The following is a 57,671-nucleotide window of genomic DNA, read 5'->3' as shown; positions in this document are numbered from 1 at the left end:
AGCAGCGCAGTGGACGGCACGGACGTATCGGCGGTCACGCGGTTCGCTCCTCGCTGAATTTCATTTGGGGCCCAGTGGGTATCGGGCTCGGCTTCGGTCGCCGCTGAGAGGGTACCGAGGCCTGGTAGAGCGGTTGTACCGCCACCCTTCGACAACCCTCACACTAGTCCAGCCTCGCATGTGCGTTCGATCCCTCGTAGGAGTGACGCGAACATCACGTTCCCTTCCAGGCATGAACCATTTAGGCTCCGGGCACGTCCTCATGAACAAACCGGCAAGCCGGCCGGGAGGATCCCACCAAGACAAGCAACGCGAAACCGTAGCGCTACGCAATACGGCACATTCGCCGCCAACCGGCAACAGACAGCCATCTCGAGAAGAAGTTTCGAAGAAAAGCCACGAGCGGGAACGTTTTCGGCCTGGTTGGATGTTGACCCTGGTACGACAGCTCGTCGAGCTAGAGAAGAGGCGACGTGACTACTGTTCTGACCCCCGCGAGCCCGCTGACCGCAGCAGACCGCTGTGACCGTTGCGGCGCCCAGGCATATCTGCGCGTCGTCCTGATCAGCGGCGGTGAACTGCTCTTCTGCGCCCACCACGGTCGCAAGTTCGAGCCGGAACTCAAGAAGATCGCCGCGGAAATACAGGATGAGACGGACCGGCTCACGGCTGTGCAGGCCCAAGCCGCCGAAGAGGAACAACACTGACACCTCGCATCCACGACGAGCAAGGGCCAGGTCCCGGACCTGCCGACGGGCGGCTCCCCCAAGGGGGGCCGCCCGTTCTCGTACCTGTGTGGTGGTGTCGTTCAGCTGCCTTCCGGCATCCAGCCGATCGCGGCGGAGATCCGCGTGTACACCCCGGGGCTGCCCGCCCTGGCGCAGCCGTTCCCCCAGGACACCAGTCCGATGAGCCTCCCACGGGCCACCAGCGGCCCGCCGCTGTCGCCCTGGCATGCGTCGTACCCGCCGAGCAGTTCGCCCGCGCAGAGCATCGCTGAGGCGTCGTACGTGCCGTTCCTGCCGCCCGGATAGGCCTGCGCGCACGCGGCGTCGGGCAGAACGCTCACTTTCGCGGACCGCAGCGACGACGCGTAGTCGCTGTTGCCCGTTGTGTCACCCCACCCGTAGACGACCGCCGCGGTGCCCGGCGCGTACGCCTCATCGCCGGTTTCGGCCATCGGGATCACGCTCTCCCCGGGAAGCGCGTCGGCGAGGGTGAGCACGGCCAGGTCCCCCGCGTTCGTGGCGGGGTTGAATCCCGGATTGGTCCAGGTCTCCCGCACGGCTATCTCCTGCCCCCCGGTCCCGCGCAGAGCGTCGCGGCCCGCGATGATCCGCAGATCACGCACACTGCCGGCATCGACGCCGAGCGCCTCGTGGCTCAGGCAGTGCGCAGCGGTCAGCACCTTCTTCGGCGCCACCACGACACCGCCGCAGAACTGGCCGGCGCGCGCGTCCCCGAACCGGTCACGGCTGGAGAGTGCCACAACCCAGGGGTTGTCCTTGACGTGTGCCGGCTGACCACCGATGACTATGCCGTCCTCGGCCGCCCTGGCGGGAGATCCGAGCGGTATCAGGGCCGTGGCGGCGACCAGGGCGAACGCCCCGGTCAGGGTGCGGAAGACGGTACGGGACATGCGGGCTCCTGACTCTGTGGTGAACCATTCCCACCCAGAGTCATGCCGCCGGTCGCCGACCGCACGCGTTGATAGGCCGAGAGCCCGGCTCCCCCAATGGGATCCGGGCCCTCGGTCCGTGTGCTCCTACGACCTAGTCGAGGTAGTCGCGCAGCACCTGCGAACGCGACGGGTGGCGCAGCTTCGACATGGTCTTCGACTCGATCTGACGGATGCGCTCACGCGTCACGCCGTAGACCTTGCCGATCTCGTCCAGGGTCTTCGGCTGACCGTCGGTGAGGCCGAAGCGCATCGAGACCACACCGGCCTCACGCTCGGAGAGCGTGTCGAGGACCGAGTGCAGCTGCTCCTGGAGGAGCGTGAAGCTGACCGCGTCGGCCGGGACGACCGCCTCGGAGTCCTCGATCAGGTCACCGAACTCACTGTCCCCGTCCTCACCCAGCGGGGTGTGGAGGGAGATCGGCTCACGACCGTACTTCTGGACCTCGATGACCTTCTCGGGGGTCATGTCGAGTTCCTTGGCCAGCTCCTCCGGCGTGGGCTCACGGCCCAGGTCCTGGAGCATCTGACGCTGCACACGGGCGAGCTTGTTGATGACCTCGACCATGTGCACCGGGATGCGGATGGTGCGGGCCTGGTCGGCCATGGCGCGGGTGATCGCCTGACGGATCCACCAGGTGGCGTACGTGGAGAACTTGTAGCCCTTGGTGTAGTCGAACTTCTCGACCGCACGGATCAGACCGAGGTTGCCTTCCTGGATGAGGTCCAGGAAGAGCATGCCGCGGCCGGTGTAGCGCTTGGCCAGCGACACCACGAGACGGAGGTTGGCCTCCAGCAGGTGGTTCTTGGCGCGGCGGCCGTCCTCGGCGATGATCTCCAGCTCGCGCTTGAGCTTGGGAGCGAGCTTGTCGGAGTTCGCCAGCTTGTCCTCGGCGAACAGACCGGCCTCGATGCGCTTGGCGAGCTCGACCTCCTGCTCGGCGTTGAGGAGGGGAACCTTGCCGATCTGCTTCAGGTAGTCCTTGACCGGGTCGGCGGTGGCGCCGGCGACGGCGACCTGCTGCGCAGGTGCGTCGTCCTCGTCGTCGTCGGAGAGGACGAAGCCCTTGTTCTCGCCCTCGCCCTCCTCTTCCTCGCCCTTGCCGGCCTTTACTTCCTCGACCGCCTCGTCGCCGTCGAGGAGCTCGTCGTCCTGCTTTCCGGACTTCTTCGATGCCGTCTTCTTGGCCGCCGTCTTCTTCACAGCGGTCTTCTTGGCAGCCGTTTTCTTGGCTGCCGCCTTCTTCGCAGGGCCGACGGTGGCAGCATCGTCAGCCACCACATCCACGGTCTCTGCCGACGGAGCGGCAGTGGCCGCGACCGTCCTGGTCACGGTCGTCTTGGCCGCGACAGTCTTGGTGGCGGTGCGCTTGACCGGGCTCTTCGCTGCGACGCTCTTGCGGGCACGTTTGGACGGCTCCGCGGCACTGACCATCAGCGTCACACCCTCTTCCTCGAGGATCTGGTTGAGGCTGCGCAGAACATTCTTCCACTGGGTTGGCGGAATCTGGTCAGCCTCGAAGGCCCGACGCACGTCATCGCCGGCGATCTGCCCATCAGCCTTTCCCCGCTCGATGAGCGCCATCACAGACTCGGACTCGGCGATCTCCGGCGGGAGCGTACGGGATGTGCTGGCCGACACGAACAACCTCTCGGAACGATGGAAACGGCTTCCGGCCCTGTCCTGGAGAGGACTGGAGCCGACGACCGCCGGGCTGGGAATGTACCGGCGGCGCGGGTTTGGCCTCAGAACTGCACAGCGCACTGAATGGCTGCTGTATTCCTTCCGCGGCGGTCACCTCTTAAGTCATCGCACTGTTTCGAGGAGTGTTACGCCCAATCCGCGTGGCCCGAGTCACACCTCATTTGCGATGAACCAGACCAAGGGTGCAAATTCCCCACAACTGTGCCGCCGGACCATGGCGGCCCGGCGACACGCGGTTCACAGACCCCGGCCGCGTTGCACTCAGTGCTCGCGGGGCGCGGGCACCACGCGCTCCACCTCGGGGTGGACGACGAGCAGCTGCCGCATGGCCGATTCTGCACCCGCCGCGTCACCGGAAGCGAGGGCGTCGACGATCCGGGCGTGGTGGCCGAGGGAGGCCTCGCCGGGGCGGTCACAGCCCGTGACCGGTCCGCCCGAGACCTGCAGTGCCGCGGAGACGATGCCGGAAAGGTGCTCCAGCATGCGGTTGCCCGCCGCCTGGATGAGCAGGGAGTGGAACTCCGCGTCGGCCCGGGAACAGGTGATCGCATCGCCCTGCCCGACCGCGTGCCCCATGATCTCGACCATGTCGCCGAGGCGCTGCTGAATGTCCTCGCGGCCGTGACCCGCAGCGAGACGAGCCGCAAGGGGCTCGATCGTCCAACGGAGCTCCCCGAGCTCGCGACGCTGGTCCTCGCGCTGGGGGCCGAAGGCGCGCCATTCGATGATGTCGGGGTCCAGCAGGTTCCAGTCGCTGACGGGGCGGACCCGGGTACCCACGTTGGGCCGGGCACTGACCAGGCCTTTGGCCTCCAGGACACGCAGCGATTCGCGTACGACGGTACGGGAGACCTCGAAACGCTGGCCGATCTCCTCCGGCACGAGGGGGCGGTCGGCGCCCAGGTCGCCGGAGACGATCATCTGACCCAGCTGCTGAACGAGTTGGCCGTGGAGGCCGCGGCCCCGACTGGCCGAGCCCCGTCGGCTCACCCGACCGAGGTCTGCGTCGGGGCCGTCCCAGGAACGAAGAGCGGCCCGCTCGCCGGCAGGCGCCTCCGCGTACGGGTAGCGATCGATTTCACCCGGGCCGGCGAGGCCGGAATCGGCGGAGCGGGCGGCGGTCATCATGGTGTGCGCAAGGGTACTCACGCATCCTTTGTCGGCGTAGCTCACTCGGCTCTTGAGGTCTTTGGTGAAAAGCACACGAAAGGGTGATCGCCGCCAGCCCCCCAATTGACGCTTTACTGGTATAAACCGGGCACATTCAAGAGTGTTACGAGGCTTGACTCGACCCGGCGGCCCTCTGCGAGCGCCAACGGGCCCTGCCCTGAAGGCCGGTGAACAGATAGGCGCAGACCAGAACCGACAGCGAGAGCGCCAACGCGGCTCCCACCGGATGCCCCACGACACCCACGACGAGCGCGATCCAGCGGTCCGTCTCGTGCGGCCAGCGCGGCCACATCAGTTCACGGAGCCTGGCCGGAAGCCCGGTGACCGGACGGACCCCGGGCCCCGTCAGCACCAGCTGGACAAGTGGTACGACCAGTACGGGGACGGCAAGCACCGCGGCGACACCGGCCGTGGTCACCCTGAAGACTCCGGCCGCCAGGAGGCCCGCCCAGGCGCAGCCCACGGTCAGCGCCACCCAACTCATGCCCAGCGAAACGGAATTCGGCGGTACGTGGAGCCAGTCATGGCCGTACACGAGGCGAAGGGTCTCCGCGGAGACCAGGACGACGGCCAGGGCGAGCACCACGGCGACGCTTGCGGACACCACCAGTTTGGCCAGAAGCAGTCCCAGGCGGCGGGGAACCGTTCCGCGGCCCGCCGCGAGCGCCGGGTAGCGGAATTCGTCGCCGAACGAGAGGGCGCCGAGCAGTCCGGCCCCGACCGCCACGGGCGGCAGCGGCAGCAGCGACGGCCAGGCCGCGAGCACTTTCGGCAGAGGCGCATGGGCGTTGCGGGCGAGGAGCACGGAGAGCCCGACGGAGACGGCCAGAACAACGGCCATGATCAGGGTGGTCGTCCTGACGCCGAACAGACGGCGCAACTCGTATCGCAGCGGCTGAAGCGGGCCCCGGGCCGAGCGGCGCCGGATGGGAAGTGCCGACTCCGGCGCCGATGCCCGCGTGACCGGTCGCGGATCTCCGGCTCCCGCGCCGCTGTCTCGTCCGGCGGGCCCTGCGGGGCCAGGGTCTGCGGGGCAGGCGGGGCTTGCGGGATCCGCGGGGCTTTTGGAGGCTCCTGGATCCGTTGGGTCCCCGGGTGAGTTCTGGGGCGCGGTGGGGCCGGTGTCACCGATCTCGTCGGCCAGCCGATGCACCGGAAGCCCGTGCCGGAACGCCGTGTCGCCGATCTCCGCGCAGGTGGAGCCGTACACGGCGAGACGTCCGCCGGTTTCGGTGACCACCTCGACCGAGCGCCGGGCCGCCCGGGCCTCGCGGCTGACCACCGCCGCGAGGCGAGCCGCGTGCGGGGTCCGGACCGTGACCCGGGGGCGGAGACGAGTGCGGGAGAAGTCGCCGCCGTCCTGGTCGGCGACCAGGCGTCCGCCGTCGATGGTGACCACTCGGTCGGCGGCCCGGGCAGCCTCCTTGGGGTCCGCCGTGGAGTACAGAACGGTCCCGCCCCGGGCCGCATGGGCCTGCAACAACCCGTGCAGCCAAGAACCCTCGCGCGGAGCGAGGCCCTCCGTCGGATCGTCGAGAACGAGCGTGTGCGGATCGCCCAGCAGCGCCGAAGCGAGGGCGAGGCGTCGGTCCATGCCGAGCGAGAGGGCCCCGATGCGCTGGTCGCCGAGCCCGGCGAGGCCTACGAGCTCAAGCAGCTCATCGGCCCGTGCCACAGGCACGCCCGCGACGGCACAGAGCATCCGGAGCTGACCGCGAGCGGTCCGGGCCGGATGCCCCGGTACGTCTCCGAGCAGCACACCCACCTCACGTGCGGGGTGTGGGATCCGGTGCATCGGTCTGCCCCGGAAGTAGGTGACCCCCCGCCCCGGGTCGAGCTCCAGCATGAGGCGGAGGGCCGCGGTCTTGCCCGAGCCGGGGGCACCCAGAAGAGCGGTGACATGGCCGGGCCGGGCTTCGAAGGTGAGATCGTCCACGGCGGCCCGAAGGCCGCGGCGGGGGGCGCTGGTGGTGAGTCCGATGGCCTGGAGCATCGCTTCCCTCGCGGAAGGTGAGACCGCTCGACGGCAGGGCGGGTACCACAGAAAGATAACCCGACATATCCGACTTTTTGCGCAGCCCCAGCCCGGCGGGTGTTCCGCGAGGTCAGACTTCCGGCCTCAGCATCGGGGGGTTGAGCACGGTGGCCGCCCCGGCCCGGAAGAGCTGGGCCGGGCGACCGCCCTGGCGCGTGGTCGTACCGCCGGTGGGCACCAGGAAGCCGGGAGTGCCGGTGACCTTGCGATGGAAGTTCCGCGGGTCGAGAACCACTCCCCACACCGCCTCGTACACCCTCCGGAGCTCGCCGACCGTGAACTCCTGAGGGCAGAACGCGGTGGCCAGGGAGGAGTACTCGATCTTGGAGCGGGCGCGTTCGACCCCGTCGGCAAGGATCTGAGCATGGTCGAAGGCCAGCGGGGTCTGGCTCTCTCCTTCCTGGCCGAAGCTCCCGTCCGCTCCGAGCAGGTCGTCGACGGACGCCCATCGCGCGCTGTTCGCATCGCCGCCGGCCCGTGGGGCCGGCAGATCGGGTGCCAGGGCGAGGTGGGCGACGCTGACGACCCGCATCCGCGGGTCACGATCGGGATCGCCGTAGGTGGCGAGCTGTTCGAGGTGGGCGCCGTTACCGACCGCCGGGGCCGACGGATCCTGGGCGCACAGGCCGGTCTCCTCGACCAGCTCGCGCGCTGCTGCGGATCCGAGATCCTCATCGGCTTTGACGAACCCGCCGGGCAGTGCCCATCGCCCCTGGAACGGTGGCTCACCACGGCGTACCACCAGCGCGCAGAGCGCGTGGCGGCGCACCGTGAGCACGACCAGGTCGACGGTGACAGCGAAGGGCGGAAAGGTCGACGGGTCGTAGGGCGGCATGCGGCGATCATAGTCGTCTGCCTGACGATAAACACTCCCTTCGCAATGCTCGTCCATTGGCTGTTCCGGGAGCGGCTCCTCCGGGGGCGGACGGCCGCACCACGTCCTGGCACGGCGCCGGGACGCGTGCCACGACGGCACCGCATGGGCCCAGGCACGGACGCCCAGTACGTGGCAGCGGTGCGAGGCCTCGCGGAACGACGGGGCATGCGAGTCATCCATCGTCCTGGGAGACATGCCGACCGGGGGTGCCTTGCCCGGAGCGGCGCCGGGTGGCCGCCGATTCGGGACGGGCGGAGCCGGACGGGCTCTTCTTCCGGCGCGTGGCGGCCGGCCGGGCCGTGCGCGGTCGCACGCTCCGGTCCGGCCGGTGCCCACGCCGTCCCGCTCGTACGCTGCGCTCCCCGCGCAGGCATCGGCGCAGGGTCTCCGGGTCGAGACCCTGGTTGCACGCCTCATGAAGCAGTTGGGCAAAGGTGTACCTGGGATCGATCCGCAGGGCGAGGCCCAGCGCGACCCGCGCGCCCGGCTCGTCGCCCGTCGACCACGAGACCCATCCGGCCAGGGTCAGTGGCGCCGCGGCATGCTCCTCGTACGGCGCCACGCAACGACGGGACAGTGCGCGCCAGAGCCTCAGCGCCGAAGCGGCTTCCGGGCCCTCCATCCATTCCGCCGCCCTGTCACGGGTTTCCCGGTCCTGCAGGCCGAGAATCACGGCGGCAGCCTCGTCATGACTGATCAGCCCGTCGTCGCCGATGTCCGACGCGGACTGCGTCGTCACCGGCGCCTCCCCGAGTCGTTTCATGAGCTGCCGGGCCAGGTCCAGGGTCTCTCGTGCCACATCCTCGCGACCCTCTTCGTCGAGGAGTTTGGGCACCAGCTCGGCACCCGCCGAGTCGAGCGCGCGTTGCTGGCCCGCGGCCGCCGAGGTGGTCAGAGGAGCGAGCCTCGACTCCATCTCCCGCAGTGTTCCCCGCACTTGGATGCCCGCGTACGCGGCAGCGGCCGCCATCACCGAAGTGCCGGGCATGGCCAGTTGGTTTCCTTCCGCCGGGCAGCAACGCTCGTCCGGACAGCAGTAGGACCAGTACCGGCCGTCGGAGATGCAGAGCGCTTCGAGGACCGGCACGTCCAGTCCGCCGCAGGCCGTACGCAGGCGCTGGGCGAATGGCCGCAGCCGCTCCATGATCCGGCTGCCGGACTCGCCCTCGGCGGGGTCCTGGCAGAGGAAAATGACGATCGCGTCGGGGCGTTCACCACGCCGCTCGCTCCCCTTGATCAGGCACTCGGCGAGCTGCTCGGCGACGGGAGCCCATTCCTGGGGCGATTGTGGGATGCCGAGCCTGAGCCTTCCGCCGAAGCGGCCCCTGCCGCCGTGCAGGGCAACCATGATCACGCTGTCGTTCGGGTGGAACCCCATGAGGTAGGGGAGAGCATCGGCGAGTTCGGCAGGCCCTCGGAGGGTGATCTGCTGCTCGTCGGCCGGACCGGTGGATTCGTGGTGCTGGTTCATGGCATGACCGTCCCGCGAGAAGCCGGATTCCGCGACCCCCTGTGGATAACTTGTCCACAGGGGGCACGGGGTGCTGGCGGTCCGTCGTACCTGGCGGGTTGCATGGGGACATGACGCATTCGGTCCACGTAACTTCCAGTGCCTCGCCGACTCCTTATGCGCCCGACTCGTCAGCGAGTACCGGCAGAGGGTCTCAGCCTGCCGCGGCGAGGACCAGCGGAAGGACCTGGTCGCTGCCGGCCTGGCGCAGCAGCCGGGCGGCGACCGCGAGGGTCCAGCCGGATTCGGTGCAGTCGTCCACGAGCAGGACGGGGCCGGGAGTGCGTGCCAGGGCATCGGCCAGCGCCTCGGGGACGGCGAAGGCGCCGGAGAGCGCCCGGAGGCGTTGGGCGGAGTTGCTGCGGCGTGCCGTGTGCGCGCCGTCCGGCCCGGTGTACGTCAGGGTGCCGAGGAAGGGCAGGCGGCCGATCGTCGCGATTCCCTGGGCGAGGGAGCCGACCAGTTGCGGGCGGGTCAGGGACGGTACGGCGACGACCCCGACCGGCCGGGCAGTGGCGTCCGGGACACTCGGCGCCCAGCCGCCCGCGGAGCGCGCCCAGTCGGCGAGGACCGCCACCGCGGCCTGCAGGACATCATCGGGGACCGGTCCGTCGGGCGCGTTCTCGGCCAGCAGCGGGCGCAGCCGGTTGCCCCAGCCGATGTCCGAGAGCCGGCCCAGGGCACGACCGGTGGAGCACTGCTCCTTGGCCGGGATACGGCCCTTGAGCTCGATGCCCAGAGCAGGCATCCCCGTCGGCCACATCCGGCGCGGCTCGACCTCCACTCCCGGCCGGTCCAGTTCCTTGGCCGCGCCCATCAGGGCGTCCGCCGAGACGGCCGAATCGGCCCAGGCGCCAGCACAGTTGTCGCAGCGGCCGCACGGGGCCGCCCCCTCGTCGTCCAGCTGCCGGCGCAAGAACTCCATCCGGCACTGGGACGTGCTCGCGTAGTCGCGCATGGCCTGCTGCTCGGCGGCCCGCTGCCGCGCAACCCACGCGTAGCGTTCGGCGTCGTACACCCACTCGGCTCCCGTGGCCGTCCAGCCGCCCTTCACTCGCTTGACCGCGCCGTCGACGTCCAGCACCTTCAGCATCGACTCCAGGCGGGTGCGCCGCAGATCCACCACGGCTTCCAGCGCCGGCACGGACAGTGGCCGTCCCGCGTCGGCGAGGGCCGAGAGAGTCTGTCGGACCTGTGCCTCGGGCGGGAAGGCGGTATCGGCGAAGTAGCGCCAGATCGCCTCGTCCTCCTTGCCCGGCAGCAGCAGCACATCGGCGTGGGCGACACCGCGCCCCGCACGCCCCACCTGCTGGTAGTAGGCGATCGGCGAGGACGGCGAGCCGAGATGCACCACGAAGCCCAGGTCCGGCTTGTCGAAGCCCATGCCCAGGGCCGAGGTCGCCACCAGTGCCTTGACCCGGTTCTCCTGCAGGTCGACCTCGGCCTGCAGCCGGTCGGCGTTCTCCGTCTTCCCGGTGTACGAGGCCACGCGGAAACCGCGCTGGCGCAGGAAGGCGGTGGCCTCCTCGGCCGCCGCGACCGTGAGGGTGTAGATGATCCCCGAGCCCTGCAGGTCGTCCAGGTGCTCGGCGAGCCAGGCCAGGCGGTGCGCGGCGTCCGGCAGCCGGACCACACCCAGCCGCAGGCTCTCCCGCTCCAGCGGGCCGCGCAGCACCAGGGCCTCGCCGGCTCCGGTACCCAGCTGATCGGCCACGTCCGCGGTGACCCGTGCGTTCGCGGTCGCCGTGGTGGCCAGCACCGGCACACCGGGGGCCAGCTCGGCGAGCATGGCCCGCAGCCTGCGGTAGTCGGGACGGAAGTCATGGCCCCAGTCGGAGATGCAGTGCGCCTCGTCCACCACCAGCAGACCGGTGGTCGCCGCGAGCTTGGGCAGCACCTGATCGCGGAAATCCACCGAGTTGAGACGCTCCGGACTCACGAGGAGAACGTCGGTGTCGCCGCGCTCGACCTCCTCGTAGATGGTGTCCCACTCCTCCGGGTTGGCCGAGTTGATGGTGCGCGCCCGGATGCCGGCCCGGGCCGCCGAGTCGACCTGGTTGCGCATCAGGGCCAGCAGCGGCGAGACGATCACCGTGGGCCCGGCGCCACGCCGGCGCAGCAGGGCGGTGGCGACGAAGTACACCGCGGACTTGCCCCAGCCCGTGCGCTGCACCACCAGCGCGCGCCGGCGCTCTTCCACCAACGCGGCCACCGCCTGCCACTGGTCCTCCCGCAACCGCGCCGAACCCCCGGGGTCACCCACCAGATCGGCAAGGATGGCATCGGCTTCGGCGCGGAGCTCCAGGGTGTCCATGCCCCCATGCAACCCGATGGCTCGGACAATCGGCGACTTCACCCCACGTGACACACAGCTCACAGGGGACCGGTCGGCCAAGTGTTCCCGGGCACGGGGAGCGCTCGGGGATCACCGTGTTCCGACCGGCTGCCGAGAGGCTCGGATCGGTGTTTCCGCTGGTCCTCGCCGTTCGGATGTGATGGGGGGCGTCATCCGTGCACTGCGTGGGCAGGGATATCAGAGTCATTTCGGCCGATACCCGTCACCTGCGCCAATTGCTCGTTGCCGCCCGCCGATACGCCAGGAAGAATTGGACTCGCTCCCCGCACAGTCCCTTTCGCGGCCCGGAAGGGTTGTGCCGCGGTGCGCCCTCACTCGACCCTGCCCGCACCATGGGCGCGTATGCGAAGGGAGGATCGTGACCTTCGGATTCGCTCCGTCCGCAGCCACTTCGATGTCGGCGTCCGCCGACTCGGCCAACCGTCTCGCCAGGATGCTCGAACCCGCCGAGTGGGCCGAAGCGGGGATACCGCTGCTGCGCAGCCCCCGCGAGGTCGTCAGCGGCCTGCACTCCCGGCACCGGCCGGCCCCGGCGACCGCTGTGATCGCCGTGCTCGACCATGAGGAACGCCTCGCGGCCAGCGCTTCGTTCGCCCGGCGCTCCATCGCCGCGGACGGCTGGGAGTTCCGCAACGCGTTGCTGGCGCATCTGCGCCGGGTCATCCCGCACGATCTTCGCCGCCGCACCCCCGTCCGTACCGCGGTGCTTCTCTACTGCCGTGAGGGCGACGAGCCTTGGACGGAGGAGGACGGAGCGTGGATGTGGGGCCTGCGGGATGCCTGCACGCTGCACGGACTGCGATGCGGCGCGTACATCACACTGACCCGCGGTGGTTGGCAGGTACTGGGCGAGGGCCGTGGCGGGCGCAGTCCCCACTCCATGTCACGGCCGTCCGCTCTCGCCGACGTCTCGCTGGACCAGGATCCGGCTCCGCTGCGCACCGGCGGCGGAGCCTCGCAGGCGCTTCGGCACACCGCGGCCCGCTGACCCACGAACCGCGGGCCCGGCCGCCCTGTCGGACAGCCGGGCCCGCGGCCACGGTCAGGTGTGCCGTACGGATCAGACCGCGGCACCGAGCACTGCGTTGATCCTCTGCGGGTCCCCGCACACGATCAGCAGTGCTCCGGCGCGCTCCCGCGCCCCGGTCAGCACGTCGGCGACGGTGTCACCGCCGTTGACCGCGACGATCACCACCGGGCGGGTCCGCAACCGGTCCGCAGCTTCGGCACCGGCGAAGAAGACATCGTCGCCGGTCTCGTGCTGCGCCCAGTAGGCGGCCTCGCCGAAGGTGAGTTCATGCGCGGCCCACGGGTGCTGCTCACCGGTGGTGAGCACCAGGATGTCGCCCGGTGCGCGGCCGGAGTCGAGCAGCAGGTCCACCGCTTCGTCGGCGGCGTCGAGTGCGCCGGCCGCCGAGGCGGGGATCAGCTGGATCTGCGGTGCGGAACGATTCTCCGGCGTATCCGTCCGGGAGCGGCCGGGAGTGGGGTGCGGGCGCTGCGCCGGGGGCGCGGGCCTCGCGGGGCCGGGCCCGGGGCGACCGGGGCGCGGCGTGGCCGCTGAACGCGGGCCGGGTACGGGACGGGGGGTCGACGCGGTGCGGCCGGCGGCCGGAGTGACGCGGGGACCCTGGGCGCTCTCGTGAATCTGAGGCTCCTCGGGGATGAGAGGCATGGGTGGTTGTCTATCAAACGCCGGCGCTCGGGGCGTCGGCGGGTGGGTACATGTGCGCGATCAGAAGTCGAAGCCGAGCTGGCCCCCGCTTTCCAGTGCAGCCGCCTCGGCGGAGATGCGGACCTTCTTGAGGTGCTGCCACCTGGGCAGCGCGTCGAGATAGGACCACGACAGACGGTGGTGGGGTGTCGGCCCCCACTCCTCCAGCGCGGCCCTGTGTACGGGCGAGGGGTAACCGGCGTTGGCCCCGAAGGCGAATTCGGCGTACTCGCCGGAATCCGCGCCCAGTTCGGCCATCATCGTGTCCCGGTGGACCTTCGCGATCACCGAAGCGGCCGCGACCGCGATACAGGACTGGTCGCCCTTGATCACTGTGCGGACCTGCCAGGGCTGTCCCAGGTAGTCGTGCTTGCCGTCGAGTATCACCGCGTCCGGCCGTACCGGCAGGGCTTCGAGGGCACGTACCGCGGCGAGGCGCAGCGCGGCCGTCATCCCGAGCTCGTCGATCTCCTGCGGGGAGGCGTCGCCGAGACCGAATGCGGTGACCCAGCGCTCCAGCAACGGCGCGAGCTCCGCGCGGCGTTTGGGGCTGATCAACTTGGAGTCGGTGAGTCCGGCGGGAGGTCTGCGGAGGCCGGTGACGGCTGCGCACACTGTGACCGGTCCCGCCCACGCTCCGCGTCCGACCTCGTCGACGCCGGCGACGGTCCTGGCACCGGTGGTGGCGCGCAGTGAGCGCTCGACGGTGTGCGTGGGTGGTTCGTACGGCATGGCGCCTGTCAGCGTACGCCGATGGGGCGGCCCGCAACACCCCGGGGCGCCCGTCGGCCGCCACGCAGTTGCGACACGGCCCCGACAAGGGTCGCGGCGCGGTCGTGGAGGCCGACGTTCCGTATGGCGCGGCGCCTCGGAGGGAGCGCTTCCGAGGCCGGTGGCCACGGTGGTGCGAGGTTGGCGCACGGGGCCGGCATGCCCGCGCGTACGTGACTCCGGGCCGGTCAGTACGGGTCGTACGGATCGCTTTCGTCACCGTCACGATCGCTGCCTCCGGTGCCCGTGCGCGATCCGGTGCAGGACTGCGTCGGACCGGCCGGATTCCGCTTCAGGATGTCGCGGGCCCTTGCTTCGCCCCAGCTGGTGGCGTACCAGGGAGCGTCGTCGGTGCGCAGTGACCGTTCGATGTCCATGAGGGCGCAGGAGCGCAGCGGTTCGGGCAACGTGTCCAGGGCCGGTACGGCGTCGGCCGACAGGTCCTTGAGGTAGTCGATGTCGATCGAGTGATCGTCGCGGTACCGCTGTACGTTCTGCTCCGCGATCAGGCCGTCGGGCGAGATCAGCCCGAACGCGAGGACGCCGACGGCCGCGCTCGCGGCCACGGCACGCGGCAGCATACGGGCACCGAACACCCCGGCGGCCATGATCAGAACGAGCACCACGCCCAGCCAGAGCTCCACGGCGGCCACGGATATCCGCAGCCGGGTCAGACCGTACGCGTCGACGTAGAGGTCCATCCGCCTCAGCGCGGAGGCCACGACGATCAGGGTGAGCAGGCACAGCGCGCCGAGCACGCTCCGGACGAGAGTGCGGTCGCCGTCCCGTCCGCGGGGGGCCCAGCGCAGGGCGAGCGCGATCACCAGCAGTGTGAGGACCGTGGCCCAGAGAAGCTGCCAGAAGCCCTGCCGGGCGTATGCGGAGTAGCTGAGATGGGTCTCGGCCATCACCTTGTCGTATCCGCCGAGCAGCACGGCGAGCTGGACGGCGATGAAGACGGCGAACAGCAGGTTCAGCACGATGAGCGGCAAGGCCCACTCCAGCCGCCCGCGGGCCTTCCCCTGACGGACTGTGAGGCCGTCCCAGCGGATCGGAGCGGCTGCGGCGTACGCGGCGGCGAGCGCGCCGACCAGACCGACCAGGAAGAGGAAGAACCGCCACGGGCTGCCGGTGAGCGAAACATCGGGCATCAGGTCGCCGAGCACGTCGGCGAAGGCGGCGTCGGCGCTCGCGAACAGTGCTCCGAACACGATGAGCAGGACGACCGCCACCGCGATGCTGCGGAGAACGACCCCCAACCGGCCGCGGGAGCCCGTCATTCGGGCACGCACGCCCCGCCCGCCCCAGGCCAGACCGTCCGCAATGGCGCTGAACAGGCCCAGCGACCCCAGGAACACCCCGAGCCAGCTGCGGCTGCCGTGCAGGGCGAGCGACCCCAGCGCGATGGCTGACACGACGGCCAGGAAGACGGGCCAGCCGGCGTCCCGAAGGGCCGGGACGGCGAGGAGCCCCAGTCCGCCGAGCGCCCACAGCGCCGCCCACGGGCGGAGGCGGCGACCGGCCGTCCGTGCGGCGAAGCAGGCCCCGAGCGTTGCGGGGACCGCGACGATCAGCGCGTTCACGCCGAGGCCGTCGCCCAGCAGCAGGGCGCTCAGTATCGCCGTGACGACGACGCAGCAGAGCGTCGCGCCATGGATGGCGGCGGGCGCCGCCGGGCGCAGTGTGGACAGCGCGGAGGCCTGCTGAGAGCTGCCCTGCCGCCAGGGGTTGGGCGGATACTGCCCGCCGTGCTGCGCGTAACCAGGCACTTTCGGTGGCTCGGGAACGGTGCCGCGGGGCTCCGGCGGCAGCGCCTTCGGCGATGCGATCAGCTCGGACGTTCCGGGCTGCCCCGACGGCTCGGACGGATCCGGTCCATCCGCCGGCCGGGGCGTTTCTGACATGTGATCGGACATGGGACCCCTCCCCCACCGAGGTCCGCGCACACCGCCCGCAGGGCGGCGGCTGAGGCACCCCGGCGTCTCATTTTCGGCGCACACCCGTCTGAATGATCACCAACGGCGGCGTGGCCGAAAGAGTAGCTTCCGCTCGCTGTCGCGAGCCGTGCGGGAAGGGGCTGTGGCAGTACCGTGACAGTCCGGCGGCCCGGTCCTGCGCTCCGCTCGTCGGCGGCTCAGCTGCCGCCGTCCCGCTGCGGGAGCCAGTCCGGAAGCTCCTCCGTCCGCGCCGTCCAGTCGGCCGGTGGCGCGCCCGCCTTGCCCGCCGCGACGATCCCGCCGACGATCGCACACGTCGTGTCGACGTCTCCGCCCGCCTGGGCGGTCACCCAGATGGCCTGCTCGAAGTCGCCCAGGCTCCGCGCCGCCGACCAGAGGGCGAAGGGAACGGTGTCGTGTGCGCTGGTACGCCGGCCGTTGCCGAGGACCGCCGCGACCGTCCCGGCGTCGCCGTAGTCGAGCATGTCGCGGGCCCTGCGCAGCCCGGCACCGACGGCGCTGCGGGGTACGAGTGCGATGACGCCGTCGAGCAGCTCCGCCGGGGCGGGCGGCCCGGTCGTCGCCGCCGCCAGTGAGGCCGCCGCCGCGACGGCCATCGCGCCCACGACCGCCTCGCGGTGCTGATGCGTGGTGTACGAGGAGATCTCGGCCTGGTGGGTGGCCTGCTCCGGATCGTCCGCGTACCAGGCGCCGAGAGGTGCGATCCGCATCGCCGAGCCGTTGCCCCAGGACCCCTGGCCCTGGAACAGCGCGGACGCCAGCTCCCGCCAGTCACCGCCCTCCCGGACCAGTCTGAGCAGCCGGTTCACGGCGGGGCCGTAACCGCGGTCGAAGTCGTGGTGGTGGGCGAAGGAGTGGGCGAGCGCGTCCTGGTCGATCCGCTCGTGCTCCACCAGCACGGCCAGCACCGAGCACGCCATCTCGGTGTCGTCCGTCCACTGCCAGGAGCCGAGTGGGAGTTCACGCCGCTTCAGCAGCGGATAGTTGACGGGCACAAAGAACTGGGAGCCCAGTGCATCTCCCACGGAGAGGCCGCGCAGGCTGGCCAGGGCGCGCAGGGCCCGTTGGCCGGAAGCAGAGTCAGCGGTTGTCATCGCCCTTCCACTCTATCCGGTGATGCCGTACGGCTCAGGGGTACGCCAGCGCTCGAACGGCCGGTCAAGGGTGTAGCGGCCGTCCGCTCCGAGTATCAGCGTGCGGGTCTCCCCGTTGCCCGGGTTGGACAGTGACTCGAACTCGGCCACCGACCAGTGGAACCAGCGCATGCAGAACAAACGCATGGTCAGTCCGTGCGTGACCAGCAGGACGTTCTGCGGATGGCCGGGATCCTCGAAACTCCGGTACAGGCTCTCCAGGAAAGCCCCGACCCTGTCGTACACATCGGCTCCGGACTCCCCCTGCGCGAAGCGGTAGAAGAAGTGCCCGTACGCGTCCCGGTACGCCTTCTGCAGGCGCACGTCGTCGCGGTCCTGCCAGTTCCCCCAGTCCTGCTCACGCAGCCGCGGCTCCTCACGCACCCGTACGTTCTCCAGGTCCAGACCGAGGGACCTGAATGTCTCGTGGGTGCGGCGGTAGGGCGAGACGTACACGCTGACCCGCTCGCCGTCGAACAACTCGCGCAGCCGCACGCCCGTCTCCCTGGCCTGTCTCAGCCCTCTCGCGGTGAGCCTCAGCGCATGATCCGGCTCACGCTCGTAGACCGTGTCGTCGGCGTTTCCCTCGGACTCCCCGTGCCGGACGAGGACGATGCGTTGCGGTCGTGCCATGTACCGACCCTAGATCGGCTGCGGCTCATTCGAGCAGTTGTCCGGCCTCCAGCCGACGGATGTCGCCGGTGAAACGGCGGCGCAGCAGCCGGTCGTGCGAGACCACCACCAGCGCACCCTGCCAGTGGGCCAGCGCTTCCTCCAGCTCCTGTACGAGTCCGAGTGCCAGGTGGTTCGCCGGTTCGTCGAGCAGTAGCAGATCCGCGGGCCGGGCCAGGAGACGGGCGAGGGCGAGCCGTCTGCGCTGCCCCGCCGAAAGGGATCCGACCGGTACCCGGAGGTCGCGGGAACGGAACAGTCCGTACGAGAGCAGCAGTTTCTCCTGCTCGTCCTCGCTGAGCGGCAGCCCTCGGCCGAATGCCGTGAGCACGCACTCCGCCGGGCGGTGCACCGGCACCTCCTGGGCCAGGTAGCCGATTCCGCCGCGCCGGACGACGCGCCCCGCGTCCGGTTCGAGCACGCCCGCCATGACCCGGAGCAGGGTGGACTTCCCCGCCCCGTTGCCGCCGTGGATCAGCAGTCTGTCGGCTGCCGCCACGGTGAGCCGGTCGACGGAGAGCCGGTCACCGACGCGTATGCCGCTCAGGGACACCAGCTCTCCCGCGGTCTCGCCGGACCTGGGCAGGGCGGCGAAGCGCAGCGGGTCCGGCGGCCTGGGGACGGGCTCCGCCCGCAGCCGTTCCAGCCGCTTGCGAGCGTTGCGGACCCGGCCGGACACGGAGGCCTGGACCCGGCCCGCAGCCCGGTCGTACGCCATTTTGTTGTTGTCCCTGATGGCACGGCCGGGGGCGACGCCGTGGGCGGTGGTCGCCGTGTACTCCTCCAGCTGTGCGGTCTCCTCGCACCACTGGGCGTAGGACTGCTCCCAGCGTTGCCGTGCGGCGCTCTGCTCGGCCCGGAATCCCGCGTAGCCGCCGCCGTAGCGCACGACCGTGCGCCGGTCGGCGTCGACCTCCAGCACCGCGGTGGCGACGTGTTCCAGGAAGATCCGGTCGTGGGACACGGCGATCACGGTGCCGGGGTGGGACGTGAGGGCGCTCTCCAGCCAGTCGAGCGCGGCTTCGTCCAGGTGGTTGGTGGGTTCGTCGAGCAGCATCACCTCGGGGGACGCCGCGATCAGGCAGGCGAGGCCCAGTCTCGCCTGCTCACCGCCGGAGAGGCTGCCGAGCTTCCTGGCCGGCCCTATATGAGCGAGGCCGAGACCGTGCATCGCCTTGTCCACGCGGGCGTCCGCTTCGTATCCGCCGCGCAGCTCGAAATCGGTGAGCAGCTCTCCGTAGGCGGCGAGCGCGGCTTCGTCGGCCGTGCCGAGGTCCGCCTCGGTCTCCCGCAACTTCCTTTCCATCGCGCGCAGTTCCGCCAGCGCGTCGTCGATCGTGTCCTGGACCGTGCTTTCGGGCGGCAGCCGTGGGGTCTGGGCCAGCAGGCCGGTGCCGTGGTCGGCAGCCGTGAACACGCTGCCGGAGTCGGGCTGTTCGAGCCCGGCGAGGAGCCGGAGCAGGGTCGTCTTCCCCGCACCGTTCTCCCCCACGATGCCGATCCGCTCGCCCGGGCGCACGGTGAGCGAGACATCGTCGAGCAACAGCCGGTCGCCGCGGGACATGGTCACGCCGCGCAGAGTGATCTGTGTGGGCAAGGGCGTCTCCGAGTCAGGTCGAGCGAAGCGACTTAACGCACTCATTGTCGCATTAAGGCGAGTGTGACACACTGAAGCTCACTAATGCAACAGGAGTAGCAATTGACTGGACAGAGAGTCGCCCCGGAGACCGGCCCGCCGGCGCCCCCGCTCGCCCCCGGCACCCGCCGTCCGGGCGGCAGGACCGCGCGTACCCGGGCGGCGGTCCGTGACGCCGTCCTCACCGGCCTGGTGGAGCACGGCTACCCCGGCCTCACCATCGACTACGTCGCGGAGCATTCCGGCGTCCACAAGACCACCCTCTACCGCCGCTGGGGCAACCTCGAAGGGCTCCTCGCGGACGCTCTGGACCTGGCCGGGGAGGACAGCTGGACACCGCCCGACACCGGAAGCCTGCAAGGGGATCTACGGGCCCTGGCGCACATGACAGCCGCGTCGTTCGAGGATCCCGCCGCAGCGGCCGCACCGACCGCGTTCATAGCCGCGGCCTTCCATTCCGAGCGCGCCGCGGAGGCGCTGAACGCCTTCTACGCAGTGCGGTTCGCCCGCTGCGAGATCATGGTCTCGCGCGCCGTCTCCCGGCACGAGCTGGACCGGCGCACGGACGCCGGAGCGCTCGTCAGGGCGGTGGTCTCGCCCCTGTTCTTCAGACTGTTCATCACCCGCGAGCCCATGGAGGAGATGCTGACCGACCGCGCCGCCGACGCGGCACTGGCGGCCGCCCGCGCCGGAGTCTTCGGCACCCCGACGGAGCCCGCCTGATCGGCCGCCCGGAGCCACCCGGAGCCAGCATGCCCGGCCCGGGACCCAGCTCTCAGCTCTCAGCTCTCAGCTCTCAGCTCTCAGCTCTCAGGACGCATCCGCCCGGCCGGGCCGGTCACACCGTCCACGACGGCTCCAACTGCACGACGTCCCCGGCCAGTTCCGCCACGTCGTGGTCGATCTGCGTGCGTTGCGACAACCGCTCGATGCTCCCCGCCCGGTACTTGCCACGCTCGGCGCTCGACTGCCACATGGACAGCACCAGGAACTCATGTCCCGGCGATTCCCCGAACACCCCGCGCAGCATGCCGGGCGAACCGGCCATCGCCGGATTCCACACCCGCTCCTGCATCAACGCGAAGTGCTCCACCCGGTCCTCGCGCACCTTGCTGTGTGCCACCCGGACGACATCCGCATCGGTGAAACGCGGTTCGAAGCCCGTCTTCACGTCGAAGCGGTACTCGAACAGCTTGACCTGGATGCCGCTGTACGTACCGGACTGCGCGGCTGCCAGTCCGTCGTGGGAACGCGCCATGAACGAGTCGTAGAAGACCCGGTTCTCCCAGAAGGCGAAGATGTGCGCCACGTCCGGATGCTCGCGGCTCCACCCGCCGCCCTGCCCCTTGAACCCGGGCGCATCCGGCAGCTCCGCCCATTTCCGCTGCCCCCGTTCAAAACCTCGACGGTCCACCACGGTGCAACGAATCCACTTGACCAGCACCGCGCCATCGTACGGTGCCGGGCACGGCGCGGGTCACGCTCCGGCGGAGTCCGGTGAAGTGCGCCCGGAGCGAACGCCGTTGACCGCAGAATGATCCCCATGGCCTCGCTGCACATCAACCCCCTGTTCGCCCGGCTCGAATCCGCGGAACGTGTCCTCGTCACGGGGGCCGGCGGCGGCTTCGACATCTACGCCGGACTCCCCATCGCGCTCTCCCTGTTCCACCAGGGCAAGCACGTACAGCTGGCCAATCTGTCGTTCAGCGCCCTCGAAGGGCTGCCGCTCGATTCCTGGCTCGCCCCGGACGTCGCCGTCATCACCCCCGAAACAGCCCTCCACCAGGCATACTTCCCGGAGCGGACGCTCGCCCAGTGGCTCGGAATGCACGGTTACCCGAACACGGTTCACGCCCTCTCCCGGGTCGGCGTACAGCCGCTGCGCGCGGCCTACCGGGCGTTGATCGAGAAGTACGACATCGACGCGGTCGTTCTGGTCGACGGCGGCACGGACATCCTGATGCGCGGGGACGAATCCGGCCTCGGCACCCCGGAGGAGGATCTGGCCAGCGTGGCCGCGCTCGCCGCGATCGACGTACCGGAACGCCTCGTTGTGTCCATCGGCTTCGGCATCGACGCGTACCACGGGGTGAGCCACGGTCTCGTACTGGAGAACATCGCCGCGCTCGAACGCGACGGTTCCTTCCTCGGCGCGTTCTCCGTGTCCCGTACGACACGTGAGGGCGCCCTCTTCGTCGATGCCGTGGCACACGCCCGGCACCACACGCCCGACCACCCCAGCATTGTGAACGGGTCGATAGCCGCCGCCGTCCAAGGGGCCTTCGGCGACGCCCAGTTCACGTCGCGCACCCGTGGCAGCGAGCTTTTCATCAACCCCCTGATGACCCTCTGCTTCGCGTTCGAGCTGGACGGAGTGGCCCGCAACTGCCGCTATCTCGACCGGATCGAGGACACCCATCTGATCCGTCAGGTCAGCAGCGCCATCGAGAGCTTCCGGGACGAGGTCCGGCAGCGACCGCCGCGCCGCATCCCGCACTGAACCGGCCCGAACGCCCAACGGCCCGGCGGACCGGCGGACCGGCGGACCGAGCGGCCGGCTCTTCGATGGCCCGAATCCATCGCCGAAATCCAAGCCGGTTGGATCCACGCTCGGTTACGGACATGATCGGGTGATGTCAAAGGCCCGACGGCCCAGCGGAAAGCCAGGGAGGCAAGTCCGATGAGCACGCCCAACAAAGACATCGAGAAGGTCGAAGTCAGACTCAAATGGGATCCCAGTCCTCATGGTGCTCCGCCCCATGACCTCGACATAATCGCGGCGACCTACCTGGCCGAAGCGCCGTACGGCAGCCCTGCGTACCTCGTGCACTTCGACAGCCGTTCGCCGGACGGCACCATCACGCTCGACCGCGACAGCAGGACCGGTCAGGGCTTCGGCTTCGACGAAGTGATGACGCTGGAACTGAACCGGCTGTCGACCGCGTACACACGGGTCGTCGTCGGGGTCGCCATCCAGCAGCGCGACGGCCACAAGACCTTCGCCGAGATAGAGAGCACCGCTGTCCAGGTCCGGGAGGGCTATACGAACCTGTCGGAGGACGACTTCTCCTCGGTCGGCGGGGCCACCGCGGCGACCGTGGCCGAGTTCGTCCGGGCCGCCTCCGGGGTCTGGGAGTTCCACGGCACGGTCCGGGGCTTCGACGGCGACCCCGATTCGTTCGCTGCGACGATGGGAAGCCGTACGCCCGGCATGTGACACGTCACGGCGCCCGGTCCCGTCCGAATGCTGTGGGAGCACGACCGCTTCGGGCCTCGCGCGGCCATGTCACACGTCCGCGCGAGGCCCCGGCAAGAACCGCGATGTGGGCCGCGAGGCGCCCGCCGCGAAGCCACCCTGCAAGGCCCCTGGCACAAAGCCCCGCCGCGAAGCCACGACGCGAGGCCCCTGGCACAAAGCCCCGCCACGGAGCCACCCCGCGAAGCCCCTGCCACAAAGCCCCGCCACGGAGCCACGACGCACGGCCCCCGGTCAGGAGCCCACGTACGCCGCGAGGTGCTCGCCGGTGAGGGTGGAGCGGGCGGCCACGAGGTCGGCGGGGGTGCCCTCGAAGACGATCCGGCCGCCGTCGTGACCGGCGCCGGGGCCCAGGTCGATGATCCAGTCGGCGTGCGCCATGACCGCCTGGTGGTGCTCGACGACGATGACCGACTTGCCGGAGTCGACGAGCCGGTCGAGCAGTCCGAGCAGTTGCTCGACGTCGGCGAGGTGGAGCCCGGTGGTCGGCTCGTCCAGGACGTACACACCGCCCTTGTCGGCCATGTGGGTCGCCAGCTTCAGCCGCTGGCGCTCACCGCCGGACAGCGTGGTGAGCGGCTGGCCGAGGCTGAGGTAGCCGAGGCCGACGTCGGCGAGCCTCTCCAGGATCCGGTGCGCGGCCGGTGTGCGCGCCTCGCCGGCGCCGAAGAACTCCTCGGCCTCGGTCACCGACATCGCCAGCACCTCGCTGATGTCGCGGCCCCCGAAGCGGTGGTCGAGCACCGAGGCCTGGAACCGCCTCCCCTCGCACTCCTCGCAGGTGGTGGCGACGCCCGCCATCATCGCCAGATCGGTGTAGATGACACCGGCGCCGTTGCAGGTCGGGCAGGCACCCTCGGAGTTCGGACTGAACAGCGCCGGCTTCACACCGTTGGCCTTCGCGAACGCCTTGCGGATCGGGTCGAGCAGCCCGGTGTACGTCGCTGGGTTGCTCCGCCGCGAACCGCGGATGGCGCCCTGGTCGACCGAGACGACCTCCGCGCCCGCGGGGATCGACCCGTGCACCAGCGAGCTCTTGCCGGAGCCCGCGACCCCGGTGATGACGGTCAGCACCCCCAGCGGGATGTCGACGTCGACGCCCTGGAGGTTGTGCGCGCTCGCGCCCCGGACCTCCAGCGCCCCGGTGGGCTTGCGCACCGTCTCCTTGACGGCCGCCCGGTCGTCGAGGTGGCGGCCGGTGATGGTGTCGCCGGCGCGCAGCCCCGCCACGGTGCCCTCGAAACAGACGGTGCCGCCCGCCGTGCCCGCGCCGGGACCGAGGTCGACGACGTGGTCGGCGATCGCGATCGTCTGCGGCTTGTGCTCCACGACCAGCACCGTGTTGCCCTTGTCCCGCAACCGCAGCAGCAGGTCGTTCATCCGCTGGATGTCATGGGGGTGCAGGCCGATGGTGGGCTCGTCGAAGACATAGGTGACATCGGTGAGCGAGGAGCCGAGGTGTCGGATCATCTTGACGCGCTGCGCCTCACCGCCCGACAGCGTGCCCGACGGCCGGCCGAGCGAGAGGTAGCCGAGTCCGATCTCCACGAACGAGTCGAGGGTCCGCTGCAACGCGGCGAGCAGCGGGGCCACGGAGGGGTCGTCGAGGCCGCGCACCCACTCGGCCAGGTCGCTGATCTGCATCGCGCAGGCGTCCGCGATGCTCAGCTTCGCGATCTTCGACGACCGGGCTTCGGCGCTGAGCCGGCTGCCGTCGCAATCGGGGCAGGTGGTGAAGGTGACCGCTCGCTCCACGAACTCCCGGATGTGCGGCTGCAACGCCTCCTTGTCCTTTGAGAGGAACGACTTCTGGATCTTGGGGATCAGTCCCTCGTAGGTGAGGTTGACCCCCTCCACCTTCACCTTGGTCGGCTCCCGGTAGAGGAAGTCCTGCATCTCCTTCTTGGTGAACTTGCGGATCGGCTTGTCCGGGTCGAGGAGCCCGGACTCGGCGTAGACCCGCACGGTCCAGAAGCTGTCCGACTTCCAGCCGGGGATGGTGAACGCGCCCTCGGCGAGCGACTTGGAGTCGTCGTAGAGCTGGGTGAGGTCGATGTCCGAGACCGTGCCCCGGCCCTCGCAGCGGGTGCACATGCCGCCGGTGCGGGTGAAGGTCCGCTTGACGGTCCTGGTCCGGTCGGCACCGCGGTCGACCTTGAACGCACCGCTCGCCTGGACAGAGGCGACATTGAAGGAGAACGCCTGGGGCGAGCCGATGTGCGGCTTGCCCAGCCGGCTGAAGAGGATGCGCAGCATCGCGTTGGCGTCGGTGGCGGTGCCGACCGTGGAGCGGGGGTCGGCGCCGAGGCGCTGCTGGTCGACGGTGATCACGGTGGTCAGGCCGTCGAGCACATCGACCTCGGGCCGCGCCAGGGTCGGCATGAAGCCCTGCACGAAGGCGCTGTACGTCTCGTTGATCAGCCGCTGCGACTCCGCGGCGATGGTGCCGAACACCAGTGAGCTCTTGCCCGAACCGGAGACTCCGGTGAACACCGTCAGCCGGCGCTTCGGGATCTCGATGCTGACGTCCTTGAGGTTGTTCACGCGCGCGCCGTGCACGCGGATCAGGTCGTGGCTGTCGGCGGCGTGCGGCGCAGGCGACTGCGGGTCCGTCCTCTTGGCCATGCTCATCGTCTCTCCATCTGTCGGGCGGAGCCGCCGTCGCGGTCTCCGTCTGCGTCGCCCGGCTCGTTGTCAGTGGTTACGTCAGTGGTCTCGCCACCGGATGGAACCGGGTCCCACCGGCTTCACCACCGGCTCGGTGCGGCGTGGGAACGGGGCGTCGGACCGGCCGACACCCCGTCGTGCAGCGGCTCGCATGTGGGGTCCGGCTGCGATCGCCGGAGTGTTCAGCGCACCTCGTTGATGCGGATGAGGTTGCCCGCGGGATCGCGGAAGGCGCAGTCGCGGATCCCGTACGGCTGCTCGGTCGGCTCCTGGACGACCTCGGCGCCGCCGGCCTGCAGCCGGTCGAAGGTGGAGTCGAGGTCGGGGGTGGCCAGGGTGATGACGGCGTAGGTGCCCTTGGCCATCATCTCGGCGATGGTACGCCGCTCGTCCTCGGTGACGCCGGGGTCGGCGGCGGGCGGCTGCAGAACGATCGACGTGCCGGGCCGGCCGGCGGGGCCGACCGTGATCCAGCGCATCCCGCCGAATCCGACGTCGTTGCGGATCTCGAAGCCCAGGATGTCGCGGTAGAAGGCCAGCGAGGCGTCCGGGTCGACGTGCGGGAGGAAGCTCGTGTGAATCGTGAGGTCCATGAACGTCACGCTAATCGTGGCCCGGAGGCCGCGCTTCTCGATTCCTGACCGGTCTGGTCACCTGCTTCGCGACGCAGGACGGCAGGCCCGCGGTGGCCCGCTCGGCCTCGCGGCGGTAGGCGCTGGGCGGCATGCCGACCAGCTCGGTGAAGCGTGTGCTGAAGGTGCCCAGCGAGGAGCAGCCGACCGTGAAACAGACCTCGGTGACGCTGAGGTCACCGCGCCGCAGCAGCGCCATCGCCCGCTCGATGCGCCGCGTCATCAGGTAGCCGTACGGTGACTCGCCGTACGCCTGCCGGAACGCTCGGCTCAGGTGCCCCGCCGACATGTGCACGCCGCGGGCGAGCGCCTCGACGTCCAGCGGCTGGTCGAACTCCCGGTCCATCCGGTCACGGACCCGACGCAACCGCGCAAGGTCGCGCAGGCGCTGCGCCTCATCGGGTCTGCTGGTCATCTGCGAGATCGTGCCACACCGCGGGAGCGGCCGCACGCAGACCGGACGGCACCCTGCGCGGTCCCGCCCGGAGCACGCCGGAAGGGCGCCGACCGGAAGTCGACGCCCTCCCCGGGCCGTGGTTCAGCCGCCCGGACACATCATGTGCAACGGCGCGTCCGGCGCGAGTGCGCGGCGGTCAGCTGCAACCGCTGGTCGAGCCGCAGCCCTCGCAGATGTAGCAGGAACCGGCGCGCTGCATCTTCGTACCGCAGGAGAAGCAGAGCGGCGCGTCCGCGCTGATGCCCAGCTGCATCTCGACGAGCTCCGCCGAGGTGTGCGCGGTCTTCGGGGCGGGCTTCTCCGCTTCCTGGACCGCGGCCACGGCCTTCAGCGGCTCCGTCCGCACCGGGGCGGACTGGGCCAGGGTCTCGATGTCCAGCTCCTCGTCCTCGAGGGAGGGCTCGTACGAACCCGTGTCGAGGTGGCGCTGACGTTCCTCGGCCGAGTGGATGCCGAGCGCCGAGCGGGTCTCGAAGGGCAGGAAGTCCAGCGCGAGGCGGCGGAAGATGTAGTCGACGATCGACTGCGCCATCCGCACGTCCGGGTCGTCCGTCATGCCGGCCGGCTCGAAGCGCATGTTGGTGAACTTCGAGACGTACGTCTCCAGCGGGACGCCGTACTGCAGACCGACCGAGACGGCGATGGAGAAGGCGTCCATCATGCCCGCGAGGGTGGAGCCCTGCTTGGACATCTTCAGGAAGACCTCGCCGAGACCGTCGTCCGGGTAGGAGTTGGCGGTCATGTAGCCCTCGGCGCCGCCCACCGTGAATGAGGTGGTGATGCCGGGACGGCCCTTGGGCAGACGCTTGCGGACCGGGCGGTACTCGACGACCTTCTCGACCGCGGTACGGATGGTCTCCTCGGCCTTGGCGGTGACCGCCGCCTTCTCCTTCTCCTTGGTCTTCGCGGAGAGGGGCTGGCCGACCTTGCAGTTGTCGCGGTAGATCGCGAGCGCCTTGACGCCCATCTTCCACGCCTCGAAGTAGACCTCTTCGACGTCCTCGACGGTGGCCGTCTCCGGCAGGTTCACCGTCTTGGAGAGCGCGCCGGAGATCCACGGCTGGATCGCGGCCATCATGCGCACGTGACCCATCGCGGAGATGGACCGCTCGCCCATCGCGCAGTCGAAGACCTCGTAGTGCTCGGTCTTCAGGCCGGGGGCGTCGATCACATTGCCGTGCTCGGCGATGTGGGCGACGATCGCCTCGATCTGCTCCTCCTGGTAGCCCAGGCGGCGCAGGGCCTGCGGGACGGTGCCGTTGACGATCTGCATCGAGCCGCCGCCGACCAGCTTCTTGAACTTGACCAGGGCGAGGTCGGGCTCAAGGCCGGTGGTGTCGCAGGACATCGCGAGACCGATGGTGCCGGTGGGCGCGATGACCGAGGCCTGCGCGTTGCGGAAACCGTTCTTCGCGCCGAGTCGGATCACGTCCTGCCAGGCCTCCGTCGCGGCGGCCCAGATCGGGTTGTCCAGGTCGTCCACGTGGACGGCCGCGGCGTTGGCGTCGGCGTGCTGCTTCATGACGCGCTGGTGCGGCTCGGCGTTGCGGGCGTAGCCGTCGTACGCGCCGACGACCGCGGCGAGCTCGGCGGAGCGCTTGTACGAGGTGCCGGTCATCAGCGAGGTGATGGCACCGGCGAGGGCGCGGCCGCCGTCGCTGTCGTAGGCGTGGCCGGTCGCCATCAGCAGGGCGCCGAGGTTGGCGTAGCCGATGCCGAGCTGGCGGAAGGCGCGGGTGTTCTCGCCGATCTTCTGGGTCGGGAAGTCCGCGAAGCAGATGGAGATGTCCATCGCCGTGATGACCAGCTCGACGACCTTGGCGAAGCGCTCGGACTCGAAGGACTGGTTGCCCTTGCCGTCGTCCTTGAGGAACTTCATCAGGTTCAGCGAGGCCAGGTTGCACGAGGTGTTGTCCAGGTGCATGTACTCACTGCACGGGTTCGAGCCGTTGATCCGGCCGGACTCGGGGCAGGTGTGCCACTGGTTGATCGTGTCGTCGTACTGGATGCCGGGGTCGGCGCAGGCCCAGGCGGCCTCGGCCATCTTGCGGAAGAGGGACTTCGCCTCGACCTCTTCGATGACGTCACCGGTCATCCGGGCGCGCAGCCCGAACTTGCCGCCGGACTCGACGGCCTTCATGAACTCGTCGTTCACGCGGACCGAGTTGTTGGCGTTCTGGTACTGGACGGACGTGATGTCGTCGCCGCCCAGGTCCATGTCGAAGCCCGCGTCGCGCAGGGCGCGGATCTTCTCCTCCTCCTTCACCTTGGTCTCGATGAAGTTCTCGATGTCGGGGTGGTCGACGTCGAGGATGACCATCTTGGCCGCGCGGCGGGTGGCGCCACCGGACTTGATCGTTCCGGCGGAGGCGTCGGCACCGCGCATGAAGGAGACCGGGCCGGAGGCGTTGCCGCCGGAGGAGAGCAGCTCCTTGGAGGAGCGGATACGGGAGAGGTTCAGGCCGGCGCCGGAGCCGCCCTTGAAGATCATGCCCTCTTCCTTGTACCAGTCGAGGATCGACTCCATGGAGTCGTCGACGGCCAGGATGAAGCAGGCGGAGACCTGCTGCGGCTGGGGTGTGCCGACGTTGAACCAGACCGGCGAGTTGAAGCTGAAGATCTGGTGCAGGAGGGCGTACGCCAGCTCGTGCTCGAAGATCTCGGCGTCCGCGGGAGAGGCGAAGTAGCCGTGGTCCTCACCGGCCTTGCGGTACGTCTTCACGATCCGGTCGATCAGCTGTCGCAGACCGGTCTCGCGCTGCGGGGTGCCGACGGCCCCGCGGAAGTACTTGCTGGTGACGATGTTGACCGCGTTCACCGACCAGAAGTCGGGGAACTCGACGCCACGCTGCTCGAAGTTGATCGAGCCGTCGCGCCAGTTGGTCATGACGACGTCACGGCGCTCCCACGCCACCTCGTCGTACGGATGTACGCCGGGGGTGGTGTGGATGCGCTCGATGCGCAGACCCTTGCTCGACTTGGCTCCCTTGGTTCGGGAACCTCGTGCCGGGCCGCTCGCCGTCTCTGTCATGCCGCCTCCCATATGTGGGCAAAAACACCCTGGAGTGCCCAGAACTTCCCGGGGCACAGTCTGTCTCTGATGCCTCGGACGCCACGCAGAGCGCCCGGAGCAGGTCTATGAAGCCGCCCTGCCGCCGATCCACGGAACCGTGTCGGTCGGCCGGTGCCGATCAGTCGGCGGCGACGGCGGGAACGGGGACCTCAAGGATCTCGCCGCTCCCGCGTTCTTCCACGCGGGGCCGCCGCTCACGGAGTTCCGCGATGGCCGCCTCGAAGTCTTCGAGTGTGTCGAACGCCCGGTACACGGACGCGAAGCGCAGGTACGCGACGAGGTCGAGTTCCTGCAGGGGGCCGAGGATCGCCAGGCCCACGTCATGAGTGGTGAGCTCGGCACTGCCGGTGGCGCGCACCGCCTCCTCGACCCGCTGGCCGAGCTTGGCGAGGGCGTCCTCGGTGACCGGCCGGCCCTGACACGCCTTGCGCACCCCGGAGATGACCTTGGTGCGGCTGAAGGGTTCGGTCACGCCGCTGCGCTTCACCACCATCAGCGAGCAGGTCTCCACCGTCGTGAAACGGCGGGAGCAGTCGGGGCACTGGCGGCGGCGTCGGATCGACGTGCCGTCGTCGGTGGTGCGACTGTCGACGACCCGGCTGTCGGGGTGCCTGCAGAAGGGGCAGTGCATGGCTCCCAACCCTCCTTCACAGCACGACTGAATAGCCTCTTCAGGGCCCGCCGGGGCCCCTCGAAGCTGTCACAAGCATAGGCGATGGCCACACCCCCGACGGACCGGGGACCACAACTTCTGGGCGGCCGGAGCAATCCAACCACTAGATCTTGGGTTTGGGTGCGCATTCGGCCCTACCGCGTGTCGCGCATCACGAGCGACCGGCAGGCAGCGTACGGCCGCGTACGAGGTTACGGGAACGGTCCGGCCGCCAGGATTACGGGGCCCCGACTGTCGGACTCGAACAACGGCCCGACCGCCACCCCGCACGGCGGCGCGGCGCCGACGGCCGCTACCGTGATAGCCCGAATTGCGGGCCGCCCGCGGCGCGGCCCAGGCCCCTCGGTCTTCGCACATACACCCGGCAGAGAACACACGGCAGACTTTTATTCGTTTTTCACTCGAACGTGTGTTTGGCGCAACCTTTCGAAAGCTACTACCGTTGTCCAGCTAGGGAGACCATTCGAGAGGGGCCGACGTGACCACCACCGCAGACAGTGCCATCATCACTGCCCAGGACCGCTCCCAGAGCCGATTCGAGCCGGTGCATGCCATGAATGACTCAGTCACGAACATGGAGGGGCCAGAGCCCGCGCGCCCGGCGCGCTCATTGCCCGGTCGACCTCCTGGAATCCGGGCGGACAGCTCGGGGCTCACGGACCGGCAGCGGCGAGTGATCGAGGTGATCCGGGATTCCGTGCAACGGCGTGGATATCCGCCCTCGATGCGGGAGATCGGTCAGGCGGTGGGCCTGTCCAGCACGTCCTCCGTCGCCCATCAGCTGATGGCCCTGGAGCGCAAGGGGTTCCTGCGCCGCGACCCGCACCGTCCGCGGGCGTACGAGGTCCGAGGTTCGGACCAGCCCAGCTCGCAGCCCACCGACACGACCGGCAAGCCCGCGGCGTCGTACGTGCCGCTGGTCGGCCGGATCGCCGCCGGTGGCCCGATCCTCGCCGAGGAGTCGGTCGAGGACGTCTTCCCGCTCCCCCGCCAACTCGTCGGTGACGGCGAGCTGTTCGTGCTCAAGGTCGTCGGTGACTCGATGATCGAGGCGGCGATCTGCGACGGCGACTGGGTCACAGTGCGCCGCCAGCCCGTCGCGGAGAACGGCGACATCGTGGCGGCCATGCTGGACGGCGAGGCGACGGTCAAGCGCTTCAAGCGGGAGGACGGCCATGTCTGGCTGCTCCCGCACAACTCCGCGTACCAGCCGATCCCGGGCGACGAGGCGACGATCCTCGGCAAGGTGGTGGCGGTGCTGCGGCGGGTGTGAAGCTCGCCGGTTCCGACCGGGCCCCGGGATCCACTGCGCCGATCCCGGGGCCCTGCCCATGCCGCCGGCCACCCGGGGCGGCCTACTTGCCGTCGGCCTTGGCCGCCGCGTCGATCGCCGCGAGTGAGCGGCGCGCCTGATTCCGGTCGGTGGTGTACCAGAAGTCGGGCAGCGAGGCACGCAGATAGCTGCCGTACCGGGCATTGGCCAGGCGCGGATCGAGTACGGCGACCACACCCTTGTCACCGGTGGCCCGGACCAGCCGGCCGGCCCCCTGAGCCATCAGCAGCGCGGCATGCGTCGCCGCGACGGCCATGAACCCGTTGCCGCCCGCCTCTTCGACCGCCTTCTGGCGCGCGCTCATCAGCGGGTCGTCGGGGCGCGGGAACGGGATCCGGTCCATGATCACCAGCTGGCAGCTGGCCCCCGGCACATCGACGCCCTGCCAGAGCGACAGGGTGCCGAAGAGGCAGGTCTCGGGGTCGGCGGCGAAGTTCTTGATCAGCTCGCCGAGCGTCTCCTCACCCTGGAGCAGGATCGGCTTGTCCAGCCTGCCCCGCAGCTCCTCCGCGGCGGCCTGCGCCGCCCGCATGGAGGAGAACAGCCCGAGCGTGCGCCCGCCCGCGGCCTCCACCAGCTCGGTGAGCTCGTCCAGCATGTCGGTGCGGGAACCCTCCCGCCCCGGCGTGGCCAGATGCCTGGCGACGTACAGAATGCCCTGCTTCGGGTAGTCGAACGGCGAGCCGACGTCGAGCCCCTTCCACTGCGGAAGGTCGTCGCCCACGGTGCCTTCGGGGGCCAGGCCGAGCGAGGCCCCCACCCCGTTGAAATCCCCGCCGAGCTTGAGCGTGGCCGAGGTCAGGACGACGGACCTCTCGGTGAAGAGCTTCTCGCGCAGCAGCCCCGAGACGGAGAGCGGCGCGACCCGCAGGGAGGCGCCGAAGCGGTCGTGCCGCTCGTACCAGACGACGTCGTACTCCGAGCCCTGGGTGATGCGCTCGGCGACACCATGGATCGTCTCCACCGCCGCCAGGGCCTGCTTGCGGACGGCGTCCTCGTCCTGGACGGACTTGTCCCGGGTGTTGCCCAGGGCCGAGATCACGGTACGCGCGGCGTCGCGCAGCGCCAGCAGTGCGTAGCCGAGGTCCTCGGGGACCTCTTCCAGACGGCCGGGGAGCGCCAGCTCCATGACCCGCTCGAACCCCTCCGACGCGGTCTGCAGGGCGTCGGCGGCCTTCTCGTTCACCAGCTTCGCCGCTCGGCGCACCGCACGGTTGACCTGGCCTGGGGTGAGCTCGCCGGTGGCCACTCCGGTGACCCTGGAGACCAGCTCATGGGCCTCGTCGACGATCAGCACCTCGTGCTGCGGGAGCACCGGCGCACCCTCGATGGCGTCGATGGCCAGGAGGGCGTGATTGGTGACGACGACATCGGCGAGCTTGGCCCGCTCCCGGGCGAGCTCTGCGAAGCACTCCGCGCCGTAGGCGCACTTGCTGGCGCCCAGGCATTCGCGGGAGGAGACGGAGACCTGTGCCCAGGCACGGTCGGAGACCCCGGGGGTGAGGTCGTCGCGATCGCCGGACTCGGTGTCGTCCGACCAGTCGCGCAGCCGCAGCAGGTCCTGGCCGAGCTTGCTCGACGGGGCGGCGGCCTCGAACTGGTCGAAGAGCCCCTCCTCCTCGTCCTGCGGCACCCCTTCATGGAGCCGGTGCAGACAGAGGTAGTTGGACCGCCCCTTGAGCATGGCGAAATCGGGGCGCCTGCGCAGCAGGGGATGCAGTGCGTCGACCGTGCGCGGAAGGTCACGCTCCACGAGCTGGCGCTGGAGCGCCAGCGTCGCCGTGGCCACCACGACCCGCTCCCCGTGCGCCAGCGCGGGCACCAGATAGCCGAGGGACTTGCCCGTGCCGGTACCGGCCTGGACGAGCAGATGGGAATTGTCGTCGACGGCCTCTGCGACGGCCCCGGCCATGGCGGCCTGACCAGGTCGTTCCGTACCGCCGACGGCGGTCACGGCGGCGTGCAGGAGCTCGGGGAGGGATGGCTTCGTCATAGCCCGACCAGCGTACGGGGCGCCACTGACAACAGAGTCACTCCCGGACACCGGTGGCGGGGTGGAGCGGGTTGGGAACGGTCCCGTGGATGGCCGCGTGCGGGCGCTGGGGGCGGTCCCGGTAGCCGTCGACGTGCAGGCGGTTGCGGTTCAGACAGAGGCGTTCGATGCGGGGTGTCAGCAGGTCGAACATCTCGAACCGCTCCTTGAGCTCCGGGAAGCGGGCGTGGTGGCGCAGGATCTCGGCCCGGACGAGTGACCAGAAATCGGCCTCCGGGACCCCCAGCTGTTCCTCGCAGAGCGGGGAGAGGAAGCGGAACACCCCGACGAAGAGTCCGGAGTGGATGAACTGGATGAGGAAGGAGGGTTCCTCGGTGAGCAGCGTCCGGCGTACGTCCTCGGGCATCGACTCGTGCTCCGGCAGCGGCCGGGCGCTGACGTTCACATCGTCGACGAAGTCCTTGATCGCCAGGCGCACCGGTACGTCGTGTTCGTCGAAGACCACGATGGCGTTCTCGCCGTGCGGGGAGAAGACCGTGCCGTACCGGTAGAGGAAATGCAGCAGCGGCGGCAGCATCGCGGCGAAGAGGCGGGTCAGCCAGGTGGTGGGCGTCAGCCCGGAGCGGGCGACGAGCTCGGCCGTGAAGGCGCGGCCCTGCGGGTCGGTGTGGAGCAGCGAGGCGAGCGTCCGGGCCCGTTCGCCGGGTGCGAGCCGGGGCTGGAGGGGTTCGCGCCAGATCGCGCCGAGGATCTCCTTGAACTGGTACGGGGCCTCGGGAAGGTGGTCGTAGAGCGGGTGCTCGACGGTCACCGAGGCCACCTCGCCGAGCAGGATGACCCCGCAGGTGTCGCGCAGAAACGCGTCCTGGTCGCGCAGCCCGTGGACCCAGGCGGTGACGGCGGGGGCCGCGAGGGTGCGCTCGGTGGGCAGTCCGCGCCAGACCAGCGTGTTGAGGATCGACAGCGGCAGCTTGACGGTGTGCCGGTCGGGGCGGGCCACGTTGCTGAAGGTGCGGATGGACTGCTGGGCGAGCCTGAGGTCCGCGTCGGGGTGGAGCGGAACGATGTCACCGGCGGCGATGGCGGGGGCGAAGACCGGAACGATCCATTCGTCCCACTGCCAGGGATGCACGGGAAGGAAGAGGTAGCTGTCGGGATCGAGGCCGCGGGCACGGAGCACGGTGGCGAAGGAGTCGCGGACGGAGGGGTCGAGCTCCTGCGCGTACAGCCGCTCCGGGCCGGCCAGCGCGGCCACTCCGCGGTAGGCGGCGATCCTCGTGGAGACCGCGATCCACGGCAGCGTGAGGGGCTTGCGGGCCTCGGGGGTGTGGCGGGCGGCGTCGGCGGCGGAGAAACCGAGGCGGCCTTTGTTGGCGACGAGCCAGGGGTGGCCGGTCTGGTGGCCTTCCAGTTCGGCGTAGTCGAGGTCGGCCAGCCGGGCCGCGGGGAGCGCGGTGTGGTCGAGCCGGGCGTCGGCGGTGAGAGTGGTGGTGATCTCGCGGATCAGGTGTCCGAGGGTGGCGCCGTCGATGTCGAGGAGACGGCGGGCGCGGACGAGGAACTGGAGCGGATCGCGGAAGGGCACGGCCACGGCGTCCGGCTCGGAGATCGGGCCCGGCTCGCCGTCCGGCGTCCCGGAGTCCCTCCCGGGCATCTCCAGAATCGAGTCGGGGGCGATGTGCCAACTCCCGTACACGCCCCGCCGGGCACTGAACACGAGGGTTTTTCCGTCGTCGAGTCCGAGGGTGTGGGTATCGCCGGGGCCCGCCTGGGCGACCGGCTCGATGACTTCCTCGTAGGCGAATTGACCGAGCATCTTCGCGAGCAGCCGGGCGGCGGCTCTGTCCCAGACCTCCCGGTTCAGTTCGGGCGTGCTGAGCAGTTCGGCGAAATCCGCTGAATCATGGCTCGCGGGATATTTCGGCACGGGGACTCCTCGGGGTGGAACCGATGGGGTTCGAGCGGGGTGAATTGGGCTGCAGTTCGTTCACAGTTGGGCACGGTGGATTCGGTCGCGGACCATCAGGGCAGCTCGTTTGTCCGGGAGTTCGAGTTCCGCGGAGAAGCGGAATCCGGCACTCAGAAAGGCTGAGACGGACGGGGTATTACGCAGATCGGGCTCCGCGACAACGCGCGCGCACCGGGGGCGGTTGTCGAGCACGAGGTCGGCGACGGCGCGCAGCAGAGTGGTGCCGACGCCTTGTCCGCGGTTGTGCACACCGCCGATGAGCAGGTGGATCCCGGTGTCCTGCGGGCGGGCCGGGTAGTGACGTGCCAGCGGGTCGAGATCCGCGCGGTAGATCTCCCAGTAGCTCATGGGGATGCCCGCCAGCACGCCGAGGCAGGGGACGCTGCGTCCGTCGCCCTCCAGTTGGGGGCGCAGATGGGCGGCCGTGACGGCTTCGGGTCCGGCGAGCTCCCAGAAGGCCGCTACGGCGGGGTCGTTCATCCAGCGGGTCAGTACGGCGAGATCGCGTTCGAGCCGTACGGGGACGAGCTGGAAGACCCCGGCCGGGGTGGTGACCGGTCGCCAGTCGGCCGGGTGGTCGAGCAGATCGGAGACGGTCGCCCTGCTCGTGGCCGGCCGGGTGCCCGCCGCCGGGCCCGCGCCGCCCGGAACGGACGACGCGGGTGACGCGGGCGCGCCGGGCAGCGGGCGCATCGCCTCGCCGGCCGGGGGATCCTCCCCGAACAGCGCGAGGATTTCTTCGGAGAGCTCCAGGTCCAGGGTGTCCTCGGCGCCTGTGTCGGCCTGCGGGGCAGGGCCGGTCCCGGCGTCGGTGTGCGCATCGGCGGGAGCCACGGTGTTGCTCTCCTCTCGGCGGTTCAGGCGGTAATCATGTTCCTTCAGACACAAAGGGGGTTGGCAATGGTGACGTAGACGGACTGGGTGTCGACGGGACCGACCAGTTCGTCAAGGCCGTGCATCCGGGTCAGCAGATTGGCCTTGCACCGCAGATGGGTCTTCTCCAGCAGGTGCGTGGGGAGCGGCGAACCCAGCGCGGCGGCCGATCCCAGGAACCGGCGGAAGGCCGCGATGAGCACGCGCTCGTCGGCGAGGTGCTGGGCGCCGAACGCTCCGATCAGACCGAACACATTGTTGATGCCCAGGTAGTAGGCGAAGCGTTCGTCGGTGACCTCGTCGGAGACGAAGGTGTCGCTGACCGATCCGATGCCGGCGAGCCGCTGTTCCAGCGCCGCGCGGTGGGACTCGCGGAAGTAGTAGCCCTGGTTGTCGCGGTACCGGCCGCCGACGGGCCAGCCCTCGGGGCCGAGCATCACCAGGGTGTTCTGCTGGTGCGCTTCGAGGGCCACGCCCGCGTGGGCGTCGAGCCAGAGCACGGGGCCCACGACGCGGTCCAGGTAGCGCAGGAACCACTCGGCGGCGACGGCGCCCACGGTCCGCCCGGTGGCGGCGGCCAGGGAGAGCACGATCTCGGCGAGGCGTGAGTGCATGCCCGCCCGGCCCGGCCAGGGGCGGGGGGCGGTCAGCGCCGCGATGCAGACCGCGTCGTCGTGCGGCCCGAACGGGTTGTGGCGGAGCATCACGTCGAGACCCTGGACGGGCCGGCCGTCCGGGCCGTCGACGGCCAGCCAGGCGGGGTCGCGGACGATGTCGAAGCCCGGACGGGCGGCGTGCCACTGGGTGGCGAGCCCGCTGCGGAGCAGCCGGTGGACCTCCACTCCGCGGTGGAGCTCCTTGCGGAGGTTCTCCCGGCGGGAGTTGGTGATGCGGACACCGAGGGAGAGCTTGAGCATGACCTCGGCACCGGGCCGGTGCACGGTGCGAACGGAAGAGGTGGGGTGCCAGCGTTCGCCGTGCGGTCCCAGGTCGTGGAGGAGTCCGGCGTCGAGCAGTGCGGCGACTTCGGGACGGTGTACGAGTTCGCGGGCCTGCCAGGGGTGGAGCGGAATCGGTGCGGTGTTGTCGGGGAGACGCAGCCCCCGGGCGTACGCGGTGACCAGCTCGGTGGCCCGCACCGGGCGGCCTCCGTCGGTCCAGGCGGAGTCGGTGGCCAGCACGGACCGGTCGACAGCCATCCAGTTCAGCGCGAAGGAGCCGTGCGACTCGGGAGAGTAGAGGCGCGATTCGGCGTCGGAGAGCCCCTCGCGGCTCTTGGGGGTGGGGTGTTGCGGATGGCCGAGCAGCAGCGACTGTTCCGCGGTGAGGAAGAGGTCCGCTTCGGCCGGGGCGTGGGGGGCGCGGCGCCGCTCGGCGATGAATCCGGCGGTACGGCGTACCGAGTCGGCGACCCGGGCCACCATGTCGGCCCCCTCGTCGCGGCCGGCCTCGCGGCCCAGCAGGGCGGCGATGGTGACGGCGTCGGCGGGCGGTGCTCCCTCGGGTGCCCCTTCCAGGACGGGCGGGCCGAAGCGGTGCCAGCCCGTGGCCGACCAGTAGAGGACGGGTACGAGCAGGGCCGTGCCGCTGGCGGGGAGGGGGATGCGGAGTGTGGGCCCGTCCGGCCCGGCCGGGCCGGTCTCCCGGACCCAGCAGCGCAGCAGGTTCTCCGCGCCCGCCGAGTCGGCGGCCCGCAGCGGGTCCGGGTGGTCGAGCGGGTCGGCCGGTGCCCCGCCGGTGGCCGTGGGCTTCGGGATGAAGCGCTCGTCGTGCGGTGCCGTCATCTGGCGCGGCACGGTGGACTGCTCCAGGACGAGCGGGCCGGCGAGCTGCTGGGTGGGGGACGAGCCGTCAGCCTGGGGGGTGGGGGTGGGGGTGGGGTTCACGGCGGTCTTTCTTGTGAAGGTGTCCGGGGTCAGCGGATCGACCCGGTCGTGGTGCGGTGGTGCGGCAGACGCTCGGCGGCTGCCAGGGCGTCGGCGAGGCGGTCCACGACCGCTGTCGCCTGTTCGTCGGTGAGCGTGAGGGGAGGGAGCAGGCGGACGACGGTGGAGTGGCGTCCGCCGAGTTCGACGATGAGCCCGCGGCGCAGGCACTCCTGCTGGACGGCGAGGGCCAGGGCGGGGGCGGGCGGCGGCTCGGGGCTGTCGCCGGACCCGGCGGCCTGCGGGTCGACCAGCTCGACGCCGATCATCAGGCCGCGTCCGCGTACGTCACCGATGGTGGGGTGGTCGGTGGCGAGCGCCTGGAGGCGGGCGAGCATGCGGGCGCCGAGGGTCGCGGCGCGCTCGGCGAGGCGGTTCTCGCGTACGAAGGCGAGGGTGGCCGTGCCCGCCGCCATCGCGAGCTGATTGCCCCGGAAGGTTCCGGCGTGGGCGCCCGGCTGCCAGGTGTCGAGTTCGGAGCGGTAGACGATCACGGCGAGCGGGAGGGAACCGCCGATGGCCTTGGAGAGCACCATCACGTCGGGCACGACCCCGCTGTGCTCGACCGCCCAGAAGGCGCCGGTGCGGCCGACGCCCGTCTGGACCTCGTCGGCGATCAGGGGGATGTTCCGGGCCTCGGAGATCTCGCGCATCCGGCGCATCCAGCCGTCGGGGGCGGGGTTCACTCCGCCCTCCCCCTGCACCGGTTCGAGGATCATCCCGGCGGGTGCCGGGGTGCCGCCCTTGGGGTCGTCCAGGAGGTTCTCGGTCCACCGGGCGGCGATCTCCGCACCGCGCTCGCCGCCGATGCCGAAGGGGCAGCGGTAGTCGCGCGGGAAGGGCAGCCTGGTCACCCGTACGTCCTCGGCGCCGCCCGAGGCGGCGAGGGCCCCTTCCGTCATCCCGTGGTAGGCGCCGGTGAAGGCGAGGAGGCCGCTGCGGCCGGTCGCGCCGCGGACCAGCTTGAACGCCGCCTCGACCGCGTCCGTGCCCGCCGGACCGCAGAACTGGATCCGGGCGTTGTCGGCGAACTGCCGCGGCAGGGTGGCGAACAGCTCCGTGGTGAAGGCGTCCTTGACCGGGGTGGCGAGGTCGAGCACATGCAGCGGCGCACCCGAGTCGATGACCTTCTTGATGGCCTCCAGGACGACCGGGTGGTTGTGTCCGAGCGCCAGGGTGCCGGCTCCGGAGAGACAGTCGAGGTAACGCCGCCCGTCGGCGCCCTCGATGGTCAGCCCACGGGCCCGCACCGGCACGATCGGCAGTGAGCGCGCATAGGTACGGGCGGCGGATTCGCGCAGCGACTGGCGGCGCAGGATCCCCTCGTGCACCGCCGGTGCTGCCACCGGGGCTGGTTCGGTCACGGCCACGGCTGTCGGTCCTCCTGCTGTAACGGTTGCGTTGCACATCGGTACGCCGGCGCACGGGCGGACTGCGGGGATGAACGCTTTCCCGAGTCCCTTGCACGTACCAACGACGCCGGGCACGGCGGATCACGGGTAAATCGGAAGATCCTTGCGGAGGCGGAACCGCGGCCCTGCCGCTCGCCGTCCCCATCGGCACCGGCATAGTGGGGGCCGCACAGGACCTCGGAAAGTCGTCCGAGGGTCCGCAGGATGTTCGGAGCAGGTGGCTCGGAGCAGTACCGCAGTGCAGTACAGAAGTGTTGAGTTACGAAGTCCCAGGGGGATCACCACATGCGACTCATTCGACCGGCTCTCGCCGCACGGCAGGGGAGGGCACGTCGTCGGCCCTCGTCGGTGCTCGCCGTTGCCGCGGTCACCGCGGTCCTCGCGTTGACCGCCACCGCCTGCGGTCCCGAAGAGGACAACGCGAGTGACAAGCCGAGCGTTCCCGCCGGCCAGTCCTCGGACGGGAAGATCACCATCCCGGACGACCTGAAGGACCGGCTGAAGGAACACGGGATCGATCTCGACCAGTGGAAGGACGGCGAGTGGAAGAACTGGGACAAGGACAAGTGGCTGCGTGAGGCCAAGGACTTCGTCAACCCGATCATCGAGGGCCTGTGGGACCCGGACCGGATGCGGGACGCGGACAAGTCGCCGGAGAAGCCGGTCGACAACGACATCTCGGGTGACGTCGGCGTGACGGACCCGACGCCCGCGCCGGTCCGGGCCGCGGGTGTCCGTACGCCGTACCACGCCAACGCCGCCGAGTCCGGGAAGCTGCTCTTCGACGGCCCCGAGGGCTCCATGGTCTGTTCCGCGACCGTGGTGAAGGACCCGGCGCACCCCGGGAAGTCCAACCTGGTGTGGACCGCCGGACACTGTGTGCACGCCGGCAAGAAGGGCGGCTGGTACCGCAACATCGCCTTCGTGCCGTCGTACAACAACCAGGGCCTCTCGCTGGCAGAGCTGAAGAAGGCGACCAAGCAGGAGATCGCCCCCTACGGTGTGTGGTGGGGCACTTGGGCGCAGACGTCGGACCAGTGGATCTCGCAGGGTTCCTCGATGGGCGGGCTGGGCGCGCCGTACGACTTCGCGGTGCTGCACGTCACGCCGGAGAAGGGCTCGACGGGCAAGTCCCTGGAGGAGACGGTCGGTTCCGCGCTGCCCGTCGAGTTCAACGCCCCGGCCGTGCCGAAGATCGCCGGCATGACGGCGACCGGCTTCCCGGCCGCTCCGCCGTACGACGGCCAGAAGGCGTTCCAGTGCGCGGACAAGCCGGGCCGGCTCTCGCTGACCGCGCAGGACCCGACGATGTACCGCATCGGCTGCACCATGACCGGTGGGTCGTCCGGCGGCGGCTGGGTCGCGGCCGGACAGGACGGCAAGCCCGCGCTGGTCTCGAACACCTCCATCGGGCCGGTGACCGCGGGCTGGCTGGCCGGGCCGCGGTTCGGCAAAGAGGCCAAGGGCGTCTACGAGTCGGTCAGCAAGAAGTACGCGGGACAGTGATGACGGCCCGTCGTCCGGCCCGGTTCCGGGAACGGTGACGGTGACGGCACATCAGGGGCCCCCGGCGCGGCAGTTGCGCGCCGGGGGCCCCTGTCCGTCGTGGGGCGCCGCCGGGCGGCCGTGCTCCCCGCGGGCCGTGCCGCCGCGGCAGGGACATGCTCCGGACCGTCATAGGGTGGGCCCCTGCATCTTCGGTGGCCGCTGGTCCGGCCACCGAACCGTATGACACGTTCATGGCAAATTCGGAATTTCAGGGGGAACCCTTTCCATGCGATCCATACGTCCGCTGCTCGCCGCGACCGGCCTCGTCGCCGCGCTCGCGCTGACGGCCACGGCCTGTGGCCCGAGCGAGGACAACGCGACCGGCAAGCCCGCCGCCGACTCCGCGGGTGGCCAGGACGCCGGCGGCTCCCTGCCCGACGGTCTGGCCGAGACGCTGAAGAAGCACGGTGTCGACCCGGAGAAGTGGAAGGACGGCGAGTGGAAGAACTGGGACAAGGACAAGTGGCTGCGTGAGGCCAAGGACTTCGTCAACCCGGTCATCGACGGGCTGTGGAAGCCCGACCGGATGAAGTCGGCCAAGGACCCGGCCAAGACCATGGCGGCCGGCGACGTCTCCGGCGGTCAGGGCGTCAGCGACCCCGAGCCCGCCCCGGTCCGGGCCGAGCGCGAGAAGACGCCGTACCACGACTACGCGGCCCCGGTCGGCAAGGTGTTCTTCGACTCCCCCGAGGGCTCGATGGTCTGCTCGGGCACGGTCGTCAAGGACCCGAAGAACCCCGGCAGGTCCAACCTGGTGTGGACCGCCGGACACTGTGTGCACGCCGGTACGAAGGGCGGCTGGTACCGCAACATCGTCTTCGTGCCCGCGTACAACGACCAGGGCAAGTCCGCCGCCGCGCTGAAGAACGCGCAGCCGCAGGAGATCGCCCCGTACGGCGCGTACTGGGCGGACTGGGCGACGACTTCGGGTGAATGGCTCGCCGACGGCGGCCCCACCGGGGGCGAGGGTGCCCCCTACGACTACGCGGTGCTGCACGTGAAGCCGGAGAAGGGCACCAAGTCCCTGGAGGAGACCGTGGGCAACGCCCTGGCGGTCGACTTCGACGCTCCCGAGATCTCGCGGATCGATGCCATGGGCGCCTGGGGATACCCCGCCGCTCCCCCGTACGACGGCCTGATCATGCACAAATGCGTCGACCGCCCCGGGCGGCTCTCCATCAGCCCGAGCACTCCGGCGATGTACCGCATCGGCTGCACCATGACCGGCGGGTCGTCCGGCGGCGGCTGGTTCCGCAACGGCAGTGACGGCAAGTCGGTGCTGGTCTCCAACACGTCCATCGGACCGGTGACTTCGGGCTGGCTGGCCGGCCCCCACCTGGGCCCGGGCGCCAAGGACGTCTTCACCACGATGAGCGAGAAGTTCGCCGGCCGCTGACGGCGTCCGGCACCTCATGACGGCCGAAGGCCCGCCCCCGGTCGGGGGCGGGCCTTCGGCCGTTACGAGCCTTGTCGCGCCGCGGTCAGTGCGCCACGGGGACGAACGAGGAGAGCTCGGCCGCCAGCTCCTCGTGCACCCGCGCCTTGAGCAGGGTGCCCTCCGACGTGTGCTCCTCGGAGATCACCTCGCCCTCGGCATGCACCCGGGAGACGACACCGCCCTGGATGTACGGGACGAGCGCCTCGATCTCGACCGACGGCCTCGGCAGTTCGGTGTCGATGAGTGCGAGCAGCTCCTCGATACCGGCCCCGGTGCGCGCCGAGACGGCGATCGCGTGCTTCTCGATGCGCAGCAGTCGCTGGAGCACCAGCGGATCGGCCGCGTCCGCCTTGTTGACCACCACGATCTCGGGCACGTCCACCGCGCCGACTTCGCGGATCACCTCGCGCACCGCGGCGAGCTGCTCCTCCGGCGCCGGATGGGATCCGTCCACCACATGCAGGATCAGGTCGGAATCGCCGACCTCCTCCATCGTGGAGCGGAACGCCTCGACGAGGTGGTGCGGCAGATGCCGTACGAACCCGACGGTGTCGGCCAGGGTGTAGAGCCGGCCGCTCGGCGTCTCGGCCCGGCGCACGGTCGGATCCAGGGTGGCGAACAGCGCGTTCTCCACCAGGACGCCCGCACCGGTCAGCCGGTTGAGCAGTGAGGACTTGCCCGCGTTGGTGTAGCCGGCGATGGCGACCGACGGCACCTTGTTGCGCTTGCGCTCCTGGCGCTTGATCTCGCGGCCCGTCTTCATCTCCGCGATCTCCCGGCGCATCTTCGCCATCTTCTCGCGGATCCGGCGCCGGTCCGTCTCGATCTTGGTCTCACCGGGACCACGGGTGGCCATGCCGCCACCGCCGCTGGAACCGCCGCCACCCATCTGACGGGAGAGCGACTGACCCCAGCCGCGCAGCCGCGGCAGCATGTACTGCATCTGTGCCAGCGAGACCTGCGCCTTGCCCTCTCGGGACTTGGCGTGCTGGGCGAAGATGTCGAGGATCAGGGCGGTCCGGTCGACCACCTTGACCTTGACGACGTCTTCCAGGTGAATCAGCTGACCGGGGCTGAGCTCACCGTCGCAGACGACGGTGTCGGCCCCCGATTCGAGGACGATGTCGCGCAGCTCCAGCGCCTTGCCCGAACCGATGTAGGTGGCCGGGTCCGGCTTGTCGCGGCGCTGGAAGACGGCGTCGAGCACCTGGGCGCCCGCCGTCTCCGCCAGTGCGGCCAGCTCCGCGAGGGAGTTCTCCGCGTCACGCACGGTCCCCGACGTCCAGACGCCGACCAGCACCACGCGCTCCAGGCGCAGCTGTCGGTACTCGACCTCGGTGACATCTTCGAGCTCGGTGGAGAGCCCGGCCACACGCCGCAGCGCGGCCCGCTCGGAGCGGTCGAACTGCTCGCCGTCCCGCTCTCCGTCGATCTCGTGGCTCCAGGCGACGTCCTCTTCCATCAGGGCGTCGGCCCGAAGGCTCTCGGTGAGGCTTTCGGTGGCATTCTCCGTAGCACTCTGCGCATCCTGCGCGTCCTGGGGAAGGGAAGAAGAGGAGGTCATTGGATCCTTACGTCGTTGGAAGTCCGTTACATCAGTCACAACGCGTGACGCCTCCCGATGATTCCCGCTGTCGGGAATCCCGGTCCGGCCGCCGCGGCGACTCGTCGATAGTGGCACGGTCCGTCGCGCCCGTCACCCGGGTTTACCGCTGTCCGGCGGGCTTGCTGCTGTGCCAGTCGGGGTGCCCCGGCATCGGCGGGGTCTTCTTCCCGTACAGCCAGCCGTCGAGGAACGAGGTCAGGTCGCGGCCCGCGGTCCGGGACGCCAGGCGGACGAAGTCCTCGGTGGTGGCGCTGGCGTCCCGGTGCTTCTTCACCCAGCTCCGCTCCAGCCGGCCGAAGGCGCTCTCGCCGATCTCCTGGCGCAGCGCGTAGAGGATCAGCGCGCTGCCGTCGTACACCACCGGCCGGAACAGGCTGAGCTTCTGTCCGGGCGCCGGGATGTCGGGGCGGGCCGGCGGACCGCCCGCGGCCCGCCAGCCGTCGGACCTGGTGTAGGCCTCGCGCATCCGGCGTTCCAGCGGCTTGTCCGCGTGGTCCTCGGCATAGCGGGCCTCGTACCAGGTGGCGTGTCCCTCGTTGAGCCACAGATCGGACCAGCGCTGCGGGGAGACGCTGTCGCCGAACCACTGGTGGGCGAGCTCGTGCACCATGATCGATTCGAGGTACCACTCGGGGTAGTCGGTCCCGACGAACAGGGAGCGCTCGAAGAGCGAGAGCGTCTGGGTCTCCAGCTCGAAGCCGGTTTCGGTGTGGGCGACAAGCAGTCCGTACGTCTCGAAGGGGTAGCGACCGACCTGCTGTTCCATCCATTCCAGCTGGGCGGGGCTCTTGCTGAGCAGGGGTTCGAGGCGCTTGCGGTCGGCGGTGGGCACCACGTCGCGCATCGGCAGCCCGTGCGGGCCGGTCCGGTCGATGACGGTGGACCGGCCGATGGAGACCTGGGCCAGTTCGGTGGCCATGGGGTGCTCGGTCCGGTAGGTCCAGGTGGTGTCGGCACCGTGCCGGACCGTGCCGGTGGGCAGTCCGTTGGCCACCGCGGTGAGGTCCTTGGGTGCGGTGATCCGGAAGGTGAAGTACGCCTTGTCGGCGGGGTGGTCGTTGCTCGGGAAGACCCGGTGCGCGGCGTCGGCCTGATTGGCCATGGCCAGACCGTCGGCGGTGGGCAGCCAGCCGCCGCTGTCCCGGTCGCCGGCGGGGTCGCTGGTGTGCCGGACGGTGATGCGCAGCGGCACCCCGGCGGGGAGCCGGCCCATGGGTTCGATGATCAGGTCCTCGTCCTTGACGGCGAAGTCGGCGCGCAGCCCGTTGACTTCGACCGTGCGGACCTTGCCCCGGGTGAAGTCGAGGTTGATCCGGTCGAGCGGTTCGGTGGTCCGCGCGTCGATCCTGGTGACGGCGTCCAGCGGCTTGGTGTTGTCGCCGTGGTAGGTCAGTCCGATGTCGTAGGCGCGGACGTCGTACCCGGGGTTGCCGAGGTGGGGGAAGAGCGGATCGCCGATGCCGAGCGGCACGGGTGAGGGGACGGTGGCTGCGACGAGGGTGGCTGATGCGGTGGCCAGCAGGGCGGCCCGCAGACGGCGGGAGATGAACGGCATGAACTACCGCTACCAGCGACGTCCCGCCCAACCGGCGCGGCGCGCGCCGCGCCACCCGAACGAGATACCTGTGGCGGATGGCCCTGCCCGGCGGGGTCAGACGGTGGCGGCGCGGTGCTTGGCGCGGCTCACGTCGTACACCCCGGGCACGTCACGCATGGCGCGCATCAGGGCCGGTAGTCCGGCCGCGTCGGGGAGTTGCAGGGTGTAGGTGTGCCGGACCCGCTGTTCGCTGGGGGGTTCGACGGTGGCGGAGATGATCGCCGCGTCCGCCGTCGCGATCGCCTCGGTGAGGTCGGCGAGCAGCCGGGGGCGTCCGAAGGATTCGGCGACCAGTGTGACCCGGCACTCGGTGGAGTCCGTCCAGCTCACCCCGACCGGTGTCCGGCCGATGGATCGCATCCGGGCGACGGCGGGGCATTCCAGCCGGTGCACGGTGACGGCGCCGCCGCGTACGACGAATCCGGTGACGGCGTCGGGGGGTACGGGGGTGCAGCAGCCCGCGAGCCGTACGGGGGCGTCCGGCCGGTCCGCCACGGCGCTCGCGGCCGTGGCGGGCCCGCTGCCGGTGGTCTGCTGCGGCTGCGGTCCGGGCCTGGCGTGGCCGTGCTGCCCGGGTCCGGTCCCGGCGGGCCGGCCGACGTGCGGGCGCTGGGTGTCCTCGGGGTGGGCGTCCAGCCAGCCGGTGATGGCGATGCGGGCGGCGGGGGTACGGGCGTGGTCGAGCCAGTCGGGCGAGGGGCCCGAGGCGGCGTCCTCGGCGAGCAGCAGCTGCACGGTGTCGCCGTCGCTGAGCACGGTGCCGAGGGTGGCCAGGCGGCCGTTGACCCGGGCGCCGATGCAGTTGTGCGCCTCGTCGCCGTACTGCGCGTAGGCGGCGTCGACGCAGCTGGCCCCGGCGGGCAGTCCGAGCGTGCCGCCGTCGGTCCGGAAGACCGTGATCTCCCGGTCCTGGGCCAGGTCGGCGCGGAGCGTGGTCCAGAAGGTGTCGGGGTCCGTGGCGGACTGCTGCCATTCGAGGAGCCGGGAGAGCCAGCCCGGCCGGGTGGGGTCGGCGCGCTCCCCGTCCGCGGGTTCGGCGGGCTGGGGGCCGGTGCCGCTGTCCGCGGCGTACGGGTTGCCGAGGGCGATGACTCCGGCCTCGGCGACCTTGTGCATCCGGTGGGTGCGGATGAGGACTTCGGCGACCGCCCCGTCCTCGCCCACGACGGCGGTGTGCAGCGACTGGTACAGGTTGAACTTGGGGGCGGCGATGAAGTCCTTGAACTCGGAGATCACCGGGGTGAAACAGGTGTGCAGTTCGCCGAGCACGGCGTAGCAGTCGGCGTCCTCGCCGACGAGCACCAGCAGCCGGCCGAAGTCGGTGCCGCGCAGTTCGCCGCGTTTGACGCCGACCCGGTGCACGGACACGAAGTGGCGTGGCCTGATGAGGACTTCGGCGGGGATGCCGGCCTCCCGCAGCACCGTCGTGACGCTCTCGGCGATGGCCGCGAGCGGGTCCTGCCGGGCGGCGCCGGAGCCCTCCGTCCGCGCGGCGGCGGCGTCGATCAGCGCGCGGGTCCGTTCGTACTCCTCGGGGTGGAGGATCGCGAAGACGAGGTCCTCCAGCTCGGTCTTGAGGGCCTGCACGCCGAGCCGTTCGGCCAGCGGGATCAGCACGTCCCGGGTGACCTTGGCGATCCTGGCCTGTTTCTCGGGCCGCATCACGCCGAGGGTGCGCATGTTGTGCAGCCGGTCGGCGAGCTTGATCGACATGACCCGGACGTCGTCCCCGGTGGCGACGAGCATCTTGCGGAAGGTCTCCGGCTCGGCGGCCGCGCCGTAGTCGACCTTCTCCAGCTTGGTCACGCCGTCGACGAGATAGCAGACCTCTTTGCCGAACTGGTCCCGCACCTGATCGAGGGTCACATCGGTGTCCTCGACGGTGTCGTGGAGCAGTGATGCGGTGAGCGTCGTCGTCTCCGCGCCGAGCTGGGCGAGGATCAGGGTGACCGCGAGCGGGTGGGTGATGTACGGCTCGCCGCTCTTGCGCATCTGCCCCCGGTGCGAGGACTCCGCGAGCACATAGGCCCGGCGCAGGATCGACAGGTCGGCATCCGGGTAGTGGGCCCGGTGGGCCTCGGCGACATGGCCGATGGCGTCGGGCAGCCGGTCGCGGGAGACGGGGCCGAGCAGCGCGACGCGGCCGAGCCTGCGCAGATCGATCCGGGGACGGCCCCGCCTGCGGATGGGGGCACCTGGGCTGGTGGCCTCTGCGCTCATGGGGCACCTCCGGCGACGTCGACCGGCGGTGGGGAGATGCGGTCGCGCCTCCGGGCCGGTGCTTGATGCTACCGAGCCCACCACGTGGCGGAGTCCCGCTCTCGCCCAGCGTGAAACGGATCACCCATTCGAGCGAAGTCCTAACCGGCCACCGTTTCGAGCCAGGCGGGGTCGATCACGCCCTCGGCAACGATCACGGCGGGGCCGGTCATCTCGATCTCGCCGTCCGGCATCTCGGTGATCAGGAGGGTGCCGCCCGGCAGATCGACCGTGTACGTGACCGGGGTGCCGGTCCTGGCGGGGTCCGCGCCGTCCCTGCGGGCCGCGGCGACGGCCACGGCGCAGGCGCCCGTGCCGCAGGAGCGGGTCTCACCGGAGCCGCGCTCGTGGACCCGCATGGCGACATGACGCGGTCCGCGGTCCACGACGAACTCGATGTTGACGCCGTCGGGGTAGACGGCCGCGGGGCTGAAGGGCGGTACGGAGAGCAGGTCGCCGGCGTGGGCCAGATCGTCGACGAAGGCGACCGCGTGGGGGTTGCCCATGTTCACGTTGCGGGCGTTCCAGCTGCGGCCGCCGAGGCTGACCGTGACGCCGTCCTCGGGCAGGAGCGCGCGCCCCATGGAGACCGTGATGGCGCCGTCCTTGGCGATGTGCACCTTCTTCACGCCGCCCCGGGTCGCGACGGCGAGGTCGCCCTGCTCGACGAGTCCGGCGCGCTGGAGGTACCCGGCGAAGACCCGGACCCCGTTGCCGCACATCTCGGCGATCGAGCCGTCCGCGTTGCGGTAGTCCATGAACCATTCGGCCTCGGCCGCCATGGCCTGCGCCTCGGGGTGCGCGGCGGACCGTACGGCGTGCAGCAGCCCGTCACCGCCGATGCCGGCCCGGCGGTCGCAGAGCCGGGCGACGGCGGACGGGGGCAGCTCGATGGCGTTGTCTGGGTCGGGAACGATCACGAAGTCGTTCTCGGTGCCGTGACCCTTGAGGAAGGCGATCTGCGAGTTGCTCACAGGGCAACTGTACGAAACGGCGCCGGCAACCGACGTCCCCGGGCCGTTCTGCGGGCGCCGGCCCGACGCCCGGACCTGCGCAAAGGGCCGGCTCCTGCCGTCACTGGAGCCGAGCAACCCGCCAGACGGCCAGGGCGACCAGCGCGCCGCCGACGACGACGTACAGGGCGATCACCCGCCAGTCGGAGCGCTCGCCCGAGCCGCGCTGCGGCAGGCCGGGCCAGGTGTAGCCCACCCGGCGGGCGGCCATCATGCCCCAGCCCGCGGCGCAGCAGCTGATCAGCAGACCGAGCATGGCCACGACCGCGCCGCCGTCGCCGAACTCGAAGGCCAGCGGAAAGGCGAACATCAGCGACCCCACCGCGGCGAGCATGACGATCGGTGCCAGCTGCCAGATCCGCAGCCGGCGCGCGGGACGCAGCTCGACCTCGACCTCGGGGGTCGCTTCGAGCTCGTCCGGCCCGTCGGGGCTCAGACTCCCCGCCTCGTGCAGCGCGTCCGGTGCGTCTTGTTCAGTGTCGCGAGGGCCGGCCTCCATCGCCACGCGCCCTCCCAACTCGGACTCCACTGGTCGATCGATGCTCGATGATGGCACGCTCCAGGTCGCCGAAATGACGGGCAGGGCTTCCCGATGCCATCACGTGATCAGGCTGTAACCGCTCGTTCGACCAACGCCAGCGCCTGGCGCGGGAGTTCCCCGCGGTGTTCTGCGGCGCCGCTCAGCCAGTGGACCCGCGGGTCGCGGCGGAACCACGAGTCCTGACGGCGGGCGAATCGCTTGGTGGCGCGGACGGTCTCGGCCCGCGCCTCCTCCTCGGTGCACTCCTGGGCCAGTGCGGCGAGCACCTGCTGGTAGCCGAGTGCCCGGGAGGCGGTCCGCCCCTCGCGCAGGCCGTGGGTCTCCAGGGCGCGCACCTCGTCCACGAGGCCGGCCGCCCACATCCGGTCGACCCTCAGGGCGATGCGTTCGTCGAGTTCGGGGCGGGCCACGTCGACGCCGATCTGGACGGTGTCGTACACCGCATCGTTACCCGGGAGGTTGGCGGTGAAGGGCTTGCCGGTGATCTCGATGACTTCGAGGGCCCTGACGATCCGGCGGCCGTTGCTCGGCAGGATGGCCCGGCCGGCTTCGGGATCGGCGGCGGCGAGCCGGGCGTGCAGCGCTCCGGAGCCGCGCTCGACCAGCTCCTCCTCCAGCCTGGCCCGTACGCCGGGGTCCGTGCCGGGGAACTCCAGGGCGTCGATGGCGCCCTTCACGTAGAGCCCGGAGCCGCCGACCAGGACAGGAGTGCGGCCGGCGGCGAGCAGCCGGTCGATCTCGGCGCGGGCCAGCCGCTGGTACTCGGCGACGCTGGCGGTCTCGGTGACGTCCCAGATGTCCAGGAGGTGGTGCGGGACGGATTCGCGTTCGGCGAGCGTCAGCTTCGCGGTGCCGATATCCATCCCCCGGTAGAGCTGCATGGAGTCGGCGTTGACCACTTCGCCGTCGAGCTGCTGAGCAAGAAATACCCCCAGATCGGACTTTCCGGCCGCAGTGGGACCGACGACGGTGATGACCCGCGGTGCGGGAGCTGTGCTTCTCACCGCCACAGTCTCGCAAACCTCCGGCACTCTTCCCGAACGAGTGAGGTGACCGGCCGGGAACGGGAATCGTTCACCGTCCCGGTCAGGACCCGCCCGCCACTCGTCTGCCACGCCCTTCTGGGCGACGCGGTTCCTCACGCGCACCAGTAGAATTCACATTGAATATGGGCGTTTTTTCATGGTTTGAAGAAGCGCTCGACCGCAGTCCCCCAGCAGGGAAGGTGCCCGATGGGCTTCCTGGACAATTTGAAGGCCAAGCTGAGCCCCGCCAAGGACAAGGTCGGCGAACTCGCGCATCAGCACGGGGACAAGATCGACCAGGGGCTCGACAAGGCCGCACGGACGGTCGACGAAAAGACCAAGGGCAAGTACAGCGACAAGATCGAGTCCGGCGCGCGGAAGGCCAAGGACGCGGTCGAGCGCCTGTCCCACAAGGGCGAGGGTGGCACGCCGCCCGCCTCCAGGGACGAGGGTGGCACACCGCCCGCCTCCAAGGACGAGGGTGGTACGCCGCCCGCTTCCTGATCATGAGCTGATCAAGTCCGGGTGACGGCCGTGGAGCGACGCCGCTGCACGGCCGTCACCCGTGGTCCTCGGGCGGCGGCTCAGGACCAGGCGGCGACCAGGTAGCCCACGCCGTAGGGGGCGTCCTCGTACAGCAGTCGTCCTGCCAGGCCCGCGCCCTGCGCCGCGCCCGCGAGCACCTGCCAGGGCGCCCGGCCCGCCGCCTTCAGCTCGTACGCCAGTGCCTCGTCCAGCGCGATCAGCGCGTCCGGGTCCGCCGCGCCCAGCGCGCGGGCGGCCGCCGCGTCGAAGGCCTCGGCGCGTTCGTCCAGATAGCCGGGCGCCTTGAGCGTGCGGCAGGCGCTGCCGTCGCCCATCACGAGCAGCGCTACCCGGTCCGCCCTGGCGGCCAGGTCCCGCCCGGCGCCCGTACAGCGGTCGGCCGCCAGCGGCTCCCCCACGCCCAGCCCCTCCACCGGCGCACCGGCCCATTCGGCGCGGGCCAGCAGCCAGGCGCCGACGGCGAGGGAGGGCGGCAGCGGGCGGTCCGTCGCCGTCGCGAGGTCGCGGCCGAGCCGTACGCCGAGGTCGACGCCGAAGCCCCGGAAGGTTCCGGTGGTCCCCTCGGGGTGCGGTCCGCGGTCCGTCCGGTCCGCGGGCCCGACCACGATCAGCAGGTCGGGGCGCGAGGCGGCGAGCACGCCGAGGGCGTCGGCGCAGGCGTCCCGCAGGGTGTCGAGCTCGGGAGCGGCACCGGCGGCGACCTCGGGCACCAGCAGGGGTGGGCAGGGGCAGACAGCGGCGGCGACAAGCATGGTCGGCAGCGTATCGCCTGGGCGCTGCGAGCCGGCCACCGTCATATGGCGGCCGGACGCGGGCACCCCGGACCGGCCACCGTCATATGGCGGCCGGACCCAGGCACCCCGGACCGGCCACCGTCATATGGCGGCCGGATGCGGGCGCGCAGTCCGCCGTCGGGCGCTGCGGTGTCAGTCGCAGCCGCAGCCCGGGGCCGCCGCGGCAGGCAGCGGTGCCGGGGCTCCGATGCCGGGCAGTCCCAGCATCACTCCGGCCGGCTTGGCGGCCTCGGCGGCGTTGCGCTTCTCCCAGGCGTCCCCGGCCCGGGTCCGCCGCACGGCGAGCGGTGCGCCCTCGGCGAGCAGGTGGTGCGGGGCCGCGTAGCTGATCTCGACGGTCACCACGTCACCGGGGCGCACGTCCTCGTCCGGCTTGGTGAAGTGGACCAGGCGGTTGTCGGGGGCCCTGCCGGAGAGGCGGTGGGTGGCGCCGTCCTTGCGGCCCTCGCCCTCCGCGACCATGATCTCCAGCGTCCGGCCGACCTGCTTCTTGTTCTCCTCCCAGGAGATCTCCTCCTGGAGGACCGACAGGCGCATGTACCGCTCCTGGACGACCTCCTTGGGGATCTGCCCCTCCATCTCGGCGGCCGGGGTGCCGGGGCGCTTGGAGTACTGGAAGGTGAAGGCGTTGGCGAAGCGCGCCTCGCGGACCGCGTGCATGGTCTGCTCGAAGTCCTCCTCGGTCTCGCCGGGGAAGCCCACGATGATGTCGGTGGAGATGGCCGCGTCCGGCATCGCGGCGCGCACCTTCTCGATGATGCCGAGGAAGCGCTCCTGCCGGTACGAGCGCCGCATCGCCTTGAGGATCGTGTCCGAGCCCGACTGCATCGGCATGTGGAGCTGCGGCATCACATTGGGTGTCTCCGCCATCGCCGCGATCACGTCGTCCGTGAAGTCGCGGGGGTGCGGCGAGGTGAACCGGACCCGCTCCAGGCCCTCGATCTTCCCGCAGGCGCGCAGCAGCTTGGAGAACGCCTCGCGGTCGCCGATGTCGGAGCCGTACGCGTTCACGTTCTGGCCGAGCAGGGTGATCTCGGAGACGCCCTCGGCGACCAGGGCCTCGATCTCGGCGAGGATGTCGCCGGTGCGGCGGTCCTTCTCCTTGCCGCGCAGCGCCGGGACGATGCAGAAGGTGCAGGTGTTGTTGCAGCCGACGGAGATCGAGACCCACGCGGCGTAGGCGGACTCGCGGCGGGTGGGCAGCGTGGAGGGGAAGGCCTCCAGGGATTCGGCGATCTCGATCTGCGCCTCCTCCTGGATGCGGGCGCGCTCCAGCAGCACGGGCAGCTTGCCGATGTTGTGCGTACCGAAGACGACGTCGACCCAGGGGGCGCGCCGCACGATGGTGTCGCGGTCCTTCTGTGCCAGGCAGCCGCCGACGGCGATCTGCATGCCCGGCCGCTTGGTCTTCATCGGGGCGAGCCGGCCGAGGTTGCCGTAGAGCTTGTTGTCGGCGTTCTCCCGCACCGCGCAGGTGTTGAAGACGACCACGTCGGCGTCGCCGTCGGAGCCCTCGGCGGCACGTACGTAACCCGCGCCCTCCAGCAGCCCCGAGAGCCGCTCGGAGTCGTGGACGTTCATCTGGCACCCGTAGGTGCGCACCTCGTACGTTTTCAAACCGTCCACTACTCCACCAGCCACGTCGTTGCCGCTCACCCGTCCAGGGTAAGGGCTCCGATCGGGCCCCGATGATGAACACCCCGCCCGGTGACCGCCCGCCGCCGGGAAGCGGCCCTGGTCATCGCCGGAACGGGCTGGCAGGATCGCCGCCATGCTCCAGGCACTCTCCCGAATCGGCAGGCGACGCGTTCTCCAGGTGTGCACCGCCGTCGCCGTCGTGCTCGGGCTGCTGCTGTGGTGGCTGCTGCCGCTCGGACAGCCGGCCCCGACCGGAACCCTGACCTTCAGCACCGGAGTGCGCAGCGGGGTCTACCAGCGTTACGGCGAGCGCCTCAAGGGAGACCTGGCCAGGGATCTTCCCGAGGTGTCGATAAGGCTGCAGACCAGTGAGGGCTCGCAGCAGAACATCGCCCGGGTGGCGACCGGGAAGGCCGACTTCACCATCGCCACCACCGACGCCCTCGCCACCTACCTGCGCAGCGGCAAGCCCGGCGCGGACCGGCTGCGGGGCTGTGTGCGGCTGTACGACGACTACATCCAGCTGGTCGTGCCCCGCGACTCGGAGGTGCGCAAGGTCTCGGACCTGCGCGGCAAGCGGGTCGGGGTGGGGCAGCGGGGTTCGGGCGTGCGGCTGGTCGCCGACCGGCTGCTGACGGCCGCGGGGCTCGACCCCGAGAAGGACGTGACACCGGTCTCCGCCGGTATCGACACCATGCCGAAGCAGCTGGAGAACGACCGCCTCGATGCCTTCTTCTGGTCCGGCGGACTGCCCACGTCCGCGGTGCAGGAGCTGTCGGACCGGTTCGCGATCCGGCTGGTGCCGCTGGAGGCCGCGCTGGTCAAGGAGCTCCAGGCGGCGGGCGGGTCCGCCCGCTACTACCGTTCGGCGATGATGCCCGCCGACGCCTACCACAACGCGCAGCAGGACCAGGCGGTGCCGACGGTCGCGGTCTCCAACGTGCTGGTGACCACGGACCGCTCGGATCCGGCGCTGACGGAGGCGTTCACCCGGACCGTGATCGACAGCCGGGACCGGATCGGGCGCGAGGTGCACGCGGCCCAGCTGGTGGATCTGCGTACGGCGATCTACACCGATCCGCTGCCGCTGCACGAAGGGGCCAGCCGCTACTACCGCTCGGTCAAGCCCTGACCGCTCCTCTTCTTCATGCCGTTGCGTTCAGCCCTGCGGGCCGTTGCGCGGCACCGAGACCGTGACCCGCAGCCCGTGCGGTTCGTGGGCCGCGTAGCTCAGGGAGCCGCCGCCGGCCGCCAGGAGCGCCTGCGAGATGGAGAGCCCGAGGCCGGAGCCCTGGATGTTCTGGTGCTGGGTGCTGCGCCAGAAGCGGTCGCCGATGCGTTCCATCTCCTGTGCGGTGAGGCCGGGCCCGTGGTCGGTGACGACGACCGTGACGTCGTCGCGGCCGGAGGCGACCGTGACGACGACCTCTTCCCCGGCAGGGGTGAACTTCAGGGCGTTGTCGATGATCGCGTCGAGCGCGCTCGACAGCGCGATGGGATCCACCCAGGCCGTCACCGCGGACGAACCGTCCGCCCGGAGCCGTACCCCCTTGTCCTCGGCGACCGGCCGCCAGGACGCGACGCGCTCCGCGGTGAGCGCGCCGATGTCCGTGAGCTGCAGATCGGCCGCGGCGTGTTCGGCCAGCGCCAGGTCGAGCAGGTCGTCGAGGACCTGTGCGAGACGCTTGCCCTCCGTGCGCACGGAGGCGATCTCCTCGTTGCCCTCGGGGAGTTCGAGCGCGAGGAGCTCGATCCGCAGCAGCAGCGCGGCGAGCGGATTGCGCAGCTGGTGCGAGGCGTCGGCGACGAAGGCGCGCTGCTGCTCCAGCACGTCCTCGACGTTGTCGGCCATCTCGTTGAACGACCGGGCCAGGCGCCTGAGTTCCGGTGGCCCGCCGGAAGCCGCGACCCTCGACCGCATGCGTCCGCTGGCGATGTCGTGGGTGGCCGCGTCCAGTGTCCGCACCGGCAGCAGGACCCAGCCGGTGAGGCGGATCGCGGCGCCGACGGCGACCAGCATCGCGACCGCTTCGCCGGCCGCGATCAGCAGCCAGCCGCGGATCGTGCGCGAGCGCATCTCGTCGGTGGGCGAGTCGAGGACCACCACGGCGACGACATCGCCGTCCCGTACGACGGGTGAGGCGACGACGACCCTGCCGTTCTGCCACGGCCAGACCTGCGGCGGATCGTGGCTGCGCCGCCCGAGCAGGGCCTCCTTGAACGCCTCGCGCCCCTCCCCCTCCAGCGGAAGCTGCCAGGCGGCGGGGGCCTTGGCCATGGCGCTGTCGTCGCGGCGGAAGACGCCGGCGCGGATGCCGTACACGGATGCGTAGGTGTCGAGTTCATTGCGCAGGGTGCGCCGGCGCTCGTCGTATCCGGCGGCCGGATCGGTCATGAACTGCGCGAGTGCGGCGAAGCGTGCCGTGTCGTCGATGCGGTCGATGACGACGCGTTGCTGCTGGGCGGCGGCCACGCTGACGGCCAGCGGGAAGCCGAGAGCGAGCAGCACGCCCGCCATGAGAACGATGAGCAGGGGAAGCAGCCGGGTGCGCACCTGGTACGTACGCCTCTACGCGGACGGTGCGACGAGGCGGTAGCCGACTCCGCGCACCGTCTCGATCAGTGCGGGCAGCCGCAGCTTGGAACGCAGGGACGCGACGTGCACTTCGAGCGTACGACCCGTGCCCTCCCAGCTCGTGCGCCACACCTCGCTGATGATCTGCTCCCGGCGGAACACCACGCCGGGGCGCTGGGCGAGCAGCGCGAGCAGGTCGAACTCCTTGCGGGTGAGCTGGACTTCCGATCCGTCGACGCTGACCCGGCGGGTCGGCAGCTCGATGTGAACATGTCCGAGACGCAGCCCGGCGACGGGCATCGGCACGGTGTCCTCGCCCGGTGCGTTGCGCCGGCTGACGGCGTGGATACGGGCGAGGAGTTCGCCGGTGTCGTACGGCTTGACCACGTAGTCGTCGGCGCCGAGGTTGAGGCCGTGGATCCGCGACCGTACGTCCGCGCGCGCGGTCACCATGATCACCGGGGTGGAGGTGCGCTTGCGGATCTTGCCGCACACCTCGTAACCGTCCTGGTCGGGGAGGCCGAGGTCGAGGAGCACGACGCCGAACGGCTCCGTGTCCGCGGGCAGCAGCGCCTGCAGGGCCTCCTCGCCGCTGCGCGCGTGCACGACCCGGAAGCCGTGCCGGGCCAGGATCGCGGAGAGGGCGGCGGCGACGTGGTTGTCGTCCTCGACGAGCAGCAGTCTCATGGCCTCCCTCTCCGGTTCTTCGACTTCTTCGGCGGTTCCGGCAGGACGCCTGCCGGCGGGCGTCGGCAGGTGTCGGTGCGGTCTCCCGTACGCTCCTCGTCACTTTCCCGTACCGAGGCGTTTCACGTCATGGCGTACCAGGGCATCCACTCCGATGACAGGCCCGTCAGTCAAGGGCCGCCCGTCGCATCCGGCCATCTGTTATCCACCCGGTACGCCCCGGGCTCCGCACCCTGCGTCCCGTTCACGCGGAGTGTCCGGTTGCCGCCGGATCGTTATCCTCAATTTCCGCTCAGATGTAATGACGCTGGTAGCACTGCGTCACTAGGGTCCTTCCCAACCGAGGAGGACGGAGCAAGAAGCCGATGAGCGGAGTTTCAGTGACCAAGGGTGCCGAGGACGCCGCGCCTGCGGCGAACGACCTTGTCGTACTGAGCAACGTCAACAAGCACTTCGGCGCGCTGCATGTGCTCCAGGACATCGACCTGACGATCGCCCGTGGCGAGGTCGTGGTCGTCATCGGGCCCTCCGGGTCCGGGAAGTCCACACTGTGCCGCACGATCAACCGCTTGGAGACGATCGACTCGGGCGCCATCTCGATCGACGGCAAGCCGCTGCCCCAGGAGGGCAGGGAGCTGGCCAGGCTGCGTGCCGATGTCGGCATGGTCTTCCAGTCGTTCAATCTCTTCGCGCACAAGACGGTGCTCGAGAATGTGATGCTGGGCCAGGTCAAGGTCCGCAGGACGGACAAGAAGGCCGCCGAGGACAAGGCCCGTTCGCTGCTCGACCGGGTGGGTGTGGCGACGCAGGCCGACAAGTACCCCGCCCAGCTCTCCGGCGGTCAGCAGCAACGTGTGGCCATCGCACGGGCGTTGGCGATGGACCCGAAGGTGATCCTCTTCGACGAGCCGACCTCCGCGCTCGAC

46 protein-coding genes (1 of these 46 cut by a window edge) are annotated in these 57,671 nt (G+C 70.5%); 11 read left to right on the top strand and 35 right to left on the bottom strand.

Annotated elements, in window-relative coordinates; all coding sequences use genetic code 11:
- Positions 1–38, bottom strand: the beginning of a protein-coding gene (locus EES42_RS27405) for a DNA gyrase/topoisomerase IV subunit B (RefSeq protein WP_124720971.1). The gene continues 2,083 nt to the left of window position 1, outside the view; the window shows 38 of its 2,121 coding nt (coding positions 1–38); it begins with the start codon at positions 36–38; its stop codon lies off the left edge, out of view.
- A gap of 435 nt (positions 39–473) precedes the next feature.
- Here EES42_RS27405 and EES42_RS27400 point away from each other — a divergent pair, with 435 nt between their 5' ends.
- Positions 474–707, top strand: a complete 234-nt coding sequence (locus tag EES42_RS27400; RefSeq protein WP_024489001.1) for a DUF7455 domain-containing protein — start codon at positions 474–476, stop codon at positions 705–707.
- A gap of 101 nt (positions 708–808) precedes the next feature.
- On the opposite strand, the gene EES42_RS27395 is transcribed toward EES42_RS27400, so the two are convergent.
- The 7 genes from EES42_RS27395 to EES42_RS27365 form a co-directional block, all read right to left on the bottom strand.
- The gene (locus tag EES42_RS27395; RefSeq protein WP_124720970.1) at positions 809–1,639 is read right to left on the bottom strand and encodes a S1 family peptidase; all 831 of its coding nucleotides are present in this window, start codon (positions 1,637–1,639) and stop codon (positions 809–811) included.
- A gap of 133 nt (positions 1,640–1,772) precedes the next feature.
- Positions 1,773–3,320 carry an RNA polymerase sigma factor gene (locus EES42_RS27390; protein ID WP_124720969.1) on the bottom strand — a complete coding sequence of 516 codons (1,548 nt, stop codon included), beginning with the start codon at positions 3,318–3,320 and terminating at the stop codon, positions 1,773–1,775.
- A gap of 324 nt (positions 3,321–3,644) precedes the next feature.
- Positions 3,645–4,532 carry a FadR/GntR family transcriptional regulator gene (locus EES42_RS27385; RefSeq protein WP_206433606.1) on the bottom strand — a complete coding sequence of 296 codons (888 nt, stop codon included), beginning with the start codon at positions 4,530–4,532 and terminating at the stop codon, positions 3,645–3,647.
- A 124-nt stretch (positions 4,533–4,656) separates the two neighbouring features.
- Positions 4,657–6,546: an ATP-binding cassette domain-containing protein gene (locus tag EES42_RS27380; protein ID WP_124720967.1), complete on the bottom strand. Its 1,890-nt coding sequence runs from the start codon at positions 6,544–6,546 to the stop codon at positions 4,657–4,659.
- Positions 6,547–6,658: 112 nt separating this feature from the next.
- Positions 6,659–7,423 carry an NUDIX hydrolase gene (locus tag EES42_RS27375; protein ID WP_124720966.1) on the bottom strand — a complete coding sequence of 255 codons (765 nt, stop codon included), beginning with the start codon at positions 7,421–7,423 and terminating at the stop codon, positions 6,659–6,661.
- Positions 7,424–7,637: 214 nt separating this feature from the next.
- On the bottom strand, positions 7,638–8,936 hold the full coding sequence (locus EES42_RS27370) for a DUF4192 domain-containing protein (protein ID WP_124720965.1): 1,299 nt from the start codon (positions 8,934–8,936) through the stop codon (positions 7,638–7,640).
- A 193-nt stretch (positions 8,937–9,129) separates the two neighbouring features.
- The gene (locus tag EES42_RS27365) at positions 9,130–11,289 is read right to left on the bottom strand and encodes a RecQ family ATP-dependent DNA helicase (protein ID WP_124720964.1); all 2,160 of its coding nucleotides are present in this window, start codon (positions 11,287–11,289) and stop codon (positions 9,130–9,132) included.
- A 400-nt stretch (positions 11,290–11,689) separates the two neighbouring features.
- On the opposite strand from EES42_RS27365, the gene EES42_RS27360 reads away from it, so the two are divergent.
- A complete protein-coding gene (locus EES42_RS27360) occupies positions 11,690–12,319 on the top strand; it encodes a hypothetical protein (protein WP_124720963.1) in 630 nt (209 codons plus the stop codon).
- A gap of 72 nt (positions 12,320–12,391) precedes the next feature.
- Here the strand turns inward: EES42_RS27360 and EES42_RS27355 are convergent, their stop codons facing one another.
- From EES42_RS27355 to EES42_RS27330, 6 genes are all read right to left on the bottom strand, one after another.
- Complete coding sequence (locus tag EES42_RS27355; RefSeq protein WP_124720962.1) at positions 12,392–13,006, bottom strand: hypothetical protein; 615 nt, start codon at positions 13,004–13,006, stop codon at positions 12,392–12,394.
- Between the two features lie 60 nt (positions 13,007–13,066).
- Positions 13,067–13,777 (bottom strand): ribonuclease HII, encoded by a 711-nt coding sequence (locus EES42_RS27350; protein ID WP_124720961.1) that lies wholly within the window; start codon positions 13,775–13,777, stop codon positions 13,067–13,069.
- Between the two features lie 227 nt (positions 13,778–14,004).
- A complete protein-coding gene (locus EES42_RS27345; protein ID WP_206433605.1) occupies positions 14,005–15,732 on the bottom strand; it encodes a DUF4153 domain-containing protein in 1,728 nt (575 codons plus the stop codon).
- Positions 15,733–15,950: 218 nt separating this feature from the next.
- Positions 15,951–16,868: an ADP-ribosylglycohydrolase family protein gene (locus EES42_RS27340; protein ID WP_124720960.1), complete on the bottom strand. Its 918-nt coding sequence runs from the start codon at positions 16,866–16,868 to the stop codon at positions 15,951–15,953.
- Between the two features lie 12 nt (positions 16,869–16,880).
- Positions 16,881–17,540, bottom strand: coding sequence for a histidine phosphatase family protein (locus tag EES42_RS27335; RefSeq protein ID WP_124720959.1), 660 nt, complete (start codon positions 17,538–17,540; stop codon positions 16,881–16,883).
- A 25-nt stretch (positions 17,541–17,565) separates the two neighbouring features.
- Positions 17,566–19,176 (bottom strand): ABC-F family ATP-binding cassette domain-containing protein, encoded by a 1,611-nt coding sequence (locus EES42_RS27330; protein ID WP_277426143.1) that lies wholly within the window; start codon positions 19,174–19,176, stop codon positions 17,566–17,568.
- 102 nt (positions 19,177–19,278) lie between these two features.
- Between EES42_RS27330 and EES42_RS27325 the strand changes: the two genes are divergently transcribed.
- Positions 19,279–19,938, top strand: a complete 660-nt coding sequence (locus tag EES42_RS27325; RefSeq protein WP_124720957.1) for a TetR/AcrR family transcriptional regulator — start codon at positions 19,279–19,281, stop codon at positions 19,936–19,938.
- A gap of 115 nt (positions 19,939–20,053) precedes the next feature.
- On the opposite strand, the gene EES42_RS27320 is transcribed toward EES42_RS27325, so the two are convergent.
- Positions 20,054–20,659, bottom strand: coding sequence for a YdbC family protein (locus EES42_RS27320; RefSeq protein WP_124720956.1), 606 nt, complete (start codon positions 20,657–20,659; stop codon positions 20,054–20,056).
- Positions 20,660–20,758: 99 nt separating this feature from the next.
- Here EES42_RS27320 and EES42_RS27315 point away from each other — a divergent pair, with 99 nt between their 5' ends.
- The gene (locus tag EES42_RS27315) at positions 20,759–21,715 is read left to right on the top strand and encodes a DUF1152 domain-containing protein (RefSeq protein ID WP_124720955.1); all 957 of its coding nucleotides are present in this window, start codon (positions 20,759–20,761) and stop codon (positions 21,713–21,715) included.
- A 180-nt stretch (positions 21,716–21,895) separates the two neighbouring features.
- The gene (locus EES42_RS27310) at positions 21,896–22,432 is read left to right on the top strand and encodes a TerD family protein (RefSeq protein WP_124720954.1); all 537 of its coding nucleotides are present in this window, start codon (positions 21,896–21,898) and stop codon (positions 22,430–22,432) included.
- A 273-nt stretch (positions 22,433–22,705) separates the two neighbouring features.
- Here EES42_RS27310 and EES42_RS27305 read toward each other — a convergent pair whose 3' ends face one another.
- From EES42_RS27305 to nrdR, 5 genes are all read right to left on the bottom strand, one after another.
- Positions 22,706–25,102: an ATP-binding cassette domain-containing protein gene (locus EES42_RS27305; protein WP_124720953.1), complete on the bottom strand. Its 2,397-nt coding sequence runs from the start codon at positions 25,100–25,102 to the stop codon at positions 22,706–22,708.
- Positions 25,103–25,320: 218 nt separating this feature from the next.
- A complete protein-coding gene (locus tag EES42_RS27300; RefSeq protein WP_124720952.1) occupies positions 25,321–25,731 on the bottom strand; it encodes a VOC family protein in 411 nt (136 codons plus the stop codon).
- Positions 25,732–25,741: 10 nt separating this feature from the next.
- Positions 25,742–26,185: a helix-turn-helix transcriptional regulator gene (locus EES42_RS27295; RefSeq protein ID WP_124720951.1), complete on the bottom strand. Its 444-nt coding sequence runs from the start codon at positions 26,183–26,185 to the stop codon at positions 25,742–25,744.
- Between the two features lie 178 nt (positions 26,186–26,363).
- On the bottom strand, positions 26,364–29,258 hold the full coding sequence (locus EES42_RS27290; RefSeq protein WP_124720950.1) for a vitamin B12-dependent ribonucleotide reductase: 2,895 nt from the start codon (positions 29,256–29,258) through the stop codon (positions 26,364–26,366).
- A 160-nt stretch (positions 29,259–29,418) separates the two neighbouring features.
- On the bottom strand, positions 29,419–29,931 hold the full coding sequence (gene nrdR, locus EES42_RS27285; RefSeq protein ID WP_124720949.1) for a transcriptional regulator NrdR: 513 nt from the start codon (positions 29,929–29,931) through the stop codon (positions 29,419–29,421).
- A gap of 520 nt (positions 29,932–30,451) precedes the next feature.
- Between nrdR and lexA the strand changes: the two genes are divergently transcribed.
- Positions 30,452–31,246 carry a transcriptional repressor LexA gene (gene lexA / locus EES42_RS27280; RefSeq protein WP_124720948.1) on the top strand — a complete coding sequence of 265 codons (795 nt, stop codon included), beginning with the start codon at positions 30,452–30,454 and terminating at the stop codon, positions 31,244–31,246.
- An 82-nt stretch (positions 31,247–31,328) separates the two neighbouring features.
- Here lexA and EES42_RS27275 read toward each other — a convergent pair whose 3' ends face one another.
- The 5 genes from EES42_RS27275 to EES42_RS27255 are packed head-to-tail and all read right to left on the bottom strand — an operon-like array spanning position 31,329 to position 39,436.
- Positions 31,329–33,299: an ATP-dependent DNA helicase gene (locus tag EES42_RS27275; protein ID WP_124720947.1), complete on the bottom strand. Its 1,971-nt coding sequence runs from the start codon at positions 33,297–33,299 to the stop codon at positions 31,329–31,331.
- Between the two features lie 37 nt (positions 33,300–33,336).
- Positions 33,337–35,226 (bottom strand): IucA/IucC family protein, encoded by a 1,890-nt coding sequence (locus EES42_RS27270; protein ID WP_124720946.1) that lies wholly within the window; start codon positions 35,224–35,226, stop codon positions 33,337–33,339.
- A 60-nt stretch (positions 35,227–35,286) separates the two neighbouring features.
- Positions 35,287–36,102, bottom strand: coding sequence for a GNAT family N-acetyltransferase (locus EES42_RS27265; RefSeq protein ID WP_124720945.1), 816 nt, complete (start codon positions 36,100–36,102; stop codon positions 35,287–35,289).
- 44 nt (positions 36,103–36,146) lie between these two features.
- Positions 36,147–38,027 (bottom strand): IucA/IucC family protein, encoded by a 1,881-nt coding sequence (locus EES42_RS27260; RefSeq protein WP_124720944.1) that lies wholly within the window; start codon positions 38,025–38,027, stop codon positions 36,147–36,149.
- Between the two features lie 29 nt (positions 38,028–38,056).
- On the bottom strand, positions 38,057–39,436 hold the full coding sequence (locus EES42_RS27255; RefSeq protein ID WP_124720943.1) for a diaminobutyrate--2-oxoglutarate transaminase family protein: 1,380 nt from the start codon (positions 39,434–39,436) through the stop codon (positions 38,057–38,059).
- 327 nt (positions 39,437–39,763) lie between these two features.
- Between EES42_RS27255 and EES42_RS27250 the strand changes: the two genes are divergently transcribed.
- Positions 39,764–40,984 (top strand): trypsin-like serine peptidase, encoded by a 1,221-nt coding sequence (locus EES42_RS27250; protein WP_164495333.1) that lies wholly within the window; start codon positions 39,764–39,766, stop codon positions 40,982–40,984.
- Positions 40,985–41,252: 268 nt separating this feature from the next.
- Positions 41,253–42,422, top strand: coding sequence for a trypsin-like serine peptidase (locus EES42_RS27245; protein ID WP_124720942.1), 1,170 nt, complete (start codon positions 41,253–41,255; stop codon positions 42,420–42,422).
- 85 nt (positions 42,423–42,507) lie between these two features.
- On the opposite strand, the gene hflX is transcribed toward EES42_RS27245, so the two are convergent.
- From hflX to miaA, 6 genes are all read right to left on the bottom strand, one after another.
- On the bottom strand, positions 42,508–44,028 hold the full coding sequence (hflX, locus tag EES42_RS27240; RefSeq protein ID WP_124720941.1) for a GTPase HflX: 1,521 nt from the start codon (positions 44,026–44,028) through the stop codon (positions 42,508–42,510).
- A 142-nt stretch (positions 44,029–44,170) separates the two neighbouring features.
- Entirely contained in the window at positions 44,171–45,625 is a 1,455-nt protein-coding gene (locus EES42_RS27235) for a M1 family metallopeptidase (protein ID WP_124720940.1), read from the bottom strand.
- A 96-nt stretch (positions 45,626–45,721) separates the two neighbouring features.
- On the bottom strand, positions 45,722–47,887 hold the full coding sequence (locus EES42_RS27230) for a RelA/SpoT family protein (RefSeq protein ID WP_124720939.1): 2,166 nt from the start codon (positions 47,885–47,887) through the stop codon (positions 45,722–45,724).
- Between the two features lie 140 nt (positions 47,888–48,027).
- A complete protein-coding gene (dapF, locus tag EES42_RS27225) occupies positions 48,028–48,900 on the bottom strand; it encodes a diaminopimelate epimerase (protein WP_124720938.1) in 873 nt (290 codons plus the stop codon).
- Between the two features lie 100 nt (positions 48,901–49,000).
- Positions 49,001–49,438 (bottom strand): hypothetical protein, encoded by a 438-nt coding sequence (locus EES42_RS27220; protein ID WP_124721527.1) that lies wholly within the window; start codon positions 49,436–49,438, stop codon positions 49,001–49,003.
- A 107-nt stretch (positions 49,439–49,545) separates the two neighbouring features.
- Positions 49,546–50,484, bottom strand: coding sequence for a tRNA (adenosine(37)-N6)-dimethylallyltransferase MiaA (miaA, locus tag EES42_RS27215; RefSeq protein WP_124720937.1), 939 nt, complete (start codon positions 50,482–50,484; stop codon positions 49,546–49,548).
- A gap of 228 nt (positions 50,485–50,712) precedes the next feature.
- On the opposite strand from miaA, the gene EES42_RS27210 reads away from it, so the two are divergent.
- Complete coding sequence (locus EES42_RS27210) at positions 50,713–51,009, top strand: antitoxin (protein ID WP_124720936.1); 297 nt, start codon at positions 50,713–50,715, stop codon at positions 51,007–51,009.
- An 80-nt stretch (positions 51,010–51,089) separates the two neighbouring features.
- Here the strand turns inward: EES42_RS27210 and EES42_RS27205 are convergent, their stop codons facing one another.
- Together EES42_RS27205 and miaB are read right to left on the bottom strand one after the other, a co-directional pair.
- Positions 51,090–51,803 (bottom strand): class III extradiol dioxygenase subunit B-like domain-containing protein, encoded by a 714-nt coding sequence (locus EES42_RS27205; protein ID WP_124720935.1) that lies wholly within the window; start codon positions 51,801–51,803, stop codon positions 51,090–51,092.
- Positions 51,804–51,977: 174 nt separating this feature from the next.
- Positions 51,978–53,471 carry a tRNA (N6-isopentenyl adenosine(37)-C2)-methylthiotransferase MiaB gene (miaB, locus tag EES42_RS27200; RefSeq protein ID WP_124721526.1) on the bottom strand — a complete coding sequence of 498 codons (1,494 nt, stop codon included), beginning with the start codon at positions 53,469–53,471 and terminating at the stop codon, positions 51,978–51,980.
- 145 nt (positions 53,472–53,616) lie between these two features.
- Here miaB and EES42_RS27195 point away from each other — a divergent pair, with 145 nt between their 5' ends.
- On the top strand, positions 53,617–54,615 hold the full coding sequence (locus EES42_RS27195) for a TAXI family TRAP transporter solute-binding subunit (RefSeq protein ID WP_124720934.1): 999 nt from the start codon (positions 53,617–53,619) through the stop codon (positions 54,613–54,615).
- Between the two features lie 27 nt (positions 54,616–54,642).
- Here the strand turns inward: EES42_RS27195 and EES42_RS27190 are convergent, their stop codons facing one another.
- A complete protein-coding gene (locus EES42_RS27190) occupies positions 54,643–56,037 on the bottom strand; it encodes a sensor histidine kinase (protein WP_124720933.1) in 1,395 nt (464 codons plus the stop codon).
- Positions 56,038–56,052: 15 nt separating this feature from the next.
- Positions 56,053–56,745: a response regulator transcription factor gene (locus EES42_RS27185; RefSeq protein WP_124720932.1), complete on the bottom strand. Its 693-nt coding sequence runs from the start codon at positions 56,743–56,745 to the stop codon at positions 56,053–56,055.
- 365 nt (positions 56,746–57,110) lie between these two features.
- Here EES42_RS27185 and EES42_RS27180 point away from each other — a divergent pair.
- On the top strand, positions 57,111–57,671 hold a 561-nt coding region (locus EES42_RS27180), incomplete at its 3' end, for an amino acid ABC transporter ATP-binding protein (protein ID WP_241196617.1).

This window comes from Streptomyces sp. ADI95-17, assembly GCF_003846175.1.
Taxonomy (GTDB): domain Bacteria; phylum Actinomycetota; class Actinomycetes; order Streptomycetales; family Streptomycetaceae; genus Streptomyces; species Streptomyces sanglieri.
This window is presented reverse-complemented; position numbering and strand designations above follow the sequence as displayed.

What these genes read in the sequence shown, in the direction of transcription:
- EES42_RS27395 (WP_124720970.1), bottom strand. Translation starts at nt 1,639, where the DNA reads ATGTCCCGTACCGTCTTCCGCACCCTGACCGGGGCGTTCGCCCTGGTC.
- EES42_RS27380 (WP_124720967.1), bottom strand. Translation starts at nt 6,546, where the DNA reads ATGCTCCAGGCCATCGGACTCACCACCAGCGCCCCCCGCCGCGGCCTT.
- EES42_RS27375 (WP_124720966.1), bottom strand. Translation starts at nt 7,423, where the DNA reads ATGCCGCCCTACGACCCGTCGACCTTTCCGCCCTTCGCTGTCACCGTC.
- EES42_RS27370 (WP_124720965.1), bottom strand. Translation starts at nt 8,936, where the DNA reads ATGAACCAGCACCACGAATCCACCGGTCCGGCCGACGAGCAGCAGATC.
- EES42_RS27365 (WP_124720964.1), bottom strand. Translation starts at nt 11,289, where the DNA reads ATGGACACCCTGGAGCTCCGCGCCGAAGCCGATGCCATCCTTGCCGAT.
- EES42_RS27355 (WP_124720962.1), bottom strand. Translation starts at nt 13,006, where the DNA reads ATGCCTCTCATCCCCGAGGAGCCTCAGATTCACGAGAGCGCCCAGGGT.
- EES42_RS27350 (WP_124720961.1), bottom strand. Translation starts at nt 13,777, where the DNA reads ATGCCGTACGAACCACCCACGCACACCGTCGAGCGCTCACTGCGCGCC.
- EES42_RS27345 (WP_206433605.1), bottom strand. Translation starts at nt 15,732, where the DNA reads ATGTCCGATCACATGTCAGAAACGCCCCGGCCGGCGGATGGACCGGAT.
- EES42_RS27340 (WP_124720960.1), bottom strand. Translation starts at nt 16,868, where the DNA reads ATGACAACCGCTGACTCTGCTTCCGGCCAACGGGCCCTGCGCGCCCTG.
- EES42_RS27335 (WP_124720959.1), bottom strand. Translation starts at nt 17,540, where the DNA reads ATGGCACGACCGCAACGCATCGTCCTCGTCCGGCACGGGGAGTCCGAG.
- EES42_RS27315 (WP_124720955.1), top strand. Translation starts at nt 20,759, where the DNA reads ATGGCCTCGCTGCACATCAACCCCCTGTTCGCCCGGCTCGAATCCGCG.
- EES42_RS27310 (WP_124720954.1), top strand. Translation starts at nt 21,896, where the DNA reads ATGAGCACGCCCAACAAAGACATCGAGAAGGTCGAAGTCAGACTCAAA.
- EES42_RS27305 (WP_124720953.1), bottom strand. Translation starts at nt 25,102, where the DNA reads ATGAGCATGGCCAAGAGGACGGACCCGCAGTCGCCTGCGCCGCACGCC.
- EES42_RS27300 (WP_124720952.1), bottom strand. Translation starts at nt 25,731, where the DNA reads ATGGACCTCACGATTCACACGAGCTTCCTCCCGCACGTCGACCCGGAC.
- EES42_RS27295 (WP_124720951.1), bottom strand. Translation starts at nt 26,185, where the DNA reads ATGACCAGCAGACCCGATGAGGCGCAGCGCCTGCGCGACCTTGCGCGG.
- EES42_RS27290 (WP_124720950.1), bottom strand. Translation starts at nt 29,258, where the DNA reads ATGACAGAGACGGCGAGCGGCCCGGCACGAGGTTCCCGAACCAAGGGA.
- nrdR (WP_124720949.1), bottom strand. Translation starts at nt 29,931, where the DNA reads ATGCACTGCCCCTTCTGCAGGCACCCCGACAGCCGGGTCGTCGACAGT.
- EES42_RS27275 (WP_124720947.1), bottom strand. Translation starts at nt 33,299, where the DNA reads ATGACGAAGCCATCCCTCCCCGAGCTCCTGCACGCCGCCGTGACCGCC.
- EES42_RS27250 (WP_164495333.1), top strand. Translation starts at nt 39,764, where the DNA reads ATGCGACTCATTCGACCGGCTCTCGCCGCACGGCAGGGGAGGGCACGT.
- EES42_RS27245 (WP_124720942.1), top strand. Translation starts at nt 41,253, where the DNA reads ATGCGATCCATACGTCCGCTGCTCGCCGCGACCGGCCTCGTCGCCGCG.
- hflX (WP_124720941.1), bottom strand. Translation starts at nt 44,028, where the DNA reads ATGACCTCCTCTTCTTCCCTTCCCCAGGACGCGCAGGATGCGCAGAGT.
- EES42_RS27235 (WP_124720940.1), bottom strand. Translation starts at nt 45,625, where the DNA reads ATGCCGTTCATCTCCCGCCGTCTGCGGGCCGCCCTGCTGGCCACCGCA.
- EES42_RS27230 (WP_124720939.1), bottom strand. Translation starts at nt 47,887, where the DNA reads ATGAGCGCAGAGGCCACCAGCCCAGGTGCCCCCATCCGCAGGCGGGGC.
- EES42_RS27220 (WP_124721527.1), bottom strand. Translation starts at nt 49,438, where the DNA reads ATGGAGGCCGGCCCTCGCGACACTGAACAAGACGCACCGGACGCGCTG.
- EES42_RS27210 (WP_124720936.1), top strand. Translation starts at nt 50,713, where the DNA reads ATGGGCTTCCTGGACAATTTGAAGGCCAAGCTGAGCCCCGCCAAGGAC.
- EES42_RS27205 (WP_124720935.1), bottom strand. Translation starts at nt 51,803, where the DNA reads ATGCTTGTCGCCGCCGCTGTCTGCCCCTGCCCACCCCTGCTGGTGCCC.
- EES42_RS27195 (WP_124720934.1), top strand. Translation starts at nt 53,617, where the DNA reads ATGCTCCAGGCACTCTCCCGAATCGGCAGGCGACGCGTTCTCCAGGTG.
- EES42_RS27185 (WP_124720932.1), bottom strand. Translation starts at nt 56,745, where the DNA reads ATGAGACTGCTGCTCGTCGAGGACGACAACCACGTCGCCGCCGCCCTC.